This window comes from Candidatus Methanoperedens sp. BLZ2, assembly GCF_002487355.1.
Lineage (GTDB): Archaea > Halobacteriota > Methanosarcinia > Methanosarcinales > Methanoperedenaceae > Methanoperedens.
The window spans coordinates 1-56,561 of the sequence record NZ_NTMG01000082.1 but is presented as its reverse complement, the minus strand read 5'-3'; the positions used below and the strand labels follow the sequence as shown (position 1 = coordinate 56,561).

The window sequence follows — 56,561 nt, the reverse complement described above, 5'->3', positions numbered from 1 at the left end:
TTTATTCCCTCGACCTTGATCACCTTGCGCTCAGGCAGGAGCTTCATAAGTTCGGGACTGTCGGTATCACCATGAACCGCAACGAGTTTTCCCAGGGAATCAAGCTCATTATAGCAAACAAGTGTTTCAAAATCCCCTGCGTGGATGATAAGGTCGCAGCTTTTGATTATTGAAATAAGTTCTTCAGGGAGACGCGAAAGGAGTGATTGTCCCTGTTTTATGTGGGTGTCCGAAAGGAGGATCAGATTCATTTGTTACTCCCTCTTTGCATTTTTCCCTTAAGATTATCGAACAAAAAAGAGGAGGGGGTTAAAAACGTGGCTTATTATTTTAAAAAATTCTACTTTAACTCCCCTATCTCAATTAATAATTCATGATAATAGTATATATACTTATTCGTGCTCCTGGCTGTGTGTAGAGTCCTGAAATTATTTCGCCAGGATTTTGCGGAAAAAGACAAAAATAGAAGTTTTCCTTTCCTCCCTTTATCCATTGGTTAAGTATATATCTTAATACAGAGATAAAAAGGTTAATAGTTGAGGTACAAGGACAACATTTCCGGAGGAGAATTTTCATGACACTTGATTCAAGAATATCAGAGCTGGCAAAAGCAGCAAAACCAACAGTAGCGATCATCGGTCTTGGAGGAGCGGGCTGCAACATAGTCTCATGGATAGCCCAAAAAGAGATGGCAGGAATCAAAATTATCGCAACGGATACTGATGCTCCTCATTTATTAGAAGTGAAAGCCGATATGAAAATCCTGATGGGAGAAGAGGCTTATGGGGGAAAGGGGTGCGGCGGTTATGCAGAACGAGGCACAGAAGCGGCAAGAAAGAGCATACAGGAAATAAAAAAGGAACTTGCCGGTTCAACCCTGATATTCATAATAGCAGGAATGGGTGGAGGTACCGGCACAGGCGCTGCTTCAATAGTAGCTGAGGCAGCACAGGAAGCAGGAATATTGACAATAGGCTGCGTAATGATGCCATTCAATTATGAACTCTCAAGGCGAAAGAAAGCTATCACCGGAATAAAATCCCTTGCCGACAATTGCGATTCCCTGGTCGTGATAGACAATTCAAGGTTGAGGGATATTGCAGGAGCCCTGCCTTTGCGAGAGGGTTTTGCCGTAGCGAACGAGTTTGTTGGCGCTTTCATAAAAAATATTTCTGAAACAATTACCCATGCAAGTCTTGTGAACCTTGATTATTCAGACCTTCGAAGCATAGTTGAGCGTGGAGGAATATCAGCTATCGGAATAGGCGAAGCGCAAGGGGAGAAACGCATACAGAAAGCAGTTGAACTGGCTCTTGCATCACCGCTTCTTGATGTATCTGATATTTCAGGGACATATGGTGTGCTTATTCATATTACAGGCGGCGAAGACATGACACTGGGTGAAGTAACGCAGGCAGGTGAGATCATTCTCCAGAAGGCGCCAAATACAGGACGAATCGTGTGGGGGGCAAAAATTGATGAATCCCTCGAAGGAACCGTTAAGGTTACAGCAGTGCTGACAGGCGTTTTAGATCCAAAGAAACTGGTATAATGATTGAAATTAATGATTGAAATATATGTTTTTGACTTTAAAAGACCGCATCGATAACCTGTGCGATTACACATACAATTTCACATGGCAGAACAATAAGATCCGTCCGGGAACAATCATCCCTTCCCAGGCTGGTACGAATTACACTTATTCTGATCTTGTAAATGAGTTGAAGAAAGGAAAGGAAGTGCATATTTCAGGTAATGCAGGCAAAGGCCTGGGTTATAGCATGGGAGTGAACCTCAAGCATTTCGGAGGAACAGGAGCTATTGAAAATACAGGAAAACTCTACATCGATGGGGATGTCTCATCAGAAATGGGGATGGGGATGGTTTCAGGAACCATATATGTTAAAGGAAATGTAGGGCAGCCCACTGGAAATGTGATAGAGGTGGTATCGGATGAATCAGGTTACAGGAAGTTTCGGTCTATTACAGATATCCTGTGCAACAGAACAGGGAAAGATGTTCTTATTAAGAACAATTATGATGACAGAAAAAAACATTTACTCCTCGATGACGGAATCCTGCGAGGGACAATAGCTGCAAGATGCAATTGCGAGGCTGTAGTCACAATTGAGGGTGATGTCTACAATGGAACAGGGCTTTTGATGCAAAAAGGCAGGATCCAGGTCACAGGAGATGCAGGCATGAATACTGGCGCACATCTTGATGGCGGTCTCTTAATTGTTGAAGGAACAGCAGGTGAATTTGCCGGGGCATATATGAAGAAGGGCACACTTATTTTAAATGATGCAAAGGGATATGCCGGGGCCAATATGAAGGATGGGGCGATCTTATCAAAGAAAAAAGTCAATGTTTCGCCTCCAGTAGAAGAACTTGACATAGCGCAGGAGGATGCTAAACTGATTATGAAAAATCTGGGCATTGGTCATGTCGAAGCTATGAGCTATCATAAATACGGGATAGTGAAGGAAAGACTCATCAGGATGAGGGATGGGTCGGTAGTTGTAAGAAAGGTTGGGGAGTGATCAGGAGCAAGTTTGAATATGTATTTATGGTTAGGACAGAAAATATACAACTTTAATAAAGGATCCTGTGAACCAAATATAGGTGATTCTTTTTCTATTTCACGGGGTCCATCATCGTCCAAAATGAGTATGGGGGTTTCACCGGATTTAAAGAATTCATAAGAGGATTTATATAAAGTATTTTCAATTTTCTGTAAATTTATTATTATGAAATCTTTATCACAATTACATTTTTCCGCTAATTTTCCCTCTATTTTTCTAAAATCTCTCGATTTCAACTGCATTATTTTTCTTTTTTTCATCGGATTCAATTTTCTGAGGTCTATTTCATATCCTCTCTTCAATAGATTTCTATTTTCTAAATCATTTATTAACCTATAAGCATTGCTGTCTTTGTTTGATAATATTTTTATAAAAAGTCTACTATCATCTAATGATAGATAATTGTTTAAGAAATCATCACTATCAAATTTGAGTAAATTTGTGCCCAAAATTTCATCACGAACGGCTATTTCAACAGCTCGATTAAGCATATTGTCTGTGATAGCTCTCACATGATGATAATACACTTGTGTGTGCATTAAAAACCGGGCCAAACGATAACTTTCAATAGCATCCTGCCCTTTTTTTAAGATTGCAATCTCCGACCTATCTCCATCGACTATTTTTTGTATTGTATGAAGAATCCTTTCAAGGTCGAATATACCGTATGCCACTCCTGAATGGTAGGAGTCTCTTCTTAAGTAGTCCAATCTATCTGCATCAATGTTCCCCGAAATAATTTTTCTATTAACTGTATCATTTTTTTCATCAAATAATAAAAGAACGTCGTCTTTATGGCCCCCCATAATCCTGTCTAGATCACGATCTTCCTCTATTATCCGCAATGTAATACTTTCGTGGCTGATTCTTTGGTTATTTATATTCTCAAGAATGGTTTCAAAGTTGTGAGATAAAGGCCCGTGCCCTATATCATGGAGCAAAGCTGCAATTCGAATAATTGCAATTTCAGTTTCATTTAATCTTAACTTCTCTGCCATTCGATTTGCTATGTGAAGGACACCAAGTGTATGCTCAAACCTGGAATGGCATGCACTAGGATAAACTAAATGGGTATTTCCAAGTTGTTTTATTCGTCTAAGTCTTTGAACAACCGGTGTTCCTAAAAGTTCCAGTTCTGTATGAGTGAGCCCAATGAAACCATAAAGAGGATCTCTAAAAAACTTTTCAAATTCGAGCATTAATTAGCCTGAACAAGATTTAGCTGCTTTAAAAGTTCGACCGCATTGTTAATCTGATCCTGAGATAACTTCCATCCAAAAGATTCCGCTATCGTTGTTATCTCTTCAGTTGTCATAGGTGTACCCTGTTTTAATAATATATAATTTAGTTTTGCTGCCCAAGATAGTATATTTACGTCAAGATCCGCGGTCTTTTTGCAGATTTTAACAAAATTAACAATTTCACTATATTCTTTTGCGTGTTCCTTTTTAATATGTTCAATTATCTCATTGCCACCATCAGAAATTGTATAGCAATATCTTTTCCAATCACCAGAAACTGTAAAACCAGTTGTTTCGCGGGTTTCAACTTCTTCTTTTACAAAGTCAAGGTATGTAAGCTCTTGAATTATGCTTGAGACATCTGAACTATATGGGCCATAATAGTGAGGTCTGTAGTTAGCATTAACTAGATTAAATAAGGACTCAAAGTAAATCAATTTTTGAATCGTAGTACGTCCTGAAATACAGCCTCCTGCGGCTTTAATTGTTACTAATATCGCATCTGCAATTTCCATTTAATCCCTCTGATAGCCTCTTATAACATATAATTTATTTAATAGTATTTAAATTCCAATGAACTCTAATGGTATGAAAAGATATAGCTCTTAACCAAGAGTGGGGTGAAAGTATTAAGCAATCAAAAAAACGTTTTATTGATGCCACAACTTCTTGAATTCATGAAGGTAGGAGTTGCTTGAGTTAAATTTATATATCGTCACTACCATGTTAGTGTGTCACATACTAACATAAAATTTATACAAAGGTGATCATAATGTCAGAAATTGGTAAGAAAATAAGACTTGAACGGATCATGGACAGGGAAAGCAGGAATATGGTAATAATTCCGATGGACCATGGGATTTCCATGGGACCTGTAAGGGGAATTGTAAATCTTGCAGAGATGGTGAACAAAGTTGCAGACGGAGGCGCAAACGCGGTCCTTTTACAAAAAGGGATGGCAAAACACGGCCACCGCGGCTACGGAAGGGATATTGGTCTAATCATACACATGAGCGCATCCACGTCGCTTGGGCCTGATCCCAATGATAAGGTGCAGGTGTGCACAGTAGAAGAAGCAATTAAAATGGGAGCAGATGCGGTAAGTGTTCATATTAACATTGGTTCGGAAACAGAAGCCGACCAGCTGCAAAAACTTGGCTCGGTCGCAGAGCAGTGCGATGCCTGGGGGATGCCCCTGATCGCGATGATGTACCCGCGCGGAAAGGACATAAAGAACTCAAATGACCCTGAACTTGTTGCCCATGTGGCAAGAGCAGGCGCTGAATTGGGTGCAGATATCATAAAAACAAATTATACGGGCGATATAGATACATTCAGGACTGTAGTAGAAGGTTGTCCTGCTCCGGTCGTTATGGCAGGAGGCCCAAAGACCAATACCGATGAAGAGTTCCTCGAAATGGTCCGCGGAGCAATTGATGCAGGCGGGCGAGGCGTTGCGATAGGCCGAAATGTATTCCAGCATGAAAATCCAACTGCCATGACCCGTGCACTGACACTTGTCGTTCATAAAGGCCTGAGCGTGGAAGATGCCATGGAGGCTGTGCGGTGAAAAAAACCAAGTCAGTGTGGATAAAAGCAGACGGAAGTACCTGGGAAGAAAATAAGCCTCGTGTCACGACTGGTCTTGAATCCGGGGCTGACACTGTATTTTTGAATGCAGGGGACATTCCAAAAGTCCGGGAACTGGGAAATATCAAGATCGCTGCGCCGTCTGAAGACGCCGACATAGTGGTAGTTGGTAAAGAGAGCGAAGGTGATGGAACAACCAAACTCCCCGCAGACTTTGCAAACTCTGAGGATATTGCACAAGCTCAGCATTTAACAAGGGAGGGCAAAACCGTTGCAGGCTATGTAGTTATCAAGAACAAGAAATATGAGCAATTCGCGGTTGAACTTGGGAAATCATGCGATTATCTGGTTGTGATCGGAACGGACTGGAAAGTCATCCCTCTTGAAAACCTGATCGCAGGTTTGCAGAAACTTGATGTTGAGATAATAGCAGGCGTTCAGAATTCAGAAGAAGCAAAACTTGCCCTTGAAACGCTTGAGCATGGCTCAGATGGAGTGCTTCTTGATACTGATAATCTTTCCGAGATAAAGAAAGTTACAGCGGTCAGGGACAGGTCGGGAATGGAAAATATCCCCCTGGTTAAGGCCACTGTGACAAAAGTAAAACCCGTTGGAATGGGCGACAGGGTATGCGTGGATACCGCCTCCCTGATGGTACTTGGTGAAGGAATGCTCATTGGTTCGCAAAGCAACGGATTGTTCCTTGTGCATTCGGAATCCGAGGAAAGCCCGTATGTAGCAGCGCGCCCGTTCAGGGTTAATGCAGGAGCTGTGCATGCTTATATCAGGGTCGGTGAAAAGACTCGCTACCTCTCGGAGCTTGCATCGGGAGATGAGGTCCTGATAGTGGATTCTGAAGGTGAAACCCGTCCTGCCGTCGTGGGAAGGGTCAAGATAGAGCGCCGCCCGCTGATGCTTGTGGAAGCAGAGGTTGAAGGGACAAGGATAAAAACATTGCTTCAGAACGCAGAGACCATAAAGCTTGTAGGAAGCGATGGTAAGCCCGTTCCTGTGACCGCGCTTAAGGAGGGCGATGAGGTGATGGTATATTTTGAGGCGACAGCAAGGCATTTCGGGATAAAGATAGAGGAGACGATTATTGAGAAGTAAGCTTCCGGCGTGGGCATAGTCTCTAAGGCGCTTGAGGAGAGTGCAGGAGGCAGGCTGCGGGGCAGCCGGCGCGCACTTTGCCCGGCGCTGTTCGAGCACAGAGGTTTCAGGGTGGCGGAACCGTGAAGTCTACATTATTAACAGAATTCTGAGGTCTCCATATGTTTTCTTAAACAGCTCGATTGCCAAACTCTCGGCAATCTTTTTGCCTTCATCGGTCAAACAATAATTTTGAGAGCGATAATATCTTAAAAGTCCTTTTTTATGCAGGTTTTTAATAGTTTCATGCAGATTGCCATGATATTTAGAGGGCAACTTTTTGCGTATGGTTGCTTCATTGATGTTCTTATTCTGCGATACATGCAGCTTACCAAGTAGCTCAAGGACTTTGCGTTCATCATTAGTAAGATCCATGTAATTCATTTGAAGCTCAAAAAGGTAAAGAACTTTATAAATACAGCGCAAAAGAGTTAAGTAGTATAATTACTAAACTTAAAGACTAAATATTAAACTGGAGATATGCCATGTATGTGTTATCAGAACTTTTTGGAGATTGCCCTCAGGTCAAAATAGTTGAAACATTTGCAGAAAATCATGATGAAACCCTATCAGGCCCTGATATCTCACGAATGACCAGTATAACAAAAGCAACGGTTTATGCTCATATAAATAAATTATTACAAGAAGATATTATTAAAAAAGTAAAAAAGGTCGGGAATACGCAGCTTTACCAGCTCAACCATGATAATCCAAAAGCAAAGATCATCTTAATGCTTGAGCGATTTATTGTTTCAGAACGCCTTGGAAAACTTGTCGAAAAAGAAAAAAGAGGCGCAGTTAAAATTATTGGCAGGTCACATGCTACTGAAGCTGAAGAAATAACATCAGCATAGATGTTAGTGAAGGGCGCCGACTCCAGGTTGCGGGTCGGCGCGGGGCAGCCGGATGCGCGCACTTTGCCCGGCGCTGTTCGAGCGCAGAGGTTTCAGGGTGGGATTCAGTAATTGGCGCCGCAGAGATGGCAAAAGGCGCAAAGAGTTATAGCGAATACTTATGAATTTACGGGTAATAAATGAATATATTGACAACACGTATCTTCATGGCAGCGAAGTTTTTGTCATAATTGAACGAGAAAGGTCGACGCCGAGGTAGGGATTTGAACCCTAGCTTACCGGAAGGTAAAACAGGTCTCGAGCCTGCCGCGTTAGTCCGCTCTGCCACCTCGGCATGGAGTATGCTTTTAATATAGTTGATTTGCTATTAACCTTTTGAATGATATCAGTGAAAAAGGTGTTTCATGAGGCTTGACTCCTATGTTGTGGAAATCGGCAATGTCGGTTCCAGGGGCAGGGCAAAACGCGCAATAATGGAAGGGCATGTCAAAGTAAATGACAGGGTCATAACCAGACCTTCATTTGATGTCGCATATTCTGATAGAATTGAAATAACACCAGGTCTGGACAAGCCCGCAGGGTATTGGAAACTTAAAGATATACAGGAGAAGACAAATATAATTAAAAAAGGCGGTACTGTCCTGGATGTTGGTTCAAGCGCAGGAGGCTTCCTGTTGCATGCATCAGAGCTTGCCTCTTGCGTTCACGGAATTGAATTCAGCCACGAATTCCATTCTGAACTTGGAAAAATAGCACATGAACACGAGAATATCACAATTGAATTCGCTGATGCTTTCACGATGGCACATGACAATGAAAAATATGATGTTTTGCTTCTTGACATTACAGTGGAACCACAAAGTTCATTAAAAGCTCTTAAGAATCTGCTTCCTGCATTGAAAAGAGGCGGGATGCTGCTTTGGGTCTTAAAATTGCCAGAAAAAAGTGATATTGATAGTGGAACAATTATTGAAGAATTATCATTGATGGGATTTAAGATCATACAAATAATGAAAGCGCAGAAAAAAGAAGAATATGTTATAGCAAGGAAATTATGAAAAACCAGTTCGATTTTGATTTAGAGAAAATAATAAACATCATAAAAGAAAAGCACTTTAAAAAAGTCGGGCTCCAGTTTCCCGAAGGTTTTAAGAGACAGGCTTTTTCCGTTTCCCAGATGCTTGAAGAACGAACAGGAGCAGACATTTTGATATCAGGAAATCCCTGTTTTGGGGCGTGTGATATCGATATATCCCTTGCAGGAAAAGTCGAGATCATGTTCCATTTCGGGCATTCAAAGATGGGTAATTTCGACAATGTGGTTTTTATTGAAACGCGCTCTAATGTTGATGTTTTGCCGTGTGTAAAAACTGCACTTCCACTTTTAGCGGCCAATAAGATCGGCCTCATAACCACAGTCCAGCACATACATAAACTGGATGAGGTCTCCAATTTCCTGCTGGAACATGGAATGGAAGGGATAACGGGAAAAGGTGATTTAAGAGTAAGTTATCCCGGACAGGTTCTTGGATGCAATTTCACGGCAGCACGTCTTGATTGTGATGAATATCTTTATATCGGCAGCGGTATTTTCCATCCACTCGGTGTGGCGATCGCCACGGGAAAAAGAGTAGTTGCGGCAGACCCATATTTAAACAAGGCAATCGAAGTATCTCCTGAGAAGTTCTTGCGAAAGCGAAGCGGATATATTGCAAAGTCAATGGATGCAAGGGTCTTTGGAATCATAGTTTCTTCAAAAACCGGACAGAACAGGATAGATCTTGCAAAAAAACTTGTGCAAATTGCAGGGGAGCATGGAAAGAAGGCACAAATTATTATAATGGATCTTGTGACGCCTGAACAATTACTGGCTTTTAAAGTAGATGCATATGTTAATACTGCTTGTCCGAGGATCACTATCGACGATGCAGAAAGATTCCATGTACCAGTCCTTACGCCGCAGGAATTTGAAATTGTCCTCGGGGAAAGAATGTGGGATGCGCTGGTAATGGATGAGATATTGGAAGATAAAATGCAAGAATTATTGTGAGAAGTGGTTGAAAAAATAATGATTCTTATTTCAACTTATTTTGCCATCTGGAAATATGCTTTTCTTGCACCTTCTAAGTCCTTTGCAAAAATCCTGTACCTGCCTATATGATATGTCATATTTTATACCTCCTGTTTCTTTTTTGAGTTTTGTTTCTCAATGAAAAACACCTGTCGATATATCCAATAAGTAAAAGATATTTCAAGGTATATATAGGTGCATTAAAATTTTAATGCTTAGTATAATTGTCATTATTATGTTAATTTTAGCAGCATCAATTCTTGTGGTTGGAAATCGCCCACCGGGTCAACGGGCATTAACTTATGATAATAAGGTCAACCGTACAAAATATCAGGGGGATGTCTCCCAATCTTGATTTAAATTAATTTTTTCCAATTGGCAGTTCTCTGATACGGATTTGTGTGTCTTCAATAATTACAATCACCCCTGCATAATCAAAGATGTCTTTATCCTTTGATTTTGACATTCCAAGCTCGCTTACTCTTATCGCTTCATATCCCAAATTCTTTAAAAAACGGACAGTTTTTGGGGACAATGGCATGTCCACGAGGAACTTCATGCTGTTACCGTGATCGTTTTTTCTGAAGTCGCCCATGAAGCGAAACTTAATGTCTGCCTTATATCCTCTTCTTCCAGCTCAGGATAATCCTCTAAAATTTGATGTATAGTTTTACCTGTTGCAAGTAATCGCAGGATAAATGGGACAGGTATTCTTAAGCCCCTTATACAGGGTTGTCCGGACATGACTTCGGGATCAATGGTGATTCGATTAATAATCATATTCTTGTATATTCACGCCATGAATATAAATTCTACCCACTTATCAAATCCTTCTCCTGTTTTGAGGCTCATCTTAAGGACATCAATACGCGGATTGATGATACGGGCATCTCTTACCATTTTATCAGCATCTGCATTTACGGCTTCTGCAATATCGATCTTATTTATGATAATAAGGTCAGCCGTGCTAAATATCAGGGGATGTTTCTCAACAATATCATCCCCTTCACTGACGCTTACGATCACAATCCGTTTATGCTCCCCAAGTTCAAAATCCGCGGGGCAGATGAGGTTTCCCACATTTTCTATGAACAATATATCCAGTTTATCAAGAGGAAGCTTGGAAAGTCCGTGCTCAACAAGGTGGGCATCCAGGTGACACTCCTTTCCTGTGTTCAACCCTATCACAGGTATGCCCAGCTTTTCAAACCTGGATGCATCAAGGCGTGCTACTACATCCCCCGCAATGGCGCCGATCCTGTAACTATCCCCCAGCCGCCCAATAGTCTTTTCGATCAGTAATGTTTTCCCTGAGCCTATTGCGCCCATGATATTAAAAGCTGTAATTCCATATTTTTCAAGGGTGGTCCGGTTGTTTCTCGCAAGTTTTTTATTTGCTTCCAGAACATCGTAGCCGATCGATATATCTTCAGTGGTATGCATGATTCATCGGATGATTATTAGATCAAAAGGGATACTTATTTGTTATCTTTAAGTTGGAAAATAGACTATAGAAGAGGATGGTTTCAGGATTTTGATAGATTCGCGCCAAATTGATGAAAGCTATAAGACGATTATAAAACACAAATTTGATCGTGTTCAGTTTTTGGGCCTAATGAGTCCCCCGTTAAACAACCGTGAAATGAGACATTATCCAATATTATTATAAATCATGGAAATCAAACCAATATTGTGATAAATTTAGATAAGTACGAAAATCTCTTCATAGAGAAAAAGTTAGAACATGTTGGAGAAGCCAAAAGCTTTCAAAAGTCATTGATTTTAGAATGTTTGGAACTATTCCAATGTTGCTTGGATAGTAAATCCAAAGATAAATTAATTGAACTATGGTCAGATGAATTAATTACACGAATGATTAATTATGTAGATCGTTCCATATTTTATGAAAATTTATTTATATTTTGGGATAAAAAATTAGTGTCGAAAAATTCAAATATTTTCACCATTGAAAACGCTATTCATACTTTTTATCCAATATTTTGTCAAGAGATAGAAGGACCTCTTAAGAATTGTTTATTGGTTGTTGATTTCATCCTACGAGTAAAAGGAAAAGAGGAGCTAACTTGGTCAAATTTCAAATATAAAAAAAATAATAAACGTACAAATAACTATAAATATATTCCCGAAATTTTATCCAGTCTTGAGGGGTCCAGTAAAAATACAAAATTCATTAAAGAAGTTGTCAATGGGCTTAATTCTGATCCATTAAAAATCAGGACTTTGAGGAACGCTGGAGCACATAGCAATTATATATACTACAAAGATATTAATTCAATCATGATTTACTCTGAAAATAGTGAGGCGGTTAAGATACCTGCTATGTCTTTCCTGCAACTTTTTTCAATGACTGAAGATTTATTAACAATTTTTCATCTCATAATTCATTTAGGTTGTAGAAGAATTGAAGTATTAAAATGATTCACTATATAAAGTATTAACTATTAATGTATTTTTAAACATGTAACATATTTTCATAAGGAACTCATTTGAAAAATCCCTCCTTACCCACTCATTTATGTAGGTCCAGAGAGTGATATAACACAAACCATAGTGTAATAGGCTTCTATGCAGAAACATTTTAAATTTATTTCAAATGAACAAAGAATATCTATAAAAATCATAAGTTTTATATCAATTATATCACCATTTAAATGGTACATAGAAACAAAGGTAAAAAATATGAGGAATAGTGGATATTGATCAATATAAAGTGAGTTAAGATAAAATGGACGTTATCGCAACGACAGCAATTATCGGAGCTATTCTAGGTTTCTTTTCTATATTATGGCAGATATACACTTATCTCAAAGAAAAAGAACCAATAGGAAATTTAGCGATGAATTGTCAATCAAATTTTTTAAACGGTGAGCGGTATATAATCGTAACTACCAAATTAGAGAATAAAAGTAAAAGCAAGTTTAAAGTAAACATAGCACAATTATTCATAGATGAAGGTATTGGTGAAAAAGATCTTTTATCATATCCAGAATTAAGAGATACAGAAAAAGGACATAAAGATTGTAAAATAAGTGAGTTTGCCGAAAAAAATTATGAATCGATTTATCCTATACACTTATTACCAAAAAACTATTCAGATAAGTTTAGTAAATGTGTTAATTTATTCTATTTCTCTCAACAACTTTCATACATTTTTCCTAAGCAAGGGTATGAAGAAACTAGCATTATTTTTATTCCTAGAGACGGTTTTTATAGAGTTATGTGTATAATTAAACCTAACAAAGGGCCTTGTATGTGTAGAAGCATGATTGTTCCTATTATTAAATAGGATGTTTATATAACAAAACAAGTGGGTTTTTTGAGTTTCTGTTTCGTATCATTTTGAGTGAAATATAAATAGAAGTTCAATAGAAATTATGTGAATTTGTCGTTTGTACTGGCATCATTCAACCGGAGTTATATCTTCATTAGTGCCATATACGCATCTTTACAAAATTATGACTTTAATTACTAACGGGCGGGAATGCATCTCCAAAAATTTCAGGACCTTCAAGACCTCTCAATCTGTAAACTGCAACCATAATCTCTAAGGCATTTATTTTGACCCATAATATCTTGTTCAAATGTATCAACTTGTTGAAATTTTATAATATTTTCTTCAAAAATATATTCTGTAGCATCGCATACCTTATTTAAATTTAACTCGTGTTTAATAATTAATTCCTCCCTTTCCATATGGTTTAATTATTATTCTAATTTCTCTAAGACTAATAAGCGTTTCGGTAGAAAAGAAATATTTGCCTGTGAGAAAATTTTTTTAACTTTCTAATCGAGTTTATAATATAAATCTTCAAGAGAGATATAAATTTCATAATATTAATCAGAGGTAAGTTAACATAAACAATTTCCATCTTTTTCGCTTGCAGAATATATGTTTGCTTTGCATCCTCCTGAACATATATATCTATATGAGCATTTGCATTGGGACGCTATTCTGACTTTCCTTAATTTTTCCTCATGCCACACATCCAAAATATTGGTATGTTGTTTTTGATTATCAATTTGATATCCTTCTACACTTCCACAAAGACTAATGATACCTTTATAATCCATATGAATATGCGTAATACCAGCTGGACAGCCATACAATGTCGCCTGTTCCGATATAGAAGTTATGGACGGAAAGCCGCTCACTGCAATTTCAAGACCTTGTTTGGAAAATACATCATGAATTTCTTTTAATTTTTTTCCGATTTCATTTCTCTCTGAATCACTTATGCGTTTAAGCTGTTTTCCCCGCCCAATGTCAGACAAAGCTAAATATCGCAAACTGTTCGCTCTAAGATTCAACGCAAGTTCGGGTATGCTATATATGTCCTTCTTGTTTATTTCGAGTAGGGTGAAAGAAATCCCAACTTTGATGTTTTTTGACCGTAGTAGCTTAACTGCATCGCACGCTTTTTTGAAAGATCCCTTGCATCGGGTTATACTCTCATGTGTGTTAGCTGAAGCACCGTGAATACTGATTTGTACATAAATTGAATATTTTGCTAAGATTTCTGCAACTTTTGGCGTAATTAGAATTCCATTAGAGCTTGTGAATATGGACTTTATTCCATAATCCCTTGCTGTTTTTATTATAGATTCAAAACTGGGATGAAGGAGTGGTTCTCCCCCCATCACAAACAACTCTTGAACTTTAAATCTTTCACATTGTTCTAGGATTTTCTTAATTTTGTAGAAAGAAAGGAAGGATTCAGATGTCCCGGAATCTCTAGAACAATGAACACAAAGTGCGTTGCAATTGTTGGTTATGTCAAGTTCAAATGTTATTGGGCTTAGAGAAAAGTTTGTCCAGTTCTTACCTTGATACTGTTTTTTATACGCATATGCTTCTGAAGAATAAGAGAAGTTGTTCTTGCTAGGGATAAATCGAATTCCACCAATGGCATTAAGTTCCTCTAATTCTTTCTTCCATTCTGGATGGTCAAATAGATGCTGAGATAATGTTTTTTCTTCCCTGTCCAAATCAATAAACATTTCAAAATCATCCACAAAATATGCTGCTGTGCCAATGAATATTAGACCACCAAAATTGAAAGGAATAGCTGACATTGGAGTCAAACTAATATACAGTTTTTGCTGAAAATCAAGAAAAGATTTCCGTCTACTTGCATATGAGATATTTGGAATAGCACAGGGGAGGTACACTTCTGTAGAATAGGTTTGCATATGAAAAACTTCTCTTTTCATGTAGTATATATACATTTGTTTTTACGGTGAGTGTCAAGTCTTCGGTGGATAGAGAAGGCTATATAAAATTCGGTTGATGGATTGCTAAAAATAGAGAAGGGTGTAACCCCTTTTATTTTTATCTGAATAGAAAATACAAGGTTTTCCCCATACACCAATGTTTCCGATTCGTTTTCCAGCACTACCAGAAACACTAAATTTTCGTCCTTGAGCTATTGGGGAGACATATATTTTTTTTGTGGACTTTTTCTTCCCTGTTTTTTTTGACTTTATTTATTCCTTCTATATTGATTCCACACCGAAACTCATATACTATTTTTCCTTCCATATCCTTACACATGCCACTCCATAGTCTCTGTTGATGCATATTCCAACATATTTTCCTTCATTATCTTACCTCTCAAGTGGTTTTTCGCAGAATACGACCATTCGGATGTTTTTTATGCACTTCGACAGCTGCACGGAAAGGTCTAGTCACGAAGTCAACCGATGTGGTCATGTTGGTAATCGTTACCATGCTACCCTATAAGATTATTGTAGGCATTGACATGTTGTCTCCAATTGAAACGGTATCTTCAAAATTTCAAGAAATAAACACTTCCCGAGCCCGAACGATAAAGATTAAATATAACGGTCAATCATAAAGAATATGGGAGTCTTTCAAGAATAAGTCTACCATTATGATAAAATATGAGCTTCGTTGAACGGGTGAAAAAAAATCTTGAAGGGAAGCTGCGTATCGAAGATGGCAACTGCGGCACGACACACAAGGTTTTAAGAGAAATATCACGGCAGGGTGGGAAAGCGATTGTCTGGGAGCGCCCGGATGGGGTTTACTCGAAAATACTGGATAATAAGGGGAATGTGGTTGGTGAAGGGGAAGGCATAACATGGCCTCCTGCGATCCTGTTTGCAATGGTTGAAGGGGGATTTTTCCCGGAGGATATCGGATCAGAGCTGACAAAGTCCCTGCAATGTATTATCGACATGGAAAAGGTAGCCGACATATATGGTTACGGCAGGGTGGTCACTCCTGTAGCTTCAGCATATAATGAGGTCTGGAAAAACGGGGGGCACGTTGCCATAAGGCGCAATTCATGGGGTATAGAGGTGGTATTCATCGATAAAGAGGACAAAGAAATAGCGGTCGGCCCGATATCCTATTGTCCCACGTGCGGCACAGCGGCGACAATACCGCGCGCTCCGGCTCTTGCAGCAAAGATCAAAGAAGAACTGAAGGATAAGCGCAACACCGGAAAAGACAAATACGAACGCAAAATGGAGAATCACTTCTTCTTCAAGAACGATAAGGTATGCTGTGAGATTATTGAGAATGGGCAATTACTGGGAAGGGCCTCACGGTGCTGTATAGCATACGCAGGAGTGGTTGCAGAAGTACATTCAGGAATTGCAGGACCGAAATGGGGAGCATTATTCAAGGAATATTGTAAGATATGTCCAACAAAACTATGCAGGAAAGGAAAAAATACAGGAGAGGAAGCAAATAATCTTCTTGTTTCACTTGAAAAGAAGAACCTGAAGACAGATGTCAGGATGGATACATATATTACTGCCACGGTTAAAAAAGAGGGTGGGCTTTTGGGTGAAGGTATAGGGACAGTCTGTGCATTTTCGTCATTGATGTATGCCAAAGCCAGATGCATCCAGCTAAGGTCTGAAATAGAGGTCGTAAGGGAATAGTGAGCTAAATGCATGAAATATCTATAGCAGGAGCAATAATTGAGTCGGTGCTGGATGCCGCTAGAAAAAATAATGCCATAAGAGTTAAAGAGGTTTTTCTTGAGATCGGGGAACTGACAGCGCTAAATCCGGATCAATTGAAGTTCATCTTTGAAACAATTACTGCAGGAACTATTGCACAGGGGGCCACATATAATATCCAGGTCATTAAACCCGTGATAAACTGCACGAAATGTTCCTATAACGGCCCGATAGAATTCTTTGAAAAACTGCATTTTTTCCTGCCTACAATAAAATGCCCGCGATGCGGTGAAACTGACGTAGAAATTGTGGGCGGACGGGAATGCTGTGTCAGGAAAATAAATATATCCTGAATAATCAAAATGATAAGTAGAGTATAAGATAAGCGGGAAGGGGAGTGGGTGGTATCGTTGAAAAAATGAACCCGCTTATCTCGTTCGTTTTTACGCGAACACTTCTATCATCTATTGCCCGGAATAAATAGTTTTCGCTTGGTTAATGATACTCAGTATTTAAATGAAATAATTATCCATGAAATTAGTAAAACAAGGCAAGCTATAATATAATATCCGTTAATTGTGCCCCTATGTTCACAATAAAAGATCATCTTGAAATCAAGAATAATCATCTTATGATCGGCGGCGCTGATACCACCGTCCTTGCAGAACAGTTCGGAACTCCCCTGTACATTACAAATGAATCCCGCGTCATCGGTAATTTCTCAGCATACAGGAAGGCTTTTCCTGATGCTGATATAAATTATGCGGCCAAAGCCAATGGAAGCTTTGCCATCATCAGGATACTTGCACGGGAAGGAGCAGGCGCCGATGTTTTCAGTTTCGGTGAGCTTTATATGGCGCTTCTTGCCGGGATACCGCGTGAAAAAATCCTTTTTAACGGCAATTCAAAGACTGATTTTGAACTGCAAAAAGCAGTAGAGATAGGGATAAAAGTCTCTGTGGATTCTATTGATGAACTTCACACATTATCAAAAATAGCCGATTCCCTGGGTAAAACTGTAGAGATCGCATTCCGTGTCAATCCCGACGTCTCTGCGAAGACCCATCCAAAAATATCAACAGGACTTCGAACTTCAAAATTCGGAATTCCCTCAGAAGAAGTTGTGGATGCATATAAAGAGGCGAACGGGCTTCCGGGGATCTTACCGGCTGGCATTCATTGCCATATCGGTTCCCAGATACTGGATACAACGCCTTTCACCGAAGCCACCCATAAAATGATGGATCTTGTTGAAAAAATCACGGGGCTTGGAATAAATCTTAAATTCGTAGACATGGGCTCAGGTCTCGGGATACCTTATAAGAAGGATGAAGGACAGGCTCCAACTCCTCTTGACCATGCAAAAGCGATCCTTCCGGTATTTGAAGAAAGAACAAGAGCTCTTGGAATATCAATATCACCAAGACTTGTGCTTGAACCCGGACGTTTTATTGTTGCAGATACGACTATCCTCCTGGCACGCGTCAATACAGTAAAGAAAGCAGCCAGGAATTTTGTGGGTGTAGATGCAGGTTTTAATCTTCTTGTCCGCCCCACAATGTATGACTCATATCATCACGTTGTAGTTGCGAATAAAGCAAATTCCAGACCTGCGGACACTTATACGATCGTCGGGCCAATATGCGAGACCGGGGATATTTTCGCAAAGGATAGAACCCTGCCGCACATTGAAAAAGGCGACCTGATCGCCCTATTGGATGCCGGTGCATACGGTTTTAGCATGAGCAGCCAGTATAACGGAAGACCCCGATGCGCTGAGGTGCTGATTAAAGATGGAGAGGCAGATGTCATCAGGAGCCGGGAGGACTTTGTGGATCTGCTTAACGGGCAGAAACTTCCGGCAAGGTTGATGTGAAGTGCTACCATAGACTTTGATTCTTTATGAAATATGATAGACCCCGTTGATAATTTTGAGATTCCCGCTGAATGGATAAAACGAGCAAGCATACCACTTGATGAACTCAAATTACGCATATCCAGCGGACGTTATGTTCTTCTTTCGGATGGCTCGCTTTTGCGGCGAGGGTTTACAACAGGGACAACTGCTGCTGCTGCGGCAAAAGCTGCGGTCTTATCCCTTAAAGGGGATATTTCGGAACTTTCTGTTCCCACACCTGTGGGTATCCGTGTTTTCCTCCCTGTTCATGCAAAGGATGGGAAGGCTTCTGCGATAAAGGATTCAGGGGATCATTCAATTGATGTGACCGGGGGAATAGAGATCCAGGCCGAAGCAAAAGAAAATGAGACAATAATCATTAAAGCAGGATATGGCATTGGTTCAAAAAATGGCAAACCAGCAATCAATCCTTCTCCGATGCGGCAGATAGAGGAAGCTATAAAAGAGGCGCTTCTTGAAACGGGCTCAAGAGGAGCTTTGGTTACGATTTCAATCCCCCGGGGTAAGGAAATTGCGAAAAAAACGCTTAATGAAAAGATCGGGATAATTGGAGGACTTTCCATTCTGGGAACAACTGGCTTTGTAGAGCCATGGAATGAACATCTGGGTGAGACGAAGGAAGAACTTATCGAAAAAGCCGACAAAGTTGTTCTTACAACAGGAAGAATCGGGATGCGCTTTTCCAGCATGCTTTTTCCGGGATATACCGTGATCCTTATCGGGAGCGATATCTCAAGAGGTCTTGCCGCTGCAAAAGGTGAGGTAGTAATCTGCGGTCTTCCCGGGCTTATATTGAAATGGGCAAATCCGGATATCTTAAAAAATAGCGGTTACCTTACCATCCAGGAAATGATCGATGCTAATCAGGAAAATCCTGTTATTGACCGGGCACTTGATGAGGCAGTCAGGGTATCGGGAAAAAGAATTGTGCTATTGGACAGGAACGGGACAATTTTTCGTGATACCCATGAACGAAATATCAATCCTATCAATCCGGATGGAACTTTATGAAAATTATCGGTGTGGGCGCAGGTCCAGGTCTTCTTACAGAAGAAGCGATAAAGGCAATAGAAAATGCCAACATAATATTCGGATCAAAACGGGCTATTGAACTGGCAAAAGAACATATAAAATGCAAAGCGAATATACTTACGGATTATACTTTGCAAAACCTTCCCGAAAATGCGGTCATCCTCTCCACAGGAGACCCGATGCTTTCAGGTCTTGGGAAGTATGCAAAATTGGAAGATGAAATTATCCCCGGGATCTCATCAATGCAGATCGCATGCGCAAGGCTGAGGCTTGAAATTGACAATATTGCTATCATTACCGCCCATTCAAGGGATATTGGAATTGTTAAAGAACGGATATTAGCGGATTTAAGAAACGGAAAAAATATTTTTCTGCTTCCCGACTCCTCTTTTGGTGTAAAAGAAATTGCAGGTTTCCTTAAAAATGAGGGTTTTTCAAAGAAGATCTCTGTTTGTGAGAAACTTGGTTATCCCGATGAGCGCATAGTGACCGGAACTACTGATAAGCCTCCGGTCGCTGGATCTGATATGTATTGTGTGATAATTACGGATTTTTGAAGATTTCCATGAGAAAAATGGATTTGTGTTTTTAGTAAAAACTAAACGTTTTGAACTTATCTTTGCGACTTTGTATGAAAAAAATTAACAACTAACTCAACGAACTGAAACGAACTCACGCTACCGGAGTTCGTAACAGTTCATTTGTCCAGTATGCTCCTGATCCTGTCGATAAGTTCCTGCCTTCCGAATGGCTTTATGATATAATCATCGGCTTTTAATACATGGAGCCCAAGCATCTTGTCAATATCCCGGTCGCTGACAGTCAGGATAGCAACAGGAATGTCCTCGTATTTTTTTTTTATCTCATGAAAAACTTCCCACCCATCCATTCCAGGCATCATGAGATCTAACAAAATCATAGAAGGCTTTTCTATTTTTAGTTTTTCAAGACACTCTTTACCGCTATATGCGGATATGACCTCAAACCCTTCTGTTTCAAGAACTAATTTTATCAGATCCACGGTGTCGGGTTCATCATCCACTACCATTATCTTTTCCATTCATATCACCAAAATACATTACCCAAATACCTGCATGTTTTCATTGTGTCCCCATTAATAATTAATTGTTTTCCAAGTGTAAATAATTGCTCTTTTGGAACCTTGTTATCAGGTCTTTTTATCCGAATATTTTTTATTCCTCTTTCGCAACAGGTACAAGTACATGGACTGTTGTCCCTTTTGCGACCTCGCTTTCAATCCATATTTTACCGTTTAAGGCATCGATTATATTTTTTGTAATATAAAGTCCAAGACCAGTTCCCCCAAATTTCCTGTCACTGGATGTATCGACCTGGTAAAATCGCGAAAACAGTTTTGGCAGGACCTCTGGTGAAATTCCTATCCCGTTATCTGATACTGTAATGTGGACACACTCTTTTTCACCCTGTGCTTTTATTGAGATTTTACCTCCCTGTGGTGTAAATTTTATAGCATTGTCAAGAAGATTTGTAATTACTTCTGTAAACCTATCCTTATCTCCCAGGATTTTTATTATCTCTGGAAGCTCCATTTCCAGCTGTATCTGTTTTTCATCAAGTATTCGTTTAAAATCATCAACACAATGTTTTATGATCTCTTTTATATCCAGGGATTCGAATTTGAATTCGACTTTTCCGGCCTGGAATTTGCTGATGAACAAGATCGAATTTATCAAACGGGTTAATCGGTCCGCATTCCTTATAATAGCTTCAAGGCTCTTCTTTTGTTTATCAGAAAGTTCTCCCAGCTTTTCATCATATAATAACTCCCCATACCCTTTTATCGATATAAGGGGTGTTTTCAATTCATGTGAAACATTTGATATCAATTCATCTTTCATAGTATCCAGCGTTTGCAATTCTTTAAAAGCTGTCTGTAATTTTTGGAGGTTTTCCCTGGATTCTTTAAATAAACGCGCATTTTCTGCCGCAATACCTATAACATTACCTATCGAGAATAATAGATCAAGTTCATCCTTCGTGAATACTCGCTTTTTGCTCGTTCCAAGGCCAATCGCGCCAACGACCGTCCCCTTTGACATTAGCGGAGTTCCAATAAATGAAACAAGACCCTCCTTTTCCACAAAAGGAAGTAAATTTGGACTTGGGAACTGGGAAATGTCCATGGTTATTGGTTTTTTTAATTGTGCTGCAATTCCCGGAATACCTTCACCCAATTTCCGGGTTAGTGCCTTTTCTTTGAATGCTGTGGAAAGTCCGGTAAAAGCCTGAAGGCGCAGGATGTCTCCATCAAGTGAATACAATGTACCTGCTTCTGTATCTGTTACTTCAAGTGCTTTTGATAATGCCACATTGAATATTTCTTCAAGAGCAAGGGATTGGCTTATGGTTTTTGCAATTGTATAAAGACCAGTGAGTTGATGGTTTATTTTATTCATTTCTGTTGACTTATTTTGTAGTTCATATGCCATGTTATTAAAAGAGTTTGCCATTTCCCCCATTTCATCCTTTGAAGTAATATTTATCCTGTAGTCAAGGTTACCTTCCCCAATAGCTTTTGCACCTGCTGTAACCTTCCTTAAAGGCTTTATGATGATGTATGTACCGGCAACCACGAATATTAATGTCATGGCAATGACCAGGACCAGGATATACGGGATCCGGTTCAATATCCTTCGGGAACTTTCGTCAATATTTGCTGTGATCATCCTCGTAGTTTCTTTAAGGTCAAAGGAAAGCTTATCACTCTCATTGTGTGTGATTTTCCCAAGATCTTCGGATAATTGATAGAATACCGGGAACTCGCTTGATGCAAAAAGCAACCCGTATCCACGCTCCATGTTCACGGTCCTGTCTTTGAATTCGCTCCCATAGGTTATGGGAACCCATATAGCGACTTTTGTTTTTTCTTCAAGTACCTGCTCGCTAAAGAAATCTCCCTTGCCTGTTACATATAGCGAATTCATGATCCTTTTCATATACTCATCCCCACTTGTTCCCCACAGGATCTTTGAGGTGGGGATATGCATGGGAAATAAACCGCTCCTGTTATACTGCTCGAAATTGCCTTCACTTATAGCAGGAACAAGCTCTCCATTTTTATCATATCCTTTACTGAAATACTGTTTTGGATGAAGGAGCCATCCTTCATTATCAAGCATTGCCAGATAATCCCCGGAAAGAAGGTCGGAGAGGGGAAGCCTCTCATAATCCAGTGGCCTGATATGCTGCATATACTCCAGGATATGGATAGAATCAAGTCCCAGCATGAGAATGCCGGTTTTTTCCCCATCAACATAAACCGGCGTAACAAATCTCTGGATGCCATGTGCATATTTCCCTGATGGATTTTTATTACCGGCATGTGCCTCTGTTATATTTAATATCCTTCCCTCAATATGGCTTACATATATCTCCCCTTCTTTGAGCTTCATCCCCTCTTTGAAATAGTTTATCACCCGGTCATCCGGATTTGCCTTTGCCTTGAATTCCAGATTATTATCGTCATTAAGGTCAACAAAATCTTTTCTTATTGATCCATTCCTGATCTTTAACTTTTCAACCCCATCGGTACCTATGAATGATATTTCCGGATATATAGGAAGAAGAGCATAAGTGTCCTTGTCGAACCATATCGCTTTTTTCCTGGTGCCTGCAAAATTGAGGTATGTTTGTTCATCAGGTGGAAGTTTTGAAAGAATCAGAGTGTCCATTTCTGCATTCCTTAAGAATTCAGAAATCTGTTTTGAAATCTCAAGTAGCCTGATCCTGATTATCTTTTCAGACTGGGCATCAAGTGCCTTTTTACTATAATTTATGGCAATTTCCTCTACTTCCCGGAAACTGTTATCAGTCTCTCTTGAGAGAGATTGACCTGCATTTTCTATCGTGTCCTTGAGAACCGGAAGATCAGACACTATGAAAAAAGACATTATTACGAGTGGTACAAGGGTTATTATTAATAGCAAAATAGAGATTTTGTATATAATGGAAATATTTTTCATATTTATTTATAATTATTTCATAAACCTGAGCGTTTTTTTAACCTCCACTGTTTAAGCAATTCATCTTTTAGCCACCACCAGTATTTAGAGGATGCAATAATAACGATAACATTACTCATAATAAGAAAAGATATATACAGCCCTTCTAAATCGAGAACAGATTCCATCGAATGCGGGTTTTCATATATCTGGTGCAAATATGAATGAATTGGAATTGTCAATAAAGTCATTATGCATGCAGCGTAATACCATCGATTATGTGATGGAAGCCTCAATCCCTTGCCCATCATGGCACTGAGTTTTGCAATAACAATATAGAAAATTACTATGCCGATCGTGCCAGCCGATTGTAATAAAAATTCAAGTTCAAGTATAATATTAATCCCCTCCCGTCATCAGTAAATAAAGCCTGATACTTGCAGCAGCAAGCACGATCCCTCCGGCGGCAAAAAACCCGCTTCCGATGTCACTGAATATATCCATGTAATAAATAAAAAAATATATGATATAAAATAGTCCGGCTATTACAAAAAAATATGGAAGAGCATTTTTATTAAAGACTTTCTGATAAAAAAAAGCTATGCTAAAAGGCAAACTCATAAGGATCGCATAAGTTATTCCCAAAATAATGACCAATATAAAATAGAACGTTTCATTGATTATCAATGTCTTTCACCAAATGTTTCCCTGAATATATCTGCGGGGGTTTTGCGTGCACTTCCGCTAAGGACGCTTTCATAACCTCTCATCGAGGTCATAACATTTATTCCGTGGTGTGTGATCTCAAATTCTTTTATTTCCGTGTCATGTTCAATTCCACGGGATTTCAGAACGCTCAGGACCCCATGAATTTTTCCTTCGATCTCTACATGCTTGAGAAGAATAATTATATCTACAGCACCTGAAAGAGCCTCATGGGTCAGTTTTACTGTTCCGAATAGTTCAGATATTTCACTTGTAATAAATGTCGTCACCCCCATGGACGAAAAAAGATTAAGAAGGACTGTCAAATAGTTCTTACGTTCCAGATTATCAGGGATCGAAGCCTCAAGGTTTTCAATACCATCGAAAAATATGCGTTTAATATCTTTTTCTTTAATGATCTTTTCTATCTTCAATGCCTCTTCATCCGGGCTGAACATGATAGGAGAGATAAAGATAACTTCAAGCATTTTTTTCTCTAAAAAAGGTTGAAGCTCTATACCAAAAGTCTTTGCATTCCGGATGAGTTTGGAAGGCCTCTCTTCAAGGGAAATTATCAATGCATTTTCTCCCCGTTTTAATCCGTCAGAAATAAAATGAAGGCCGAATGTTGTTTTTCCTGTCCCTGTTGTTCCGGATACCAATATGACATCATCATCCAGGATTCCGCCTTCCAGCATTTTATCAAGGCCCGGAATCCCTGTGCTTATCTTTACAGTTGATGCAGGTATTTCTTCCATTTGTTTGGGCAAAAGGCGCGGAAATACTGTTATTCCGTTATCCCCCATCTTAAAGGAATGCTTCCCCGACGTGTATTTTTGCCCCCTCATTTTCAATATGCGAAGATTTCTTTCGACTCTCATGCCGATCGTTTCCTCGGATAATAATATTATCCCGTCCGCAAGATATCCAACAACACTTTTGCGCAGGTCTTCCAAAACGAATTCACCCGTGATTATCACAAGTGTGTTCCAGCTTTTCATGGAAGTGAAAAGGTCAAAGTAGAATCCTCTTCGCTCATCATCACTAACAAGTCTGTCCTCAAATGATTTGAGAATATCACCAAGTACAGTCAGGGGATCTATGACTATCCTTGAAGGTTTAATTATCGATATTTTCTGATTTATGAATTCTAAAACAGCATCATGGCCCTTTTTTAATAGAGATTCACTTATACTGATCATATTCATTTTATTTGTTTCATAGAGTTCCCGGTCAAAGAAAGAAAATCGCGACATATAATTGTTTATCATTGCCGGAGGTTCGGATATGGTAGAAATGAAAAGACAGGTATCGCCTGCTTTTGCTGCATTGAACAGGGATTGGGCTGCAAATGTTGTTTTTCCGCTACCTGCCGCGCCTGCTACAAGCACAATTGAAGGCCTGTTGAAGCCTCCTTCAAGTATTTCATCGAGGTTTGGTATATGAGAAGGAACGATTATCATTTTGACCACCAAGTACTTAATAAATATTGGGTTAAATTCTATATAAGGATTGGGTAGAGATTCAAGATACTTCAGTTGACATATTGATAGCTACCTCTGCAATATCTCCGCTATAGCTCGCTATTCTCCCAAAGCTATCAAGCATCGTTTTTTCTAAAATAGCAGATTGAATATCTTCTATCTCGAACAATCTTTTTGAAATATCGGAATGGGATTTCTCAACCTTCTTCAGTTCATAAAAAACTATTTCAGCCATTTCACCATTTCTTGTAAATAATGCCTGAACAGATTTTTCGAAAGTTGCAACTATATCCTTTGTGATATCTATAAATTCGTCCAGTTGCGCTTCTTTTTGAATCTCAAATAACCGGATGTAACTTTTTGCGATGTTTTCAATATGGTCCGCAATTCTTTCAAGAACCTTTACTACAATCCTGTACCCAAGGCAATCCCTTTGAGATTTTATCCCGAGTTTTTCCGCTATCTGCTGATATTCTACAGCGCTCTTAAGCTGCCTGACAACTAAAAAATAGAGCCTGTCAATTTCTTTCTCTCTTGCTATTATATCTTTTGCCAGTCCGATATCCATGTTTTTTAAAGCCTTGCCAAGATCAAGAAGCATCGACCTATCTATGGAGAACATTCGCTGGAGTATCTGCATGGTACTCATACGTTTATAATCCAGCATTATCTCAAGCGTCATTGCTTCGTTAGTATCTTCGACTATCTCGACACCTATCAAATAGTCCATAATGTTCCGTATAATCTCCCTGTATGCAAGGTGATCCTTCCGGTCCACTTTTATTTTAATTGTATCATAACCCACCAGATAAAAAGCAATTAATATACGCTCAAGAGCTTCGCTTGATGTTATTTGTGAGATTTTAATCTCCTTAGTTTGTGACTCTTTTTCAATTGCACTTGTCCCGATCAGCAAAGAACTGCCATGTTCTGTGACCATCAGAGAGTCTCCCGGCTTCAGGTTAGTCTTCTTAACCCATTTTTTTGGCAGCGAAATTACATATGTAGAGCCGCCGCTTACGTAAACTTTCCGTGCTTCCATATTATCATTACTCTACTGATGTTTTATAATATATATAGATTCTTGAAATGAAATATATACCTTATGGAGATTTCCATCGCGTAAAATCCTGTATTTATCCTCAGCCCTTCGCGGTCAAAAGAATCAGAATCGTCAAGCGAGTACATCAATACTGATTTTATATATAGTATATATATTCTTGGGAAAAAGTATATAGTATCTACTAACCTCAAGAAATATAATTAAAATGATCAATGCAGAAATAAGAAAAGTCCAGATAACGGGCAAATCAACATTCGTTGTTTCTCTTCCCAAGAAGTGGGCTGTCAATGCCGGAATAACCTCCGGTTCACTTGTTCACATGCATCCCCAGGAGGACGGTAGTCTTCTTTTAACTACAAATGGCGGTTTTGCGTCTCATGGCACAAAGACCTTAACTATAGATGGAAGTGGAGGCGATCCCCTAATTAGAGATATAATAGCCACCTACGTTGCAGGGTATCGTGTGATCGAACTTAAAGCGAAAAATATCACAATGGAGCAGAGAAAAGATATAACAGCCATAGTAAAAAAATTGATAGGTATTGAGATTATCGAAGAAACAAACGAAAAGGTGGTTATTCAGGATATCTCGAATCCGGGAGATATGCCTATCGATATGAGTTTTCGGCGCATGCATATAAAAGTGCAGTGGATGCTTGACAACACCTTTAAAGCAATGAATACAAAGGATGTTTCCCTCGCTTCTGAAGTGGTAAAGCAGGACGATGAGATAGACCGCCTCAATCTATTGATATCAAAACAGTTCATGGATATCCTGCTACATTCAAGGATATCTGAAAAAAGTGAACTGGGATTGACAGGTGCATTCTATTACAGGCTGGCAAGCGACCAGTTAGAGCGCATATCAGACCATGCAAGTAAGATTGCTGGCATAATAATGGAATCTGGCGAAAAAATCCCCAATACTATGCTCGATGATATCATTAAAATCGGTATCATCTCTTATAAACTTGTCAATGATTCAGTTGGTTCCTTCACAAAATGCAACGTAGAACTTGCGAACCGGGTTATTGAAGAACATAAAAAAATAGGCGAAGAGTTGCGCAGAACCAGACATCCGGCAGCAACTCTAAATCCTGATGCTGTCATGTCTTTAGGTCTCATAGCTGACAGCGTGAAAAGAATAGGGGATTATGCTGCAAATGTCGCAGAGTTAGCCATTGACTTCTCTAAAAGTACATAGATAATATTATGTTAATTCTTCTAAAAATCATACCTTATTCAGAACCTTTCCGAAAGTGGAACCCGTTTATCCGCCGGGTAAGCCTGGGAACCCAGGAAAGGAGCGCGGCTAAGACACTTGCTTATACCTGGCCTGTTCGATTGCGAGCATGTTTTTTTGAGCCTGCATTTTGTTATTTCATGAAAGAAAAAAAAATAGACTATAGGACTCTATATAGTTTATGATGATTATCTTGAAATAGTCTATAATCTTAAAGTAACTATGGTGGCTCACACACTTGCCGCCAAAAAACTCGGAAAATGAAGTCCTTAGTTCATCATCCTCTTACCGAAGTAAGGGCTTCTGTCGCCTTGAAACATGCCCTCATGCAGGGGAGAGTGGGGGTACTGGTTTCATGTTCCGAGAAATAAAAATAGACAATAGAACTCTATAAGAGCAAGTTCGATAAGATATTAAATTTAAGCTACAATTAAAACATACCTTGAGGACAATGAAGAAAAAAGTGTTATTTCTCTGCACGAAAAATTCCTGCCGTTCCCAGATGGCAGAAGGGATCTTGCGGCATCTCATGGGCGATGAGTTTGAGGTTTCCAGTGCAGGAACAAGACCCTCGGCTGTAAATCCAGCGGCAATAAAAGTCATGGCGGAAATTGGCATTGATATTTCAGGGCACAGGTCAAAATCGGTGCAGGAGTTCCAGGGGACAAAATTTGATTTCGTAATAACCACATGCGATGCTGCCAGGGAGACCTGTCCTGTTTTCCCCGGTAAAGCCCGTCATTTGCACTGGAGCTTTAATGACCCGGCAGAGGCAAAAGGGTCTGAAGATGAGATACTTTCTGCATTCAGGAAGGTCAGGGACGAAATAAAGTCAAAGATACAGGAAGAGTTCTGATTTTTCATAATTATAGAGAACTATATAGATTATTTTGATTAATTATATAAACTTTATAATATGAATATCTCCGATAGCAAAATCATTGATTTTGTATCACTTAAGGAAGGAGGAATAATGAATAAAAATATTAAATTAATTGGAATTTGTGCACTACTGCTGGCATTACCGAATGTGATGGCAGTTATATTTGTGCCATCCAATGCGAATATAAATAATGAGTTATCGGAATCTGAAAACTACCAAGAGAACCATAAAGAAGTCAAAAATATCATACTCATGGTGCCTGATGGTATGGGTCTGGCGGATGTGACAGCAGCCAGGATATATAAGAACGGACCTGATGAGGCTCCCCTTTATCTTGAAACGCTGGAGAACATCGGATACCAGAGAACCTATTCGGCCAACAGCATCATAACCGATTCTGCCGCCGCTGGATCAGCCTGGGCATGCGGTGAGAAATTCAATAACGGTGAAATCTGTTATCACGTCGATGGCCGCCCCTATAATCCCAGCATTCTGGAAATGGCTAAAGCAGAAGGTAAAGCTACAGGTCTTGTGGCTACTTCCACAATTACCCACGCTACTCCGGCTGTATTTGGGGCGCATGTTAAGTCCCGAAACTGCGAGAATGAAATAGCCAGGCAATATATCGAGATAACTGGCGTTGATTTGATGCTGGGCGGAGGAGTTGTAAAATTCAATTCAACAAAGCCGGATACCTGCGGTACTTCTGGAAACTTTATCGCCGAAGCTGAACAAAAAGGTTATCAATCGGTCTATACCAGAGCGGGAATGGACTCTGCTGTAGCAAACGGAACGGTGAAACTGCTGGGGCTTTTCAACAACAGCAGCATGACCCCCGAATATCTTCGCATATCCGGGACAACGGAACCGAGATTGCCGGAAATGACGTCTGCCGCCCTGAATATCCTTGAAAAGGACAGGGATGGTTTCTTCCTTATGGTCGAAGGCTCCCAGATTGACTGGGCTAATCATGCTAATGATTTGAAGTACCAGATGGGTGAAACCTTAGCTTTTGATGAGTCTGTAAAGGTAGTTCTGGATTGGACTAACGCAAGTCCGAAACGAAAAGAACATACTCTGCTCATTATTGTTCCTGACCATGAGACAGGCGGTTTTGCCGTAAATGGGCCGGACAGACTTCTCAGGGCCGGTGAATCTGTAACAGCCGGTTGGACAAGCGATGAGCATACCGGCGTAGATACTATTATCTGGAGCCAGGGGCCGGGCAGCAAAGCATTAGGCAGGGCTGTTGAAAATACAGACCTTTATGGGGTAATGATAAAAGCTTTAGAACAATAATATGTGTTGAGGTATAAACCGCCGGAAGCTTTTCCCGGCGGCATATTTCAATAGAAGTGCAGAAAAGATTAACTTGGCTACTTCTGTTCCGGTATTACAAAAAGTATTTTTCTACAAGGAGAATTCTATGATGCGATAAATCCAATCTATATAGATTATATAATGTATATGCATCAAATATTTAATGATATTTTTATATACTATTTGTATTCATTTTGAAAAAAGGTTAATTGTTATGGTAGAAACTAACTTATTGTGGATGAAAAAGTCTTATTTTGATGATACAATAGATGGAGAATTGCATGCCGCAATTGATATGGATTCTTATAAATCCAATATGGAAAGAAAATTAAAAGAAAGCGAAAAATGGCAGGCAGCCATAATAAATAACATAGGAGATGCTGTCATTGCAATTGATGAAAAAGGATTTATAAAACTTATAAATCCATTTGCTGAGGCTTTAACCGGGTGGAGCAAGGTAGATGCAGTCGGAAAACCGCTGAAAGAGATTTTTAATATAATCAATGAAAAAACAGGTGAAATTGCCGAAGACCCTGTGATAAAAGTTATACGGGAGGGCACATTTTTTGGTCTTTCCGAACAAACCACTCTCGTTAACAGAAATGGTGCAAATATCCCGGTTGATATAATTGGCCTTCCTGTTCTTGATGATGAGAATAATATAATGGGCATAACTCTTGTCTTTTATGATATTGTTGAGCGGAATAAGATGGAACGTGCAATTTTTTGCAAATGATTGCAGAAAGGGTAATAAAGTTAAATGGGAATAAGAAAATAATGGATACTTTGAGTTATATTTTAATCGGGATCCTGCAAGGTGTACTCGAATGGCTCCCTGTTTCAAGCAAGGGTGTGGGAGCCCTTATTATGGTAAAATTCTACAACAAAACCCTTTCTGAAGCCCTTGTGATCGCATTATGGCTGCATATCGGCACTTTGCTGGCAGCCATGGTTTACTTCAAAACAGAAATTCTTGAAATCCTGAAGAATCTTAATAATTACATCAAAAACCCGGCAGAGGATAAACAGGCAAACACATTAACAAGCTTCATCATTATTACGACCTTGCTGACAGGTCTTATCGGCACTCCGCTTTTATTATTCGGCCTGGATAAATTTAATTTTGCAGGGAATGCAGCAATGCTATTAATAGCATTTTTCCTGATATTGACAGGAATATTCCAGTGGACTGCTAAAAAGAAGAAAAACACGGACAAAGAGCTGATGTTGAAAGATTCAATTTATCTGGGAATTGCCCAGGGTTTTACGGCTATTCCAGGCTTGAGCAGGTCAGGGACAACAGTTTCGACGTTGATGTTCAGGGGTTATTCAGCCAGGGAGGCTCTAAGAGTTAGCTTTCTTGTAAGTATTCCTGCTGTTTTAGGAGTAGAAGTCCTGCTTGGATTACTGAAAACCCACACATTCGATGTTTTAATTATTCCTGGAATAATTGCTTCGTTCATTTTTGGTTTGCTGACGATAAAATCCCTTGTAAAACTTGCAGAGACGATAAATTTTGGCTATTTCTGCTCCGGATTTGGTTTTATCATTATACTTTATGTTATAGCGTCTTCTTCGTACAACATATTTGGATAGAATATTTTTATCGCGGCTTCTCTCATCCCGCATCAATTCAATGACCTGAAAAATCTATATAGATTATATATTTTATTAAGATTATCTTTATTTTTCCAACACAATAATTGTACTGCATGGAAGAAATAAATCAAGATAAACAGCAGGGTATAGCAGACATCCATACTCATACCAGGTGTTCAGGCTTCGGAAAATACTCATTTCTACATTTCCCTGAATCGGTTACCGACCCCGTAAAAGCAGTCGAAGCTGCCCGAAGGAAAAAACTTGATGTCCTGTGCATAACAGACCATAATACGATCCAGGGCGCTATAATAGCTAAAAAGCATGCAGAGAATATCGATGTTGTAATCGGTGAAGAAATATCAAGCGCAGACGGTGAAATCCTTGCATTGTTCATCCAGGAAAAAATCAAACCCATGCTGGACGCACCTCTAACTATAGACCTTATACACGACCGGGGAGGTGTTGCCGTAGCAGCCCATCCTTTCAGCCCACAATGTCACTCCCTCGGAAAGAAGATATGTCATTTAAAACTGGATGGCGTGGAAGTATTCAACGCATACCATCGCGATGCCTACTCCAATTTAATGGCGCAGACTTTCACGCCGGAAAAATTGGCAATAGATAAGACCACAAAAAAGACAAAAGCCCTTGCATTGATTGGTGCAGGATTGTATATCGGGCTGCCATTATCGTATTTTTTTGGAATATCCGGGGAAATTATCCTGAATATCAAAGGTAAAAGAAAATGGAATATATCGAGAGGGCAATAGAATATAAAAAGAGGGGCATTTATACTGATTTTATGTATAATATATAGATTATTGAGACAAATTATATAACTCGATGAGTAGAATATCGATATGATGATAGAAATGAAAGAAAAGAAACAAACTACGAAAAAATCCCTCTCTTGCGACACATGGAATAATTTGTCCCAGGAGGGATTTATGGAAATGACTCCGGAAGATAAGGACATTTATCTGTTCCTGCGCGGCGGATTTGCTGCCAAATAGGAAGTGTTGAGATCATGAATACATTGGACATTCTGATATACATCTGTGAAAAAAGAGAGGAATTTGTATTGAATGGATTGAATGGGCAGGATGCATTATCAAAAGCAACACATGCAATCGCTAAAGAATATCATATATGCTCCGCATCAATAACTAAACTGGTTAACCTATCATGAAATCAGATTTGAATATCGACTGGGAATCACTTGAAAAATTCTGAATTGAAAAAAAGCTTGAATATCATGAGTCTGACTAAAATTGAATTGTTTTTTGTATTCATTCTTTTCTTACTCGCCCTGATGATGGTATTTAAATGATAGACCATCCAAAAATTTTCAAAAAAATCACTGATTCCATTATTACCATCGTACTGTATGTACTTCTATTGGCTCTCATTGCAGGAATGCTACGGATATTACTTGATATTCGCACTGTTGCGATAGACTCACTTGATGGCGGTTTTAGCAAAATAGTTATTAATGTTCTCACGCTCTTTATTGTGATCGAGTTCTTCAAGACCTTTGCAGACTACTCGAAACTCGAAAGGATCAAAATCACCGACATAACCGACGTCACGATTTTAATAACAATGCGTGAGGTCACTGTCGGGCTTTACTCCAAATCATTTGGATATGAAACTATTTTCGCTCTCTCGGCACTGTTACTGGTGCTTGGAGTGATAAGAGTGCTTGCAATAAATTACTCACCAGAAAAGATTTGAGATTGATTGCATTTCTTTAACTGCAAATCTAATTATACTGATTTCATTTAGAATATATAGATTATTGAGATAAAATATATTACATATAGCGAGAAACTATAATATGTGAATATAAAAATAGGCATAAATTCTCCCCAAATAAAAGATTTTGGAGGAACCATAGATCCATGTGAAGTGGAAATCATTGAACTTGGACTTGACAGGGTGGATTTTTTAGAGAAACAAAAGGAAAAAGAACTATTGTCAAAAACTAACCATCTCAGCTCATCTTTTGGCACTGAATTTACTATCCATGCCCCGCACATCGATTCCAGGATTGAGGGAATAAAGATAGATTTTTCAACTAATAATGAAAAAAATTTCACTATTATGGAAAAAGTCGCCAAGATCGCCGCAGAAATTGGGGCAGGATATGTAGTTGTTCATCCAGGCAGTCTGAATGAAAGAAAATGTCTTAACCTGAATATTCTTAATTTAATTCGTATATGTTCTCTTGCCGAAGAATACGGCGTCATTCTCCTCCTAGAGAACCTGTTTGATAGGAACGGTGGAAATAAAATAGGTATTTTTCCCGGGGAACTTTTCCATATAATTGAAATGGTGGGTTCGGAGAATTTAAAGATAAACCTGGATATTGGCCATGCGTTTATTGCTTCCAATGCTTATGGATTCCCCCTGGAAGATTATTTTGAATTAGGCGGCTATATACATCAAATGCATCTTCATGATAACTTTGGTATCCTGGAGTCTGAAGAAGCAATGTTTGGAGACCGCCACCTTCCTCTTGGGCTTGGAAGAATTAACTTCAGGGAAGTTTTTAAAAACATATTAAAATTAAATACAAGAAATTTGATTCTGGAACTTAAAAACTCATCGAAAGAAAATACACTTGAAAGCCTTGTACAGATCAGGGATTTCTGCAATTTAAGGTATGGTTTAACGCCCCTGTATTCTATTGAATCTGCTATCGCATGCATTTAATAAAGCTTAAATGTCACATCTTCTCTGAGCATCTATAATTTACTGATTTTATATAGTATCTATATATTCTTGGGAGAAGCTATATATTATTTGATTCAGAATTCTTGTTGTGATAAAAAATGAATAGATTAAAGATATTACTAATTCTGATCCTGGCAGGCGTGCTGTTAGCTGGATGCGTAAGCAAGCAGCCTGCTGGAGTGCAGACTACGGTACAGCCAACAGCGCCGACCGAGCAACCGATTAAAGCCCTCTCTGGGACGATTAAACTTGACGGCTCGAGCACAGTATTTCCCATAAGTGAAGCCGTGGGAGAGGAATTCCAGAAGCTTCATCCCGATGTCAGGATCACGGTTGGAATCAGCGGCACTGGCGGAGGATTCAAGAAATTCTGCGCAGGTGAGACAGATATCAGCGATGCCTCAAGACCAATAAAGGATTCCGAAAAAAGCCTCTGTGCTAATAACAGCATAACTTACGAGGAATTCAAAGTTGCTTTTGATGGGCTTTCCGTGATGGTAAATCCTCAGAATACCTGGGCAGAAACCATGACCGTAGCAGAGCTGAAGAAGATTTGGGAGCCTAACAGCACAGTAAAAACATGGAAAGATGTGCGTCCCAACTGGCCCAACGAGAAGATAATACTTGTGGGCGCAGATACTGACTCAGGTACTTTTGATTATTTCACAGAAGCGATAGTTGGCAAGGAGAAATCCAGCAGATCGGATTACACGGCGAGCGCGGATGACAATATGCTGGTACAGGCCATTGCAGGAGAGAAAAATGCGCTTGGATATTTCGGCTACGCATACTATGTTGAAAATCCCGGCAAGTTGAAGCTTATAGCAATAGATGGAGGCAAAGGACCTGTACTTCCTTCAGAGCAAACAATCCTTGACGGAACTTATAACCCCCTATCAAGGCCGCTCTTCATTTATGTAAAGAAAGAATCCCTGAACCGTCCTGAAGTAAAGGAGTTTGCAAAATACTACCTGACCACAGGAAAGGAACTTGTACACCAGGTAGGTTATGTGAGAATGACGGATTCGGTTTATGAGGAAGGACTGAGCAGGCTCCGGTAAAAACCGCAAGAAATATAAGTAGAGTATTAAGTTAGTTCTAAGAGGTAAAAAAGTTGGACAGACTGAGGATACAGAGAATCAGAGAACTCGCCATCGAGAAGGCACTCTTCCTCTGCGCCCTCGCCTCTATTTTGACAACTCTTGGTATTATTCTTGTTTTAATATTTGAGAGTATTTCTTTTTTCGAGGAGGTCCCTATCCTTGAGTTCCTCACAGGCACAACATGGGCACCCACATACCGTCCCCAGCATTTCGGCGTGCTCCCTTTGATAAACGGAACTCTCATGATTGCGGTGGGTGCGGCTATAATTGCTATTCCCCTGGGCATTGCAAGCGCTGTATATCTTAGCGAATATGCCGATCTGAAGGTGCGGCAGATAGTAAAACCAGTGCTTGAAATCCTGGCAGGAGTGCCTACAGTAGTATATGGATATTTTGCCATAAGCTTCATAACGCCGCTCCTTCGGGAATTTGTGCCTGAGGCGAATATTTTCAATGCAGCATCAGCTTCCATCGTGGTGGGAATAATGATCTTGCCTATGGTTTCAAGTTTGAGTGAGGACGCCATGCGTGCCGTTCCACGGGCCCTACGTGAAGGTGCTTACGCTTTAGGTGCCACCAGGTTTGAAGTCTCCACCAAAATTGTCGCCCCTGCTGCCCTTTCGGGGATACTTGCATCTTTCATCCTTGCAATATCAAGAGCTGTAGGAGAGACTATGGCTGTCACTTTAGCTGCGGGTGCAACGCCTAAGATGACACTTGATTTCTTCGAAAGCATCCAGACCATGACCGCGTTTATAGTCCAGGTGAGCATGGGGGATACTCCTTTCGGCAGCATTGAATATAAGACCATATTCGCAGTCGGGATGGTGCTTTTTGTCATGACGTTTTTAATGAATATCGTAAGCATGTGGATAAAAGAGAAGTACAGGGAGGTCTATTAATGAGGAAAATCAAGGGCTTAGCATTTGAATACATATGCATTGGAGCCACTTTGACAGCCCTTTTTCTCTTAGCCCTTCTCCTGTGGGACGCATGGGATAAAGGCGCTGGATGGCTCTCCTGGAGATTCCTTGACAGCTTCCCATCGCGTTTTCCTGAACAGGCTGGGATCAAGTCCGCTCTCTGGGGTTCAATCTGGCTCATGCTTCTCACTGCTCTGATATCAATACCTCTTGGTGTGGGTGCAGCGATTTATCTTGAAGAATATGCAGACAGAACCTGGCTCACGAGAATAATAGAAATAAATATTTCCAATCTTGCAGGGGTGCCCAGCATTGTTTACGGTATTCTCGGACTGGCTCTTTTCGTGAGATGGATGATGCTTGGAAGGAGCCTTCTTGCAGGCGCGCTCACAATGGCTTTGCTTATTCTGCCAATAATAATTATATCAAGCCAGGAAGCCATAAGAGCTGTGCCTAATTCTATACGTGAAGCCTCATATGCCCTTGGCGCCACAAAGTGGCAGACCGTGAAGTTTCATGTATTGCCGGCTGCCATGCCTGGTGTACTTACTGGCAACATTTTAGCTCTTTCCCGCGCCATGGGTGAAGCGGCCCCGCTTATAATGATCGGCGCACTCACGTTCATAGCCTTCACGCCATCAAGTCCGTTAGATCCGTTCACAGCCCTGCCCATACAGATATTCAATTGGGCTTCCAGGCCGAAAGCAGAATTCCAGTACCTGGCAGCTGCAGGAATTCTTGTGCTTCTTGCACTGCTTCTGGCAATGAATGCCGCTGCCATAATCATAAGGAATAAATATCAGAAATACATTAAATGGTGATCAAGTGACCTCAGCTATCCAGACAATAAACTTAAGCGCATGGTATGGAAACAAGCAGGCACTGACAAGCGTAAGCATGAGCCTGGAAGAAAATAAGATAACTGCCATAATAGGCCCAAGCGGGTGCGGAAAATCTACTTTTATAAGATGCCTTAACCGCATGAACGATCTGATAGACGGTTTTAAGACAGAGGGTGAAATACTGATCTACAGCAAAGATGTCAGGTACATTGACCCGGTGGAACTTAGAAAATCCGTGGGCATGGTATTCCAGAAGCCAAATCCTTTTCCTAAGAGTATATATGAGAACATTGCTTTTGGTCCAAGAATTCATGGAATCAACAGCAATAGACTTGATGCAATAGTAGAGGAAAGCCTGAGGAAGGCAGCTCTCTGGGACGAAGTGAATGATAGGCTCAATGACAATGCAATGGAGTTAAGCGGCGGACAGCAGCAGCGTTTGTGTATTGCAAGGGCTCTTGCTGTTAAGCCAAAGATAATTTTATTTGATGAGCCCTGCTCTGCCCTTGACCCGTTATCTACAAGCAAGATAGAGGATTTGATGCTGGAATTAAAGAAAGAATATACGCTTGTCATAGTAACACATAATATGCAGCAGGCAGCAAGAGTTAGCGATCATACAGCTTTCTTTCTATATGGAAAGCTGATAGAGTCTGGAGAAACAAAACAGATATTCAAGAAGCCAAAGGAGAAAAGCACTGAAGATTACATAATCGGGAGGTTTGGATAATATGGTCCGGGAAGTCTATCACAAAGACCTTCACAGGTTGAAGGAAGATATAGTTAACATGGGAAACCTTGTTGGAACTGCAATAGGGGAGTCAGTACTTTCTCTTAAAAATCGTGATGTGGAGATGGCTCAGAAGGTCATTGACATGGATAATGAGATAGATGCTGTTGATCACGATATTGAGGAGAACTGTATGCGTCTTCTTGCTCTCCAGCAGCCTATGGCGCGGGATTTGCGGCTCATAATCTCAGTTTTAAAAATGTCCATTGATCTTGAAAGGATGGGGGATCTTGCTTTAGAGATAGCGGTTATTACGAAAATGACTGCTAATGTGCCTTTCGTGAAGCCTCTTGTCGATATACCAAGAATGTCAGATATCTGCCAGGAAATGATAAAGGATTGCATGAAAGCCTTTGAAAATAAGGATGTGGAGCTTGCAAGACAGATCGCAAGGAGAGATGATGAGATTGATGCACTCTTTGACCAGATAAGAAGGGAACTTATTACAATTATGATCGAAGAACCAAAAAAGATAACTGGCGCACAACACCTGACTTTTGTTGCTAGATATCTTGAGAGGATAGGGGATCACATAACGAACCTGTGCGAAAGCGTTGTTTTTATGGTGACAGGAGAAAGGGTAGAGTTGAATTAGACTGTCCGTATTATTTTCTCTTTTTATGGCAAGATTCACATAAATTTTTTATTTTTTCCTATTCATTTGTATCAAAAGCGGTAAAAATATTATGGCAATGAAAATCACAGTCAATCCGGCCACAGCAAAACTTGCCTGGAAGCTATACTTATCGGCGATCATCCCGCCAATAAAAGGGCCAACTGCAAACCCCAGGGAGCCGAACATGTTAAATCCACCCATGGCAGTACCTCTTTTTGCCGGGTTTGCCAGGTCGCCTGCTAATGCTGCTGAAGGGGGATACATAAGAGCTCCTACTATACCGCCAAATATCATAACTATGACAAGTACTGGAGGCTCAGCGACCCCCACACCTGCCACTGCGAGGCCATAGAGTAATGAACCAATGACCAGGGGTGGAACTCTTCCTATTTTATCTGATATTGCTCCAAGAGGATACTGAAGGAGAGCAAAAGGTATCAAAAACGCAGCCATATACATGCCGATACTCGCTGAATCCATGCCGTATTTCATGGCAAGCATGAGAGGAAAAACACCCACGAAAAAACCAACTGTAAAACGCTCCACGAATGAGAAAGCATATGGTATGAATATCCTTTTTTCTTCCCTGAGCAGCAGCAATGCATCCTTCAGGGATGCTGGCTTTGACTTAAGTTCCCGATCTTTTAGAAAAATAGACGTTATTAAAGCGCCAGACATAAGCAAAATGGAACCCAAGTATAAGGGATATAAAGGATCGATCATTCCTATCTTCCCGCCAAATGGGGCGCCAAGTGCATTCCCAAGCGCCATTCCCATTCCGAGTATGCCCATACCTCTTCCATAGTGTGTCCTTTTTACTATATCCAGTACCGAGGTCATAAGCATGGCGAATGCCATCACTGTGAAGCTCCCTTCGATAAAACGCAGCGCCAGAAGTATGGGCATGCTGGGCGCCAGGGTAAGGCTGAACATGAGGATAGCATTCCCGAGAAAACCCGCAATTATGAATATTTTCCTTTTTCCTATTCTGTCTGAGAAGCTTCCCCAGATAAGAGAAAAAATGACGTATGCTGCAAGGTTCACTGATACAAAAAGACTCGTTTCTGCCACAGATTCGATGCTGAACCTCTCCATGACAAATTCCTCAAGCACAGGATAAATGAGAGTAACACTGAACATCAGAAGGAATGTCAAAATACCAAGCAAATATATTTCACTGTAGTTTTTGTTTTGCAAATGCGACCTCTCCTTTTACAACACCAGATTCATTTCTCTGAATTTATTACTTCTACAACAATATATGATTAAGTATTTAAGTTATAGTTCTCTGCCAAACGTATGTATGAAATTATATCCTCCAGTTGTCACAGGTAATGCTAAGTGTTTTAGCACCTATAAATTATTATGACAATCAAACAAAAAGAAAAATTCGTAAGACAACCAGCTCTCAGGATTTTTGCTGCTGAGCTGGCAGAATCCAAACAGACGATAACCGAACATGTTGAAGGGAGAGATTACGATAGCCGCTACCAGCTAACTCCATCCGGGGTCAAAGTAAAAAGAGTCTTTATTATAGGTGTTCTTGTAGAAGTCGATAATGTCGAATCTTCAGGAGACTATCTGCGAGGCAGAATAATTGATCCGACAGGAGCATTCACAGTGTATGCAGGCCAGTACCAACCAGAGGCTTTACGAGCCCTTTCCGGTTTCACTATACCCTGCTTCGTAGCAGTAGTTGGCAAAACCAATGCATATAGACCTGATGAAAAAACAACAATTGTATCCATCAGACCTGAAACTATCGTTGAAATCGATGCAAAAACACGAGATTACTGGATTAAAGAAACCGTATCCAGTACCATAGAACGAGTTGAGAGAAGCCAATTACCAGAGGCAGAAAAAGAAAAATACAGGCAAATTTGCAGGAACGCTTTAACAAAACTCATCGATTTGCCACAGGAGATACGTACATATCTGCCTGAGATAGAGATTCCAGAAGAACCTCATCAAGAAGAAAATATTCCTGCCAGCCCAATTATTGAACAATCTATTATAAAGGATGAACAGCCCGAACAATCTGTTATAGAGGATGAGCAACCGGATGACACTGAAGTGAAAAAAATATTGTCCCTCATGATGGAAATAAGTGACAAAGTGCCCCAAAAGGTAGTAAGCTACATAGAACTTGTGGAAACTGCAAGGGAAATGCTGGGTATTAAAGAAGAAACAGCTGTTGAAGCCATTAAAAGGCTCATGAATGAAGGCAGGTGCAATGAACCCACAGTTGGATTCCTCCATCCGATTATAAGTGAGGAAGAACCGCTAGCCACATTGTCACCATCTACTTCTGAAAAACATACAGAACTTGAATCTGCAAATAAAACAGTGATTGCACCTGTATCCAGCGCTGAAGAAGGGTTAAAGTCAGAAAATGAAATCCCTGAAAATCTGAACCCACAGGAAATCAAAGAATCTAAAACCCGACTCAATAACCCGGCAAAAGCACGGAAAAGAAAAAAGAAAACTGAAGAGAAACCGGTGAGGAAGACTCAAAAAGCACTTTTTCCGGAGACCGAATAGCATTTATAATTTAGCTTGATGGATTATACTTTTGTGGAAGTTCAGATCGTACACTTAAAATTGTTACAAACATAACATTTAAATATCATGTATTTGTCATTTGACACATGAAATGGATATTACTGATAATTAAATCTACAAATGTTTCATCAAGAGACCGGATGTTTATCTGGCGAAATATAAAAAACACTGCCGCTGTTTCGTTATCTCATTCCGTATATCTATTACATGACACTGAGGAAAACAGGGTTACAGCCTCAAATATTGAAGAAATAGTACATGAAAGAAATGGTGAAGTTTTACAGTTTTTTGCAGATACTTTTAATGAAGAGAAGGAGCAGAAGTTAAATAAACTGATTGCCGAAGAAATTGCTGCAGAAATTAAGGAATTCTCTAATGAATGTGAAGATTTTATTTCTGATGTAACTAAAAGGATTTCGAATAAAAAATTCAAGGTCTTTGAACTGGAAGAATTGAGCGACGATATTCATAAACTTGATCGATGGAGAATAAAGCTGATCCAGAAACATAGTCTTGACACAAATAATATAGGGACCTTGAATAAAGAAATCAGGAAATGTAAAGAACGATTAAACGGGTTCGAAGAGAAAGTCCTTCAAAAAGGCGAAGCAACGGGTCAGTAGACAGCTTATGCTCAGTGATGCTTTTTACCTGTCAGTTGATTACCTTCTTACTATAATCCCAGTAATGGTGATAGGAGTTGTAGCAGCGGAATTCCTGGTAGAGATCGGCTGGATACACAAAATCGGTTTTATAGTTTCGCCATTGATAAGATTTGCACATCTGCGTGAAGAATGCAGCATAAGTTTCATCACCGCATTCGGTTCTCCGGCAGCATCCAATTCGATGCTCAAAAAATTATATGATGATGGAATTATCGAAAGAAAAGAGCTGATTGTAGCTTCATTGATAAATTCGTTTCCATCCATAATAATGCACTGGAGAACAATGTTACCGGTTTTTATTCCCCTTCTTGGAATGGCAGGCATGATTTATCTGGGAATACTTACTGCTGTCGGGCTCTTAAGGACACTTGTCACTTTATTGATCGGGCGTTTTTTGCTGAATGAAAAGAAGTATGTACCAAATAATATTATCCATCAACCATATTCGTTTTCAAAATCCTTAAAAATGAGTGTCAAAAAGTCAAGAAAAACAATATACAGGATTATTACAATGACCATTCCGGTTACTATACTTGTTTTCGTTATGATCGATGCAGGATTTTTTGAAGTACTGGCAGCTTTCTTAAAAGAACATGCTGTTTTTGTACCTGTGCCGGGAGAAGCATTACCGATAATAGCCGCACAATTTACAGCCAATATTGCAGCATATACCATTGCCGGAAACCTGTTATCTGCAGGAATTCTTAACACGAAGGAAATAGTAGTGTCATTACTTGTTGGAAAGATCCTTTCAAGCATTATGAGTATAAGGATCCTGATCCCGTATTATGTGGGAATATTCGGCTCAAAACTTGGAACACAGATCATGATCTATTCAGCATTACTCAGGGAGGGAATATTGATCATTGCTACTGTTATGCTTGCAATTTTCTGGCAGGTGTGAACTACTTGAAGTTAAGAGTTAAAGAAAAAATAATGATCAAAAGGAAGGTAATTTATTAGGAAGCAAAGACTACCGATAGTGGTAGATGAGTATTGATTGATAAATTAATTATATTTAGGATTTTCGATGAATCTAAATAGTATTGAGTTATGCTTGAATACCGATAAAACAGATTATAATGAAAATGCGCGAAATCATAAAATTGCTAACAGCCGATGGCTGGTATCTTGTTGTTAGGCAGCCATCAGCAATATAAGCATCCAACCAAACCAGGTGAAGTAAAAATGTATCGTTTCCTTGTAGTGATTGAAAAGGCAAATAAGAACTATTCGGCATATTCACCGGATTTACCGGGATGTGTGGCTACAGGCGCCACCCGCGAAGAAGCTGAGAATAATATGTATGGAGCTATTGAAATGCATATACAGGGATTACTGGAGGATAAATTTCCTATTCCAGAATCAAAGTCATTTGCAAAGTACATAGCTGTTGCTGAAAAACCAGGCGTGGGGCAAACGTCTTAAAGAAAAGAACCGTCCACCGCAAAGTCAGCTATGAACCCCTGTTTCATAAATGAATATAAAAAAAACACCGAACTAATACGAACTGAAACGAACTCCGGTAACGTGAGTTCGTATGGAGTTCGTCCGAGTTCGTTGTTAATTTTTTCACACCATATCGAAAAGCACAGCTTGATATTTCCTCATAATTTTGCTTTAATTTTTAAAACTATTTATGATTGAAGAGCTAAGAATACCACGCACAGAGCTTGATTTGATACAGGCTGAACTGGAAGCCAACAAACCATACGAAGCCTGCGGTGTTCTCATTGGAACTATTGATGGAACGACAGCGCATGTCGAAAAAGCCCAACTCATAAGAAATGTGAAGCGCACGCATAGGAGTTTTGAGCTTGACCCGAAAGAACATTATAATGCCTGGAATGAGGCCGGGAAGAACGGCAAGGAGATCGTAGGAGTTTATCATACTCACCCTGTCTCGTCTGCCGTCCCTTCACTCTGGGACAGGGAGACGATGCAGAACGATACTTCGGTCTGGCTTATCGCAGGGGCTGATGGGATGCGGGCTTATGTGTGGGAGAATGGATTGAAAACGGTAAAAATAACAGAGGTATAGGAGTTCTCCCTGGAGGGAAACTATTTGAATTAGTTTCCCTGTAACCAATTTTCTGTCATGACCATTGGGATTTGAAATCCTTCAGATCAAAAGCTAAATAACCTTTTTCCCTGAGCTTTTCTTTGTCTTCAATAGTTCTTCCAATAATAGCAAAATATTCAACTCTGTCTTTTACTTTCCACGGAACAAATTTTGATTTCTTTTTTAAGGCATCCAGAATTTTATGGGCTTCATTGAGTTTTAGCTCCTGCCACTCGCATTCGATAAAAAGAATTTCCTTTGACGTTTCATTCAGGGCAACGAGGTCGATTTCTAATGTTTTCTTTCCATCCTTGCCAGAAAAATTGCCCCACCACCGACCTATTTTATCAAATCTGAAGGGAAGAGAGCCTGCATAATTTTTTTTCAAACAAAAATCTCTTGATATGTCCTCAAAGGCTCCTCCCACAAATGCTCCATAATTCTCAGAAAATATCTTTTTTAACTCATCCACTCTCCCCTGCTCGTAATAAGATTCATAACGTTTCACAAAGGCAAACCAGAATTTCAGGAAGTTATCATTCAGCTTATATACCCCCATCCTCGATTTTCGCGGATCTTCAGTTATTGGCGTTTCCCTGCGAACAAGCTCATATTCATTTCGGAGAACGTCAAGATATCGTGAAGCTGTGCCACTTTTACCCTCAAATATGTTTGCGATTTCACCAACAGTGGTCTTCCCTGAAGCGATCGCTTCAAGAATCGAAAAATATATTTTGTATTCCCCGCCGAACTCGCTTATCAAAACTGCTTTTCCTTCGTCTTTCAAAACAGGCATTCTCTGATCGAAAAACATAGCATTTACGGCATTTTCAAAATCAAGGGTTTTTAAAAGATCTATATACTCATAATATTTCGGCACGCCGCCAAAAACTGCATAGAACTTGATAATTTCCGAAATATCCTTAACACCAATATCATAAAGAATCTGCATTACCGTGCTTATATCCATAGGCGGAAGTTTCATCATGATATCGGCGCGACCATATAGGGGATAAGAATAATCGCCAAGTATTTTTTTCATCATGGAAAAACTTGAGCCGCTGACCAGAACGGATACATTTTTTGCTTTGTGTTTATATTCATCGATCAATTTCTGGAAATCTGAGTATATGCTCTTTTCCATATAATAAAAATTCTGGAACTCATCAAAAAAAACATATTTTTTTGTATCAAATAAGTATCTCAGCAAGTCTTGTACACCAGTGAATTTTGGTATTTTTTCACTTTGTGAAAGCTCATCAAGGAATAAATCCACAGTCTTATCTTTCGGGACGAAAACGTATGCATACTCTTTGTCTGTCAAGAACTCCTGGACAAGTCGAGTTTTGCCGATTCTGCGCCGCCCATAGATAACTATGAACTTAAAACCTCCAGTGGATGTGAGTTTCTTTAGCAGGGAGAGTTCTTCCAGGCGGTCGTAGAATTTGAAATTAGTATACATGGGATGTAATATACATGGCATGTATACTAATAGTTTATGCTGCTTTTCGGCTCGTTTTTTGTCTATATTTTCCCATTACACCATCGCCCTCTCCAGCCCTTCCATCGCGATCCTGTTAAGCTCTCTTGCCCTAGCCTCAGTCTTTCCTTCTGAAAAAACCCTCACCTTTGGTTCAGTCCCGCTTGCCCTCACAAGGAACCAGCCATCTGCGTAATCCACGCGCACGCCGTCCATATCGGAGATCCTGTCATAATCCTTCGGTATCTCGCGCTTTAGTCTCTCAAGTATCGCATCTGTATTCGTACCAGCAGGCAGTGTCTTTGCATCCTTTATCTGGTGATATTTCGGATAAGTTGCAACAAGTTCTGAAAAAGTCATTTTTTCCTTCGATAAGATCCCTGCCATCACTCCGGCAAGCATCGGCCCCTCGCGGCTCCACCCGATCAGCACTGAGCCATGCTCTTCAAGGCCCACCTGCGCGCCGCATAAAAGTTTTGCCTGCGCCAGATATGGCTCGCCAACAGGTGTGAATATCACTTCGGCGCCCAGATTCTTTGCCACATCTGTTATAAGATTTGAGAATGCAATCGTCACAGCGATCTTCTTATCTTTATCTTTGCATTGCCTCAGTAAATGGTCTGCTAATATTGCGGCAGTTACATCCCCCTGTACGAATTTCCCGTTCTCATCCACGAACGCAGTCCTGTCACCATCGCCATCATGCGCAACACCCATATCTGCACCTTCCTTTACCACGAGCGACTTAAGTTTTTTAAGGTTCGCATCTGTAGGTTCAGGATTTCTTTCCCTGAACATGCCGTCGTATTTACAATTGAATCTTATCACTTCAAAACCCAGGGCAAGAAGTGTCTCCGGCGTCACTGTTGATGCTGATCCACCCCCTCCATCGACCACTATTTTCATAGGCGCAACCGGGAACATCTTTTTGACGTACTGGATAATATGGGCACGATACCTGTCGCTTGCTCCAGCATCATTCAATCGTTTTCCTTTTTTTGATTTTGGTTTCAAGTCCCCAAAATATATTTTCTCAAGAGCAATGTCTTCTTCAGGTGAAAAACCCATGCCGCTTTTACTAAGGCATTTCATGCCATTATATTCCGGAGGATTATGCGATGCCGTGATCATTACACCCGCATCAGCCTGTCTTCCTACTTCCAGGGATAACGCATTCGGAGTTATGATACCGAGAGTGAGAGCATTGCAACCCTGTTCCATTATCCCCTCGATGAGTGCTTCTTCAAGCATGGGAGATGATATCCTGGGATCTTTTCCTATTGCTATTGTTTTTCCAGCACCCAGATAATCGGCAAGAGCTGCACCGGTACGTTTTGCTTTCTCAGCTCCCATCCCCTCATTTACCACACCACGGAACCCGAACGTCCCGAATAATTTTTTTTGTTTTCGGATCTTTTTATATTCATCAAATTTCGCAGTAAAATTTTCGCATGACATGCATTCGAATTTGTTTTGAATATATTAAATACTTTGATAAATTAATTAAGTAATAACTCTGGTTAATTACTATCATAAAATACATGGCTAAAAAATAATTATGAATAAAATACAAAATAATATAAATAATATTAAAAAAATTATTAGTTCCAACAGGGATATTTCAATTCTTGCAGTTACAAAAACAAGAACATTAGATGAAATAAATTCTGCAATTAATGCGGGGATTATACACATTGGCGAGAACTATGTGGAAGAGGCTTATGAAAAATATCCCTATGTAACTTGCGCTAATGTAAAAAAACACTTCATCGGGCATCTCCAGAGTAATAAAGCCAGAAGAGCTGTCGAAATATTTGATGTTATCCAAACCGTTGATTCGATAAAACTCCTGGAAAAGATCGATAGTTGCGGCAAGAAAATAGATGTCATGTTCCAGGTAAATACTTCACCGGATTCTAATTATCATGGTATTTATTTTGAAGAATTTGATGATTTTTACAAAAATGTCTTAGAATTACAACTTCAAAATGTAAATATTACAGGTCTTATGACCATTGCATCAAAGAATGATCCCAGGACTTGTTTTAAAAGACTTTTTAATATTAAACAAAGAACAAGACTGGGTGTATTATCTATGGGTATGAGTCATGATTATGAAATTGCTATTGAAGAAGGCGCGACAATGATCAGGTTAGGAACTAAAATATTTGGATATCGAAAAACATGGAGAATTTGATGGAAGATCTATCAACGATAATAAATAAAGTACAATCATCGGAGGAACTTGATTTTGAGGACGGTTTGCTTCTTATGAAATCAATGAACCTGTCACTTATCGGTGCACTTGCTGACAATATCCGAAAAAAAACAGTTGGCGACCGGGTCATGTTCGTTACTAACTGCCATATAAATTACAGTAATGTTTGCAATTCAAAATGCAAGTTCTGTGCATATTTCAGGGAAGAAGGACAAAACGGAGCTTTCACACTGAGTATGGATGAGATAATGGAAAAAGCGGAAAAAGCCTCAAACAATGGCGCAACTGAGCTTCATATCGTTGGATCGCTTAATCCCGGACTGCCGTTTGAATATTATGAGGAGATCCTTATAAAGATCCATGAAAAATATCCCTCTTTATCATTAAAAGCATACACTGCTGTTGAGATAGCACATCTATCCCGGATATCGGGAATGAGTGTAAGAGAAGTTTTATTGCGACTTAAAAAAGCAGGTCTCACAGGTCTTCCGGGAGGCGGGGGTGAAATATTTAACGAAAAAACAAGACAACAGGTATGTCCGGATAAAATTAGTGGAGAAAGATGGCTCAAGGTCATGGAAACAGCACATGGCCTGGGAATAAAAAGTAATGCCACAATGCTATATGGTCATATAGAGACACATGAGGATATTGTTGATCATATCCTGAGGATAAGGGAATTGCAGAAAAAAACACGCGGATTCCAGGCATTCATACCATTAAGATTTCATCCTGATAATACATATCTTCAAAAAAACGGGATCGTGACAGAAGGACCCACAGGATTCGATGACCTTAAAACGATCGCTGTCGCACGTCTTTTATTAAATGGACATATCAATAACATAAAAAGTTACTGGGTTATGCTTGGTGAAAAAATGTCACAGATCGCCCTTGCCTATGGCGCTAACGATATCGACGGCACGGTCATGGAAGAGCGCATCACTCATGCAGCAGGAGGCGCTGCGCCTGAATATATGCCAAAGGACAGGCTCATTCATCTGATAAGGAATGCGGGAAGGATACCGGTTGAGAGGACTTCCAATTATGAGATTATCAGGGAGTATTAGGAAATATTTACAGTCCTGCCATTATCTTTCTTGAAACAATTCGAAAACAAGGAATCTATGTTGAATGTGATCATATATTCAAAAAAAGAATGTCATTTATGCGAGATCGCAAAAGAGGAACTTGAGGTTATCAGGCTTGAATTTGATTTTACCTTCGAGGAAGTAGATATTGAAAAAGATGCATTTGCTTATGAAAAGTTCAAACATCTGATACCAGTTGTGGAAGTAGATGGGGAGATAATCTCAAGTGGAAGATTGAACGGGAAAAAATTAATAGCCGTGCTTAAGCAGAAGTATCAACTTCAATGAATATCGGTACAATACCTATTATTGCACCCAGGCCAAAAAGAAACAGGGCAATATAATAATTGCCCTTTGATACATTATCTATACTCACAGCCAGAAGGATCAGGCCAATGAATTTGGATATTGCATCTATTTTAGTATGTGTTGATCCTGGCAGTTTCATCAATGGTAGACAATGCTATAGTATGTGAAATACAATATTCCAAGAAGTGCGATAACACCCATGGCAACTGCGAATTTTCTTTTCCTGATATCACTTGATGGATTCCTGTCTATGAAGGGCACCATGAAAAGAAGGCCATACCACAATACCATTGGTAAAGTCACACCGATAACTTTTGCTTCTATTGGCCCGATATCCCATGTCCAGAATTTTAGGAACCCGAAGACATAAAGGAAATACCATTCAGGATAAATAGGGGTTGGTGTATCGAACGGATCAGCCGGTTTTAGAAGACCTGCCGGGTAAAGCGAGGCCATCAATATGAGGCTTCCTGCAATAAGGCACATCACAACTACTTCACGGAGCAGGAAATGCGGAAAAAATGGAAATCCGCGTATCCTGACAGGTTCATGTCGCTCTTCTTCTACCTCATGTTTTTCAATTTCGATCAATGACATATCAGAGCCTCCCTGAAATTCCCTGTATCCTGACCATGGCAAAATGCATTAACAGGAGAATTGCAATGGTTATGGGAAGGATCATTACATGTATGGCAAAGAACCTTGTCATTGTTTCAGCGCCGATGTCTGTCCCTCCTACCAGAATTAAGGAAATATATTGTCCTAAGATAGGTATCGATCCTGCGATCCCTGTTCCTATTTTTGTAGCCCAGAACGCAAGCTGATCCCATGGCAGAAGGTATCCTGAGAAACCAAAAGTTGTGGTGATCAAAAGGAGTGTTACACCAACAACCCAGTTCAATTCCCGCGGTTTCTTATATGCCCCCATAAAGTAAATCCTCATCATATGAAGCATTACTGCGGCGATCATAGTATTTGCAGCCCAGTGATGGAGGCTTCGTATCAGGCTTCCCATGGGAACTGCGGTCATGATATGTTCAACGCTTTTATATGCTTCAAGTGGTGTAGGCTTATAGTACATTGCCAGGAATACACCCGTGCCAACAAGTATAAGGAAACACAGGAAAGCAATTCCTCCAAGGCAGTACAATGGATTTGTCACTGCATACTCCGGAGCAGGATGCTTGATTATTGGGGTGAGTAATTCTTTTAACTTAAACCTGTCATCGAACCATTTGAATATCTTATCTTCAAGTTTCATATGATCACCTCTAAGCAGCTCCTGCATAGAATGAAATGGTCCTCACATACGCAGGATCTTTCCATTTGAGCGCATAGACCGCTCCTTCTTTTACGACTATATCAATTGCCGGTAAGGGAGACGGTGGTGGTCCGGATATTACAGCACCTGTATTCGGGTCGAACTTGCCAAGGTGGCAGGGGCAGAACAGGATGCTTTCATCTTCTTTCCAGTAGGAGATACATCCAAGATGCGTGCAAACAGATCCGAAAGCGCGAAAACCCGCGGGCATATGCAGGAGAACAGCCGCTTTTCCGTTAAACATGAATTTCCTGACACTGCCTGTCGGCACTTCATCTGCGTTTGCAATTTTTATTTCGGCGGAATCACCTTTTGCAGCAGTGGCAGGCCAGAGGTATTTCAATATCGATGCCAGGGCGCCTCCTGCAAAGAATAATGCAACAAGTGCCATAAAAAGTTCAGTAAGTTTTCGTCTTGTAATTGTAAAAGTTATTTTATCATCCATGTTCTTACTCCAGCGTTGTAACGTATTCGTCTTGCAGCAGCCCTTTAACATATAGATAAATGATAGCTGCCAGGTCAAACAAGAGATAAGCAAGTAATTTTCCTATATCCTCATTGAATTGTCTTGTGGATGCAACCTGGACATCGCTTATTAAGATTCTCCAAAAAATCAGTCCTGTAATTCCAGCTGCAACAAGTGTCAAAAGAATTATCAATGCAAAGGCAACCTGCGACCACAAGCCTTCTTTTTCCGGCCCATATTCAATTTTCTCAATATGCATGATTACCTCACAACCTTATTACATAAACTATGGCAAGCACGAGCAGGATAAGAGCCAATCCCCGCAGTCCTACATCCCATGTTGTCATATGAACTCCTATCTCGATCTCTTTTTCAGGTTCAGGGGTTGGCGTCGCTATTGGTGTTGGAACATAACCTTCCATAGAATAATTGTGGGTAGCATAATAAACTCCGATTTCATTGAGCTGCGGCGGGCCGTCCCTTGTGTGGCAATATGGGCAATTCCTGCTTTCCTTTACTGCATATTCGGGCCTTGCCGATGTTAAAGAGGGCATTAATAGCAGGAGAACTAATGCAACCAACAATATAATTTGATTTATTCGTTTTTTGTTCATTCTAATTTCACCTCTTTTATCTTCTGCGTATTAGCAGGTATATTGAAATTATTCCTATAACGGATAATATTGTTCCAAATCCGGGAGTTGACGGCTTTGTTTGGGGTAACCCCGCGTCTGTTTGTGCTTTCCTGGCAAATACAATGCCATTTTCAGTTACATTCTGAAAATTGGGAAGGTTAAAACTATGCCAGAGTATGGGAAGATTATTCTGGATGGCCAGTGCAGAATCAAGTTCTTTTTGTGCGACTGTGACGTCTTTTCCCTGCAGTTTTGCCTGTTTTATAGCATCATCTGCAATCCTTATTTCGTTCTTGAGCATTTCAGCATTATTGATTGCTTCCACAGCTTTGTCAGGAATGTCAGGGGCAATTTTCATGTCAATATTATGACAGCTGCTGCATATATTCTCGAATTCGCTGGCATTTAGCACTTTGAATTCATGTGGATTATGGCATGTATCGCACGTGGGTGCCTGTTTTAGCGCCTTTAATCTCTGATAATGTAAGGAATCTTTGAACTGGTTCAATTCACTTGCATGACATTTACCGCAAGTTTCAGGCACATTCCTGTAAAAAACAGTACTATTTATTTCGGAAGAACGCGAAACCCCTGAATGTGCTATTTCCTTTACATCGGAGCTGACATTACCGCCATGGCAATTATCGCATGTGACATTGAACATGGCATGTTTGGAATTTGTCCACTGCTCATAATTGCTTTTAGCAATCTTATCAATAATAGTAGCATGGCACTCAAGAGAACAGGCAACATCCCTTTGAAGATGCTTTATTCTTACTTCATTAAGTTGTTTTTCTGTCTCATTGAATGCTGTAAGTTTTTCATGGCAATCCAGACATGAATTGTTTTGTGCTGATACTGGCAAGGCTAATATCGCAAATATAAACATGAAACCAGCTAACACAATCGTTTTTTTTGTATTCATTCAATCACCTTTTGTTTCTATAGTTTCTATATTTAATTTATATATGATTTGTCAATGCCGTTTTAACAGATATGCTGCCAGCAGGCCTGATACCAGCAAGAATACTTCAAATCCTGGTGCTTTTGTTGGAACTGCTGTTTCAGTCTCTTCAGGCATTGCTTTTTCTGCATTCAAGGCATCTGTTATCCCTTTATGCACTTCCGTATCAAAGTAAGTCAGGTTGAATCTGTGCCAGACTGACGGAGTATTCTTTAGTATGGTCTTTGCTGATTCAAGGTCTGCCTCGGCTGCCGCAACATCCTTTCCCAATGCTTTTGCCTCAAGAACAGAGCTTCTAGCCTTTGAGATCTCAAGCTGCAATTCCCTTACCGAAGACAGGGCGCTTTCTGCTTTCTTTGGCACTGCAGGATTTATGCCTGTGATGTTATTATGACAATTGCTGCAGAAATCCTCAATTTCAGATGCTGTTAAAACCCGGACGCTGTGAGCCTGGTGACAGGTGATGCATGCGGGTGCAGGCCCTTCCTGGTTTGATTCCAATTTCTTGAAATGCTGGGAACTCTTGAATTCATCAAGTTCCGGCCCGTGGCATTTACCGCACATTTCGGGAGTATTGGCGCGTAATATGCTGGAATTTGAAATTCCAACATGTGCTTCCTGCTTCAAAACCTTTAACGGGTCCCCGCCATGGCATTTTTCACATGTTACTTCAAAAAGAGCATGTGTGGATATTGACCACATGGCATAAGTGCTGGCAGTTGATTTATTGAGCTTATCCTCGTGGCAAACGATCGAGCATGAAATACCGCTTTCGAGATGCTTGATGCGAATATCGATGAATTGCCTTTGTGATTCTGAACTAAAAAGCAATTGGCGATGGCAGTCTGCACATGAGTTATTAGGTAAATCAGGTGCTTTTGATGCTGCTGGTTGGGTTACCTGCAAAGCTATGAGTACAAAAATCAATCCTATAATTATTTTTGAAACGTTTTTTTCTAGCATATGAATCCTCTTCTCATCACTATCATCATAATTAAAATCATTAATAATGATATATTGTGTTCAGTTTAATCTGCAAAATACTTAAACTTATCCTTCAAAAATATTATATTAATTTAAAGATGAATTAATTTCACTCTTTCAGCTCTCGTCTTCTCTCGCTCCTGTACTCATCCACTAGCGATTTCAGCCATTCTTCTTTTGCTGTCACCCTGCGCTCTTGTGCTTTTTTGTTCCAGTCTTCTATTGCATTTCTCATATCATCAGGATCGATAACAGCAAGCTCTTCTGTTGAGTCAAACTGGATATTCACATCCTTTGCCCTTAAAACAGGCACACCAAGGTTAAAAAGCTCTTCTTCTGCAGCATGCGACATATCATTGCAGATAATAATTGCCCGCACACCGAGGTCAGCAAGCATTTTAGCGGTAATTGTCCCTCCACCGCTTGAATCTTTCAACAGGATGATGTCATCTTTTTTTATTCCCACAGTTTCCCGGGTTTTAAGGATGCTGTCTTTAGTAAAAGAAAATATTATCTTCACAGGAAGAACACGGCCGCTTATTTCAAGCCTTCGTACCCTTTTTAGTTTATGGATCCTTTCATTTAATTCGGAAATTTTCCTGTTTTTTTCAGATATCTTATTCTGGAGGCGCTGGATATCCATATCCCGGATTTGTATTGTTTTGTCTTTTTTTAGTTTTTTGTATATATCTGAACGCTGCTTTTTTATCAGCTCTTCTAATTCCCGCATCTTTTCGTCCCTGAGGAAAAGTTCTTTTTCCAAAAATTCTTGTTTCGTCTTCATTTCATTGATTATGTCTTCATATTTCCGGATGGATTCCCTCAAGTGAAATGTTTCTTCATCTCTTTTTTCAGGAACTACCAGAACATAAGGCTCTTTGGTTTGAGTCCTGGTCAATCCTGAGATCACAGCTTCCACGGATTTTCCCCTAACGACCTGCGCTATCGCTTCGCTGGCATCTACTCCCGGAGGTATCTTCTTCTTAATCTGTTCGAACTTATTCTTGTTTTTGCGATAAAACGATACAGCAGCTGCAATGGCATCACGTTCATGGTTGTTTGAATAACCATATGGGGTTGCAAACTCAATCTTATCTCCAGCCGAGAGTACCTCAAAAGGAGAGCTTGATACGGCATTAAACGCCCTCCTGATTTTTTCAACGGCATTGGGGGTAGGGAATACATCGCTTGCTATAACAAGGGGTCTTCCTTCCTGTGCGATCATTTCAATAACTTCAGGTATCGAAATAGTCCTTGAACTATGGATTTTTCGCAATTCGCCATCAAGTGTAAGAACGGCAACAGCTGTCGTAGTGCCAGGGTCGATCCCAACGATGATATAATCTCTTTTTTTTGCTTTAAGCGGCTTAAAAACCAGGGAATCGCGTTCTATACCTTTTACGCTCACCTGCACATCCCCGTATTTTCCAGAACCGATATGAATCTTGTTTCTTGGTGCATCCACAATGAATTCAGCTTTTGAATATCCTCCGAACCTCTCTGTTATATCCTGGGAAAATGTGAATCCCCTGGTTCTTGAGAGTTCATTCAGGGAATCTTCGATCTCCCTTGCCCTTTGCCTGACATACCCATGCATTTTGCGCCTGTACCTGTTCTGGCTCCATCCTCCCCTTCCTGGTGAGCGCCCCCTGCTGACCTTGATAACCGTTTTATCCTCAAATGCCGACACCTCGTAACCCACGCCCATTTGAGAAAGCTGCGCGCATATCAGAGCTTCTGCATTAGGGTCAAACCTGTCAAAGGATAGTCCCTGCTGGCGGGCTAGTTTTGTAAGTGGTAAAAGTTGCTCACCCCCAGTGACCTGGATAAGTTTCGTATCAGGGGGTAATTTCTCAAGAAACGAAATAAGGTCATGCTTATCTGAAACTAATTCATATATGTTATCAACAGCGATCAATGACGGCTTTTCTTTCCAGACCATTCGCATGAATTTATGGAGGCTTACCATTTTGTGATGCTCGACATCCCCATTCTTGAGTATCACTACGGCATAAGCTGGTTTTTCTCTTGCATGTAAAGAACCTTTAGCAATATCTATACCAAAAATTATATTTTCCGGCATGATTCAGGTTATTATATTGTTGATAATCTCGCCGATATCTCTTTTGATCCTGTATTTACGGTTAAAATATGATAATACATTATCAATATCCCTGCGAAGCAACTCCTTTGCATTCGGATGAGTTGGTTTGATGAATTGGGGCCAATCGATGATCTCACACCCTGCGGGATTAACAAAGATATTAAATTCGCTCAGGTCACAATGGATAATACCGAGTCCGTAAGCGTTCTTTACCTGTCTCAATATCTCATCAAGATACCAATCAGGTTCATCCAGCCTGGTATGCGCAAGCTGCTGCCCGGTTGCTTTTGACATCACGATCCCATGCCTGTTATGATCTATCGGTTCAGGAACGCTGACTTTCGGATAAAGAGCGACAAGGGCATCATATTCTTTTTTAGCTGCAAGACGTGCGGCATATAACCAGGAAAGATGCCGCCTTTCCCCGATAGTTTCTCTTTTTGTCCTGACATGCCTGAAACTCATTTTTCCTTCCCTGTGGAGTTTAATTATAACATGCCGGTCAATGAGGCCGCCTGTGGCTTCATAAACTTCCGATTCTTTCCCCCTCCCGATTATTTCACCCAGGGCATTCACAGATCCACGCTTCACGAATGCATTCAGTGCAAGCAGGTCGTATGCTTCAAAGTATATCCTGTATCCTTCATAAGCCTGGACATTCCTGTGAATAAGCTTTCTTTGCGCCAGGTTTGAGAGGATATATTCCACTTCTTTCCTGTCAAATGTCGTAAAATTCACGATCTCTTCTATTGGGACCCATTCATGGAATTTCATCTGGTTTTCAATGGCAATAAGAACACGAAATTCCTTGTTCGTGATAGAAAGAAATATTTCCGGAATATTTTCAAGCATTATTTACTATATGATACTGCTGACTATAAAAAAGGTTAATAAAAAACAAAAAAGAGGGAATATTACCTTCTTTTTCCTCCGCCTCTTTTATCTCTGGAATCCCGGCCGCGGTCCCTACCGCCACCGCTGCCTCCGCGACCTCCACCCGAACCGCCTCTGCC

Annotated in this window: 64 protein-coding genes and 1 tRNA gene (1 of these 65 running past the window's edge); 37 read left to right on the top strand and 28 right to left on the bottom strand. The window is 40.1% G+C overall.

Going from position 1 to position 56,561, the window contains the following annotated elements; genetic code table 11:
- Positions 1–251, bottom strand: the start of a protein-coding gene (locus CL181_RS17725) for a YfcE family phosphodiesterase (RefSeq protein WP_097300650.1). 301 nt of this gene lie to the left of the window's left edge; 251 of the gene's 552 nt are visible here — the first part of the coding sequence; it begins with the start codon at positions 249–251; its stop codon lies off the left edge, out of view.
- A gap of 323 nt (positions 252–574) precedes the next feature.
- On the opposite strand from CL181_RS17725, the gene ftsZ reads away from it, so the two are divergent.
- Entirely contained in the window at positions 575–1,552 is a 978-nt protein-coding gene (ftsZ, locus tag CL181_RS17720; protein ID WP_097300649.1) for a cell division protein FtsZ, read from the top strand.
- 25 nt (positions 1,553–1,577) lie between these two features.
- A complete protein-coding gene (locus tag CL181_RS17715) occupies positions 1,578–2,543 on the top strand; it encodes a formylmethanofuran dehydrogenase (RefSeq protein ID WP_097300648.1) in 966 nt (321 codons plus the stop codon).
- Here the strand turns inward: CL181_RS17715 and CL181_RS17710 are convergent.
- Positions 2,465–3,784 (bottom strand): HD domain-containing protein, encoded by a 1,320-nt coding sequence (locus tag CL181_RS17710; protein WP_097300647.1) that lies wholly within the window; start codon positions 3,782–3,784, stop codon positions 2,465–2,467. The genes CL181_RS17715 and CL181_RS17710 overlap by 79 nt on opposite strands.
- Positions 3,784–4,341, bottom strand: a complete 558-nt coding sequence (locus CL181_RS17705) for a hypothetical protein (protein WP_097300646.1) — start codon at positions 4,339–4,341, stop codon at positions 3,784–3,786. Before CL181_RS17705 ends, CL181_RS17710 begins: the two co-directional genes overlap by 1 nt.
- A 257-nt stretch (positions 4,342–4,598) precedes the next feature.
- Here CL181_RS17705 and CL181_RS17700 point away from each other — a divergent pair, with 257 nt between their 5' ends.
- A complete protein-coding gene (locus CL181_RS17700; protein WP_097300645.1) occupies positions 4,599–5,396 on the top strand; it encodes a 2-amino-3,7-dideoxy-D-threo-hept-6-ulosonate synthase in 798 nt (265 codons plus the stop codon).
- Positions 5,393–6,526 carry a 3-dehydroquinate synthase II gene (locus tag CL181_RS17695; RefSeq protein WP_097300644.1) on the top strand — a complete coding sequence of 378 codons (1,134 nt, stop codon included), beginning with the start codon at positions 5,393–5,395 and terminating at the stop codon, positions 6,524–6,526. Before CL181_RS17700 ends, CL181_RS17695 begins: the two co-directional genes overlap by 4 nt.
- A 129-nt stretch (positions 6,527–6,655) precedes the next feature.
- On the opposite strand, the gene CL181_RS17690 is transcribed toward CL181_RS17695, so the two are convergent.
- The gene (locus tag CL181_RS17690) at positions 6,656–6,949 is read right to left on the bottom strand and encodes a hypothetical protein (RefSeq protein WP_097300643.1); all 294 of its coding nucleotides are present in this window, start codon (positions 6,947–6,949) and stop codon (positions 6,656–6,658) included.
- A gap of 101 nt (positions 6,950–7,050) precedes the next feature.
- Between CL181_RS17690 and CL181_RS17685 the strand changes: the two genes are divergently transcribed.
- The gene (locus CL181_RS17685) at positions 7,051–7,419 is read left to right on the top strand and encodes a helix-turn-helix domain-containing protein (protein WP_097300642.1); all 369 of its coding nucleotides are present in this window, start codon (positions 7,051–7,053) and stop codon (positions 7,417–7,419) included.
- Positions 7,420–7,667: 248 nt separating this feature from the next.
- Here the strand turns inward: CL181_RS17685 and CL181_RS17680 are convergent.
- Positions 7,668–7,753, bottom strand: a tRNA-Ser gene (locus CL181_RS17680).
- Between the two features lie 70 nt (positions 7,754–7,823).
- On the opposite strand from CL181_RS17680, the gene CL181_RS17675 reads away from it, so the two are divergent.
- On the top strand, positions 7,824–8,477 hold the full coding sequence (locus CL181_RS17675) for a S4 domain-containing protein (protein WP_097300641.1): 654 nt from the start codon (positions 7,824–7,826) through the stop codon (positions 8,475–8,477).
- Entirely contained in the window at positions 8,474–9,469 is a 996-nt protein-coding gene (gene dph2, locus CL181_RS17670) for a diphthamide biosynthesis enzyme Dph2 (protein WP_097300640.1), read from the top strand. The genes CL181_RS17675 and dph2 overlap by 4 nt, the downstream gene beginning before the upstream one ends.
- A gap of 382 nt (positions 9,470–9,851) precedes the next feature.
- On the opposite strand, the gene CL181_RS17665 is transcribed toward dph2, so the two are convergent.
- From CL181_RS17665 to hypB, 3 genes are read right to left on the bottom strand one after another with little or no spacing between them, the layout of a single operon-like run.
- Positions 9,852–10,085, bottom strand: a complete 234-nt coding sequence (locus CL181_RS17665) for a DUF5615 family PIN-like protein (protein WP_141398958.1) — start codon at positions 10,083–10,085, stop codon at positions 9,852–9,854.
- The gene (locus tag CL181_RS17660) at positions 10,046–10,270 is read right to left on the bottom strand and encodes a DUF433 domain-containing protein (RefSeq protein WP_097300638.1); all 225 of its coding nucleotides are present in this window, start codon (positions 10,268–10,270) and stop codon (positions 10,046–10,048) included. The genes CL181_RS17665 and CL181_RS17660 overlap by 40 nt, the downstream gene beginning before the upstream one ends.
- Positions 10,271–10,282: 12 nt before the next feature.
- Positions 10,283–10,933, bottom strand: a complete 651-nt coding sequence (hypB, locus tag CL181_RS17655; protein ID WP_097300637.1) for a hydrogenase nickel incorporation protein HypB — start codon at positions 10,931–10,933, stop codon at positions 10,283–10,285.
- A gap of 249 nt (positions 10,934–11,182) precedes the next feature.
- Between hypB and CL181_RS17650 the strand changes: the two genes are divergently transcribed.
- Positions 11,183–11,929 (top strand): hypothetical protein, encoded by a 747-nt coding sequence (locus CL181_RS17650; RefSeq protein ID WP_097300636.1) that lies wholly within the window; start codon positions 11,183–11,185, stop codon positions 11,927–11,929.
- Positions 11,930–12,236: 307 nt separating this feature from the next.
- Positions 12,237–12,797 carry a hypothetical protein gene (locus CL181_RS17645; protein ID WP_097300635.1) on the top strand — a complete coding sequence of 187 codons (561 nt, stop codon included), beginning with the start codon at positions 12,237–12,239 and terminating at the stop codon, positions 12,795–12,797.
- A 221-nt stretch (positions 12,798–13,018) separates the two neighbouring features.
- On the opposite strand, the gene CL181_RS17640 is transcribed toward CL181_RS17645, so the two are convergent.
- Both CL181_RS17640 and CL181_RS17635 read right to left on the bottom strand, forming a co-directional pair.
- Positions 13,019–13,204 carry a hypothetical protein gene (locus tag CL181_RS17640; protein ID WP_097300634.1) on the bottom strand — a complete coding sequence of 62 codons (186 nt, stop codon included), beginning with the start codon at positions 13,202–13,204 and terminating at the stop codon, positions 13,019–13,021.
- Between the two features lie 156 nt (positions 13,205–13,360).
- Entirely contained in the window at positions 13,361–14,722 is a 1,362-nt protein-coding gene (locus CL181_RS17635) for a radical SAM protein (RefSeq protein ID WP_176505308.1), read from the bottom strand.
- A 690-nt stretch (positions 14,723–15,412) separates the two neighbouring features.
- On the opposite strand from CL181_RS17635, the gene CL181_RS17630 reads away from it, so the two are divergent.
- From CL181_RS17630 to CL181_RS17610, 5 genes are all read left to right on the top strand, one after another.
- Positions 15,413–16,423: a hypothetical protein gene (locus CL181_RS17630; protein ID WP_097300632.1), complete on the top strand. Its 1,011-nt coding sequence runs from the start codon at positions 15,413–15,415 to the stop codon at positions 16,421–16,423.
- 8 nt (positions 16,424–16,431) lie between these two features.
- The gene (hypA, locus tag CL181_RS17625) at positions 16,432–16,797 is read left to right on the top strand and encodes a hydrogenase maturation nickel metallochaperone HypA (protein ID WP_097300631.1); all 366 of its coding nucleotides are present in this window, start codon (positions 16,432–16,434) and stop codon (positions 16,795–16,797) included.
- A 233-nt stretch (positions 16,798–17,030) separates the two neighbouring features.
- A complete protein-coding gene (gene lysA, locus CL181_RS17620; RefSeq protein WP_097300630.1) occupies positions 17,031–18,320 on the top strand; it encodes a diaminopimelate decarboxylase in 1,290 nt (429 codons plus the stop codon).
- A gap of 33 nt (positions 18,321–18,353) precedes the next feature.
- The gene (locus CL181_RS17615; RefSeq protein ID WP_097300629.1) at positions 18,354–19,373 is read left to right on the top strand and encodes a cobalt-precorrin-5B (C(1))-methyltransferase; all 1,020 of its coding nucleotides are present in this window, start codon (positions 18,354–18,356) and stop codon (positions 19,371–19,373) included.
- The gene (locus CL181_RS17610; protein ID WP_097300628.1) at positions 19,370–19,951 is read left to right on the top strand and encodes a cobalt-precorrin-7 (C(5))-methyltransferase; all 582 of its coding nucleotides are present in this window, start codon (positions 19,370–19,372) and stop codon (positions 19,949–19,951) included. The genes CL181_RS17615 and CL181_RS17610 overlap by 4 nt, the downstream gene beginning before the upstream one ends.
- A gap of 140 nt (positions 19,952–20,091) precedes the next feature.
- Here CL181_RS17610 and CL181_RS17605 read toward each other — a convergent pair whose 3' ends face one another.
- The 5 genes from CL181_RS17605 to CL181_RS17580 form a co-directional block, all read right to left on the bottom strand.
- Positions 20,092–20,454: a response regulator transcription factor gene (locus CL181_RS17605; protein WP_097300627.1), complete on the bottom strand. Its 363-nt coding sequence runs from the start codon at positions 20,452–20,454 to the stop codon at positions 20,092–20,094.
- 133 nt (positions 20,455–20,587) lie between these two features.
- The gene (locus CL181_RS17600; RefSeq protein ID WP_217993215.1) at positions 20,588–23,326 is read right to left on the bottom strand and encodes an ATP-binding protein; all 2,739 of its coding nucleotides are present in this window, start codon (positions 23,324–23,326) and stop codon (positions 20,588–20,590) included.
- A gap of 450 nt (positions 23,327–23,776) precedes the next feature.
- Positions 23,777–24,064 (bottom strand): hypothetical protein, encoded by a 288-nt coding sequence (locus tag CL181_RS20675; RefSeq protein WP_097300624.1) that lies wholly within the window; start codon positions 24,062–24,064, stop codon positions 23,777–23,779.
- Entirely contained in the window at positions 24,061–25,545 is a 1,485-nt protein-coding gene (locus tag CL181_RS17585; RefSeq protein ID WP_097300623.1) for an ATPase domain-containing protein, read from the bottom strand. Before CL181_RS17585 ends, CL181_RS20675 begins: the two co-directional genes overlap by 4 nt.
- A 61-nt stretch (positions 25,546–25,606) precedes the next feature.
- A complete protein-coding gene (locus CL181_RS17580; RefSeq protein WP_097300622.1) occupies positions 25,607–26,608 on the bottom strand; it encodes a phosphate uptake regulator PhoU in 1,002 nt (333 codons plus the stop codon).
- A 226-nt stretch (positions 26,609–26,834) separates the two neighbouring features.
- Here CL181_RS17580 and CL181_RS17575 point away from each other — a divergent pair, with 226 nt between their 5' ends.
- The 15 genes from CL181_RS17575 (at position 26,835) to phoU (ending at position 38,666) form a co-directional block, all read left to right on the top strand.
- The gene (locus tag CL181_RS17575; protein ID WP_097300621.1) at positions 26,835–27,833 is read left to right on the top strand and encodes a phosphate uptake regulator PhoU; all 999 of its coding nucleotides are present in this window, start codon (positions 26,835–26,837) and stop codon (positions 27,831–27,833) included.
- Positions 27,834–28,323: 490 nt separating this feature from the next.
- A complete protein-coding gene (locus CL181_RS17570) occupies positions 28,324–28,728 on the top strand; it encodes an arsenate reductase ArsC (RefSeq protein WP_097300620.1) in 405 nt (134 codons plus the stop codon).
- 117 nt (positions 28,729–28,845) lie between these two features.
- The gene (locus CL181_RS17565) at positions 28,846–30,054 is read left to right on the top strand and encodes an alkaline phosphatase (protein ID WP_176505306.1); all 1,209 of its coding nucleotides are present in this window, start codon (positions 28,846–28,848) and stop codon (positions 30,052–30,054) included.
- A gap of 235 nt (positions 30,055–30,289) precedes the next feature.
- A complete protein-coding gene (locus CL181_RS17560) occupies positions 30,290–30,811 on the top strand; it encodes a PAS domain S-box protein (protein WP_176505305.1) in 522 nt (173 codons plus the stop codon).
- 50 nt (positions 30,812–30,861) lie between these two features.
- Entirely contained in the window at positions 30,862–31,671 is an 810-nt protein-coding gene (locus CL181_RS17555; protein ID WP_217993214.1) for an undecaprenyl-diphosphate phosphatase, read from the top strand.
- Between the two features lie 116 nt (positions 31,672–31,787).
- Positions 31,788–32,447: a PHP domain-containing protein gene (locus CL181_RS17550; RefSeq protein ID WP_097300616.1), complete on the top strand. Its 660-nt coding sequence runs from the start codon at positions 31,788–31,790 to the stop codon at positions 32,445–32,447.
- Positions 32,448–32,537: 90 nt separating this feature from the next.
- Positions 32,538–32,690: a hypothetical protein gene (locus CL181_RS20670; protein ID WP_176505303.1), complete on the top strand. Its 153-nt coding sequence runs from the start codon at positions 32,538–32,540 to the stop codon at positions 32,688–32,690.
- A gap of 14 nt (positions 32,691–32,704) precedes the next feature.
- Positions 32,705–32,866 carry a hypothetical protein gene (locus CL181_RS20665; protein WP_176505302.1) on the top strand — a complete coding sequence of 54 codons (162 nt, stop codon included), beginning with the start codon at positions 32,705–32,707 and terminating at the stop codon, positions 32,864–32,866.
- Between the two features lie 137 nt (positions 32,867–33,003).
- Positions 33,004–33,411, top strand: a complete 408-nt coding sequence (locus CL181_RS17545; protein WP_255251627.1) for a phosphate-starvation-inducible PsiE family protein — start codon at positions 33,004–33,006, stop codon at positions 33,409–33,411.
- Between the two features lie 105 nt (positions 33,412–33,516).
- Positions 33,517–34,392: a sugar phosphate isomerase/epimerase family protein gene (locus CL181_RS17540; protein WP_097300615.1), complete on the top strand. Its 876-nt coding sequence runs from the start codon at positions 33,517–33,519 to the stop codon at positions 34,390–34,392.
- 119 nt (positions 34,393–34,511) lie between these two features.
- Entirely contained in the window at positions 34,512–35,474 is a 963-nt protein-coding gene (locus CL181_RS17535; RefSeq protein WP_097300614.1) for a PstS family phosphate ABC transporter substrate-binding protein, read from the top strand.
- Positions 35,475–35,527: 53 nt separating this feature from the next.
- Positions 35,528–36,418: a phosphate ABC transporter permease subunit PstC gene (gene pstC / locus CL181_RS17530; protein ID WP_097300613.1), complete on the top strand. Its 891-nt coding sequence runs from the start codon at positions 35,528–35,530 to the stop codon at positions 36,416–36,418.
- Positions 36,418–37,260, top strand: a complete 843-nt coding sequence (gene pstA, locus CL181_RS17525; RefSeq protein ID WP_097300612.1) for a phosphate ABC transporter permease PstA — start codon at positions 36,418–36,420, stop codon at positions 37,258–37,260. Before pstC ends, pstA begins: the two co-directional genes overlap by 1 nt.
- A 4-nt stretch (positions 37,261–37,264) precedes the next feature.
- Positions 37,265–38,011, top strand: coding sequence for a phosphate ABC transporter ATP-binding protein PstB (pstB, locus tag CL181_RS17520; RefSeq protein WP_255251626.1), 747 nt, complete (start codon positions 37,265–37,267; stop codon positions 38,009–38,011).
- 1 nt (position 38,012) lies between these two features.
- Positions 38,013–38,666 (top strand): phosphate signaling complex protein PhoU, encoded by a 654-nt coding sequence (phoU, locus tag CL181_RS17515; protein WP_097300611.1) that lies wholly within the window; start codon positions 38,013–38,015, stop codon positions 38,664–38,666.
- Between the two features lie 48 nt (positions 38,667–38,714).
- Here phoU and CL181_RS17510 read toward each other — a convergent pair whose 3' ends face one another.
- Complete coding sequence (locus tag CL181_RS17510; RefSeq protein ID WP_097300610.1) at positions 38,715–39,884, bottom strand: MFS transporter; 1,170 nt, start codon at positions 39,882–39,884, stop codon at positions 38,715–38,717.
- Positions 39,885–40,052: 168 nt separating this feature from the next.
- Between CL181_RS17510 and CL181_RS17505 the strand changes: the two genes are divergently transcribed.
- From CL181_RS17505 to CL181_RS17485, 5 genes are all read left to right on the top strand, one after another.
- A complete protein-coding gene (locus CL181_RS17505; RefSeq protein WP_097300609.1) occupies positions 40,053–41,228 on the top strand; it encodes a hypothetical protein in 1,176 nt (391 codons plus the stop codon).
- Positions 41,229–41,335: 107 nt separating this feature from the next.
- Complete coding sequence (locus CL181_RS17500; RefSeq protein WP_097300608.1) at positions 41,336–41,872, top strand: Chromate resistance protein ChrB; 537 nt, start codon at positions 41,336–41,338, stop codon at positions 41,870–41,872.
- A 7-nt stretch (positions 41,873–41,879) separates the two neighbouring features.
- Positions 41,880–42,818 carry a nucleoside recognition domain-containing protein gene (locus CL181_RS17495; RefSeq protein WP_097300607.1) on the top strand — a complete coding sequence of 313 codons (939 nt, stop codon included), beginning with the start codon at positions 41,880–41,882 and terminating at the stop codon, positions 42,816–42,818.
- 215 nt (positions 42,819–43,033) lie between these two features.
- Positions 43,034–43,342, top strand: coding sequence for a type II toxin-antitoxin system HicB family antitoxin (locus CL181_RS17490; protein WP_255251625.1), 309 nt, complete (start codon positions 43,034–43,036; stop codon positions 43,340–43,342).
- A gap of 211 nt (positions 43,343–43,553) precedes the next feature.
- On the top strand, positions 43,554–43,955 hold the full coding sequence (locus CL181_RS17485; protein WP_097300606.1) for a M67 family metallopeptidase: 402 nt from the start codon (positions 43,554–43,556) through the stop codon (positions 43,953–43,955).
- Positions 43,956–44,010: 55 nt separating this feature from the next.
- Here the strand turns inward: CL181_RS17485 and CL181_RS17480 are convergent, their stop codons facing one another.
- Together CL181_RS17480 and CL181_RS17475 are read right to left on the bottom strand one after the other, a co-directional pair.
- Positions 44,011–45,438 carry an ATP-binding protein gene (locus CL181_RS17480; protein ID WP_176505301.1) on the bottom strand — a complete coding sequence of 476 codons (1,428 nt, stop codon included), beginning with the start codon at positions 45,436–45,438 and terminating at the stop codon, positions 44,011–44,013.
- Positions 45,439–45,513: 75 nt separating this feature from the next.
- On the bottom strand, positions 45,514–46,914 hold the full coding sequence (locus CL181_RS17475) for a phosphoglucosamine mutase (RefSeq protein WP_097300604.1): 1,401 nt from the start codon (positions 46,912–46,914) through the stop codon (positions 45,514–45,516).
- Positions 46,915–47,014: 100 nt separating this feature from the next.
- Here CL181_RS17475 and CL181_RS17470 point away from each other — a divergent pair, with 100 nt between their 5' ends.
- The 3 genes from CL181_RS17470 to CL181_RS17460 are packed head-to-tail and all read left to right on the top strand — an operon-like array spanning position 47,015 to position 49,053.
- A complete protein-coding gene (locus tag CL181_RS17470) occupies positions 47,015–47,653 on the top strand; it encodes a YggS family pyridoxal phosphate-dependent enzyme (protein ID WP_097300603.1) in 639 nt (212 codons plus the stop codon).
- A complete protein-coding gene (gene mqnE / locus CL181_RS17465) occupies positions 47,653–48,744 on the top strand; it encodes an aminofutalosine synthase MqnE (RefSeq protein WP_097300602.1) in 1,092 nt (363 codons plus the stop codon). Before CL181_RS17470 ends, mqnE begins: the two co-directional genes overlap by 1 nt.
- A 30-nt stretch (positions 48,745–48,774) precedes the next feature.
- A complete protein-coding gene (locus CL181_RS17460) occupies positions 48,775–49,053 on the top strand; it encodes a glutaredoxin family protein (protein WP_097300601.1) in 279 nt (92 codons plus the stop codon).
- Here CL181_RS17460 and CL181_RS17455 read toward each other — a convergent pair.
- From CL181_RS17455 to CL181_RS17410, 10 genes are all read right to left on the bottom strand, one after another.
- Complete coding sequence (locus tag CL181_RS17455; protein ID WP_097300600.1) at positions 49,028–49,213, bottom strand: hypothetical protein; 186 nt, start codon at positions 49,211–49,213, stop codon at positions 49,028–49,030. The two genes, CL181_RS17460 and CL181_RS17455, sit on opposite strands and share 26 nt — an antisense overlap.
- Positions 49,213–49,671, bottom strand: a complete 459-nt coding sequence (locus CL181_RS17450; protein WP_097300599.1) for a hypothetical protein — start codon at positions 49,669–49,671, stop codon at positions 49,213–49,215. Before CL181_RS17450 ends, CL181_RS17455 begins: the two co-directional genes overlap by 1 nt.
- A 1-nt stretch (position 49,672) precedes the next feature.
- Complete coding sequence (locus CL181_RS17445) at positions 49,673–50,335, bottom strand: cytochrome b N-terminal domain-containing protein (protein WP_176505300.1); 663 nt, start codon at positions 50,333–50,335, stop codon at positions 49,673–49,675.
- Positions 50,336–50,345: 10 nt separating this feature from the next.
- Complete coding sequence (locus tag CL181_RS17440) at positions 50,346–50,840, bottom strand: ubiquinol-cytochrome c reductase iron-sulfur subunit (protein WP_176505299.1); 495 nt, start codon at positions 50,838–50,840, stop codon at positions 50,346–50,348.
- 4 nt (positions 50,841–50,844) lie between these two features.
- Positions 50,845–51,120 carry a hypothetical protein gene (locus CL181_RS17435; protein ID WP_097300596.1) on the bottom strand — a complete coding sequence of 92 codons (276 nt, stop codon included), beginning with the start codon at positions 51,118–51,120 and terminating at the stop codon, positions 50,845–50,847.
- Positions 51,121–51,127: 7 nt separating this feature from the next.
- Positions 51,128–51,475: a hypothetical protein gene (locus tag CL181_RS17430; protein ID WP_097300595.1), complete on the bottom strand. Its 348-nt coding sequence runs from the start codon at positions 51,473–51,475 to the stop codon at positions 51,128–51,130.
- A 16-nt stretch (positions 51,476–51,491) separates the two neighbouring features.
- Positions 51,492–52,421, bottom strand: coding sequence for an ammonia-forming cytochrome c nitrite reductase subunit c552 (locus CL181_RS17425; RefSeq protein WP_097300594.1), 930 nt, complete (start codon positions 52,419–52,421; stop codon positions 51,492–51,494).
- A gap of 51 nt (positions 52,422–52,472) precedes the next feature.
- Entirely contained in the window at positions 52,473–53,423 is a 951-nt protein-coding gene (locus tag CL181_RS17420) for a cytochrome c3 family protein (RefSeq protein WP_097300593.1), read from the bottom strand.
- Between the two features lie 130 nt (positions 53,424–53,553).
- Positions 53,554–55,527 carry a DUF460 domain-containing protein gene (locus tag CL181_RS17415; RefSeq protein ID WP_097300592.1) on the bottom strand — a complete coding sequence of 658 codons (1,974 nt, stop codon included), beginning with the start codon at positions 55,525–55,527 and terminating at the stop codon, positions 53,554–53,556.
- Between the two features lie 3 nt (positions 55,528–55,530).
- Entirely contained in the window at positions 55,531–56,400 is an 870-nt protein-coding gene (locus tag CL181_RS17410) for a serine/threonine-protein kinase RIO2 (protein ID WP_097300591.1), read from the bottom strand.
- Between the last annotated feature and the right edge of the window lie 161 nt (positions 56,401–56,561).

What these genes read in the sequence shown, in the direction of transcription:
- phoU (WP_097300611.1), top strand. Translation starts at nt 38,013, where the DNA reads ATGGTCCGGGAAGTCTATCACAAAGACCTTCACAGGTTGAAGGAAGAT.
- CL181_RS17500 (WP_097300608.1), top strand. Translation starts at nt 41,336, where the DNA reads ATGAAATGGATATTACTGATAATTAAATCTACAAATGTTTCATCAAGA.
- CL181_RS17415 (WP_097300592.1), bottom strand. Translation starts at nt 55,527, where the DNA reads ATGCCGGAAAATATAATTTTTGGTATAGATATTGCTAAAGGTTCTTTA.
- CL181_RS17580 (WP_097300622.1), bottom strand. Translation starts at nt 26,608, where the DNA reads ATGGAAGCACGGAAAGTTTACGTAAGCGGCGGCTCTACATATGTAATT.
- CL181_RS17700 (WP_097300645.1), top strand. Translation starts at nt 4,599, where the DNA reads ATGTCAGAAATTGGTAAGAAAATAAGACTTGAACGGATCATGGACAGG.
- CL181_RS17645 (WP_097300635.1), top strand. Translation starts at nt 12,237, where the DNA reads ATGGACGTTATCGCAACGACAGCAATTATCGGAGCTATTCTAGGTTTC.
- CL181_RS17535 (WP_097300614.1), top strand. Translation starts at nt 34,512, where the DNA reads ATGAATAGATTAAAGATATTACTAATTCTGATCCTGGCAGGCGTGCTG.
- CL181_RS17570 (WP_097300620.1), top strand. Translation starts at nt 28,324, where the DNA reads ATGAAGAAAAAAGTGTTATTTCTCTGCACGAAAAATTCCTGCCGTTCC.
- CL181_RS17425 (WP_097300594.1), bottom strand. Translation starts at nt 52,421, where the DNA reads ATGAATACAAAAAAAACGATTGTGTTAGCTGGTTTCATGTTTATATTT.
- CL181_RS17410 (WP_097300591.1), bottom strand. Translation starts at nt 56,400, where the DNA reads ATGCTTGAAAATATTCCGGAAATATTTCTTTCTATCACGAACAAGGAA.
- CL181_RS17440 (WP_176505299.1), bottom strand. Translation starts at nt 50,840, where the DNA reads ATGGATGATAAAATAACTTTTACAATTACAAGACGAAAACTTACTGAA.
- CL181_RS17470 (WP_097300603.1), top strand. Translation starts at nt 47,015, where the DNA reads ATGAATAAAATACAAAATAATATAAATAATATTAAAAAAATTATTAGT.
- CL181_RS17450 (WP_097300599.1), bottom strand. Translation starts at nt 49,671, where the DNA reads ATGTCATTGATCGAAATTGAAAAACATGAGGTAGAAGAAGAGCGACAT.
- CL181_RS17455 (WP_097300600.1), bottom strand. Translation starts at nt 49,213, where the DNA reads ATGAAACTGCCAGGATCAACACATACTAAAATAGATGCAATATCCAAA.
- CL181_RS17615 (WP_097300629.1), top strand. Translation starts at nt 18,354, where the DNA reads ATGATAGACCCCGTTGATAATTTTGAGATTCCCGCTGAATGGATAAAA.
- CL181_RS17630 (WP_097300632.1), top strand. Translation starts at nt 15,413, where the DNA reads ATGAGCTTCGTTGAACGGGTGAAAAAAAATCTTGAAGGGAAGCTGCGT.
- CL181_RS17430 (WP_097300595.1), bottom strand. Translation starts at nt 51,475, where the DNA reads ATGAACAAAAAACGAATAAATCAAATTATATTGTTGGTTGCATTAGTT.
- CL181_RS17715 (WP_097300648.1), top strand. Translation starts at nt 1,578, where the DNA reads ATGTTTTTGACTTTAAAAGACCGCATCGATAACCTGTGCGATTACACA.
- CL181_RS20665 (WP_176505302.1), top strand. Translation starts at nt 32,705, where the DNA reads ATGAATACATTGGACATTCTGATATACATCTGTGAAAAAAGAGAGGAA.
- lysA (WP_097300630.1), top strand. Translation starts at nt 17,031, where the DNA reads ATGTTCACAATAAAAGATCATCTTGAAATCAAGAATAATCATCTTATG.
- CL181_RS17420 (WP_097300593.1), bottom strand. Translation starts at nt 53,423, where the DNA reads ATGCTAGAAAAAAACGTTTCAAAAATAATTATAGGATTGATTTTTGTA.
- CL181_RS17490 (WP_255251625.1), top strand. Translation starts at nt 43,034, where the DNA reads ATGGCTGGTATCTTGTTGTTAGGCAGCCATCAGCAATATAAGCATCCA.
- CL181_RS17605 (WP_097300627.1), bottom strand. Translation starts at nt 20,454, where the DNA reads ATGGAAAAGATAATGGTAGTGGATGATGAACCCGACACCGTGGATCTG.
- CL181_RS17445 (WP_176505300.1), bottom strand. Translation starts at nt 50,335, where the DNA reads ATGAAACTTGAAGATAAGATATTCAAATGGTTCGATGACAGGTTTAAG.
- CL181_RS17560 (WP_176505305.1), top strand. Translation starts at nt 30,290, where the DNA reads ATGGTAGAAACTAACTTATTGTGGATGAAAAAGTCTTATTTTGATGAT.
- CL181_RS17545 (WP_255251627.1), top strand. Translation starts at nt 33,004, where the DNA reads ATGATAGACCATCCAAAAATTTTCAAAAAAATCACTGATTCCATTATT.
- hypA (WP_097300631.1), top strand. Translation starts at nt 16,432, where the DNA reads ATGCATGAAATATCTATAGCAGGAGCAATAATTGAGTCGGTGCTGGAT.
- CL181_RS17610 (WP_097300628.1), top strand. Translation starts at nt 19,370, where the DNA reads ATGAAAATTATCGGTGTGGGCGCAGGTCCAGGTCTTCTTACAGAAGAA.
- CL181_RS17585 (WP_097300623.1), bottom strand. Translation starts at nt 25,545, where the DNA reads ATGATAATCGTTCCTTCTCATATACCAAACCTCGATGAAATACTTGAA.
- hypB (WP_097300637.1), bottom strand. Translation starts at nt 10,933, where the DNA reads ATGCATACCACTGAAGATATATCGATCGGCTACGATGTTCTGGAAGCA.
- CL181_RS17600 (WP_217993215.1), bottom strand. Translation starts at nt 23,326, where the DNA reads ATGTCTTTTTTCATAGTGTCTGATCTTCCGGTTCTCAAGGACACGATA.
- pstA (WP_097300612.1), top strand. Translation starts at nt 36,418, where the DNA reads ATGAGGAAAATCAAGGGCTTAGCATTTGAATACATATGCATTGGAGCC.
- CL181_RS17475 (WP_097300604.1), bottom strand. Translation starts at nt 46,914, where the DNA reads ATGTCATGCGAAAATTTTACTGCGAAATTTGATGAATATAAAAAGATC.
- CL181_RS17565 (WP_176505306.1), top strand. Translation starts at nt 28,846, where the DNA reads ATGAATAAAAATATTAAATTAATTGGAATTTGTGCACTACTGCTGGCA.
- CL181_RS17665 (WP_141398958.1), bottom strand. Translation starts at nt 10,085, where the DNA reads ATGGGCGACTTCAGAAAAAACGATCACGGTAACAGCATGAAGTTCCTC.
- CL181_RS17635 (WP_176505308.1), bottom strand. Translation starts at nt 14,722, where the DNA reads ATGAAAAGAGAAGTTTTTCATATGCAAACCTATTCTACAGAAGTGTAC.
- mqnE (WP_097300602.1), top strand. Translation starts at nt 47,653, where the DNA reads ATGGAAGATCTATCAACGATAATAAATAAAGTACAATCATCGGAGGAA.
- CL181_RS17495 (WP_097300607.1), top strand. Translation starts at nt 41,880, where the DNA reads ATGCTCAGTGATGCTTTTTACCTGTCAGTTGATTACCTTCTTACTATA.
- dph2 (WP_097300640.1), top strand. Translation starts at nt 8,474, where the DNA reads ATGAAAAACCAGTTCGATTTTGATTTAGAGAAAATAATAAACATCATA.
- CL181_RS17485 (WP_097300606.1), top strand. Translation starts at nt 43,554, where the DNA reads ATGATTGAAGAGCTAAGAATACCACGCACAGAGCTTGATTTGATACAG.
- CL181_RS17660 (WP_097300638.1), bottom strand. Translation starts at nt 10,270, where the DNA reads ATGATTATTAATCGAATCACCATTGATCCCGAAGTCATGTCCGGACAA.
- CL181_RS17675 (WP_097300641.1), top strand. Translation starts at nt 7,824, where the DNA reads ATGAGGCTTGACTCCTATGTTGTGGAAATCGGCAATGTCGGTTCCAGG.
- ftsZ (WP_097300649.1), top strand. Translation starts at nt 575, where the DNA reads ATGACACTTGATTCAAGAATATCAGAGCTGGCAAAAGCAGCAAAACCA.
- CL181_RS17505 (WP_097300609.1), top strand. Translation starts at nt 40,053, where the DNA reads ATGACAATCAAACAAAAAGAAAAATTCGTAAGACAACCAGCTCTCAGG.
- CL181_RS17435 (WP_097300596.1), bottom strand. Translation starts at nt 51,120, where the DNA reads ATGCATATTGAGAAAATTGAATATGGGCCGGAAAAAGAAGGCTTGTGG.
- CL181_RS17480 (WP_176505301.1), bottom strand. Translation starts at nt 45,438, where the DNA reads ATGTATACTAATTTCAAATTCTACGACCGCCTGGAAGAACTCTCCCTG.
- CL181_RS17705 (WP_097300646.1), bottom strand. Translation starts at nt 4,341, where the DNA reads ATGGAAATTGCAGATGCGATATTAGTAACAATTAAAGCCGCAGGAGGC.
- CL181_RS17575 (WP_097300621.1), top strand. Translation starts at nt 26,835, where the DNA reads ATGATCAATGCAGAAATAAGAAAAGTCCAGATAACGGGCAAATCAACA.
- CL181_RS17685 (WP_097300642.1), top strand. Translation starts at nt 7,051, where the DNA reads ATGTATGTGTTATCAGAACTTTTTGGAGATTGCCCTCAGGTCAAAATA.
- CL181_RS17690 (WP_097300643.1), bottom strand. Translation starts at nt 6,949, where the DNA reads ATGAATTACATGGATCTTACTAATGATGAACGCAAAGTCCTTGAGCTA.
- CL181_RS17710 (WP_097300647.1), bottom strand. Translation starts at nt 3,784, where the DNA reads ATGCTCGAATTTGAAAAGTTTTTTAGAGATCCTCTTTATGGTTTCATT.
- CL181_RS17550 (WP_097300616.1), top strand. Translation starts at nt 31,788, where the DNA reads ATGGAAGAAATAAATCAAGATAAACAGCAGGGTATAGCAGACATCCAT.
- CL181_RS17640 (WP_097300634.1), bottom strand. Translation starts at nt 13,204, where the DNA reads ATGGAAAGGGAGGAATTAATTATTAAACACGAGTTAAATTTAAATAAG.
- CL181_RS20670 (WP_176505303.1), top strand. Translation starts at nt 32,538, where the DNA reads ATGATGATAGAAATGAAAGAAAAGAAACAAACTACGAAAAAATCCCTC.